Below are 57,671 nucleotides of genomic sequence, written 5' to 3' on the forward strand. Positions count from 1 at the left end.
ATATCAGAGTGACGAGTGAATGTCAACTGTTTTTTTAAAAGTTATTTTCGATTTCGTTTTTAGAAATCTTTCAGCAACTCGTATATCATAACTTATCTTTTGTTATTTGTCAAGAACTTTTTTGAAGTTTTTCTTGATTAAATCAAGCTTTTCAATAGGTTCTTTTAAAACGACTTAGTTATCTTATCATGCGGTCACCCACACGTCAAGAACTTTTTTTAAAGTTTCTTTTAGAAAATAATCAAAGCCATTTTTCTCAAATCAACGTTGTTAAATTTACCATGTAAGACAGCAAGCGTCAATAGTAATTTTTAGTCTAATTTTGTCCCAGATGGTCGGTTCAAAAAGCAATTATTCGTCTTTTACACAAAAGTACTGGCGCTATCTGGTATATTTCCAGAAAACAACAAGAATTTACTTAACATTCATGCCAATCCAGCCTAAAATGAGTAGAAAAAAGAAACTTGAAATAAATTCAAGTTTCTTTTAGTTTCAACTATTACATCAAAAGAAAGGAACCCCTTCAACTTCGTAAGTTCCAAGAACAGAACGCATCTGACCTGAGTCTTCCCAAAGATATCCTTCGCCTAATTTTTCACTTTGGCTCTTTTGCTCTGTTTCAAAAACAAATAATGGGATATTCTCATGGTTAATATGTGTATTCGTCAACTCCATCAAGTCAATCTTACTAACATCAATATGAACAATTTCCTTCAAAAAGCTAAGTATGTTTGCTAAACCAGTCTTTTCCTCTGAAAGTTCTGCTAACGCAAACTCCAGTTTATCATCAACTGAATGGACTAAAAACTTTTTCGATCCATCCTCCAAATGCAACATGATTGTTCCAGCGACTCTTTTGCTTGCCAAAATTTCCACCTCGATCAATTTGTTCTATGGCTTACGTAAAAATTCTAGCACATTTTCAGAAAAAATACACTTTTTATTTCTTATTTTCTTTCTGTTCTAATTCCGCCAAAGCTTCACTTACCCAGATAGGAAGTTGCTCTGCAATGGTCGCAAACCCAATTTTTTTGTTTTTATTTGTAAAATATCTCTTTCTTCGATACGGAATCACGGGGCTTTTTTTCTCTAATGTACGCAATGACAAACTGATTTTTTTTGAATATTCATCAATATCAATGATCTGAACCGTTACTGGTTGGCCGACTTTTAACAAGCTATGAATACTTTTTGTATAACCTGACTGTACTTCTGAAACGTGGATCAACCCTTGCGTTTCTTCGTCTAAAGACACAAATGCGCCATAAGGCTGTATTCCAGTTATTTTTCCTTTGATTATTTGTCCAATTTTATATGTCATGTACTTCCCTCTCTTCGCATTTATCATTATACTGTAAATGTTAGAAAAAAAGAAGTTCTGAGAAGAATCAAAAATGGGGGCCATCAAATGAATGAATTTGATAAAAAAATTGCAAGAAGAAATACGGAAAGCGTCAAATGGGATTCGATAGCGCAAACTTATCATGCGAACGATCTGTTACCATTATGGGTTGCAGACATGGACTTTTTGTCTCCTACCAGTGTAAAACAGGCATTTGAAAAGTACGTTTCACATGGTCTTTTCGGGTATTCGATCATCAGCGACGAATTGTATCAAGCTGTGATTGATTGGGAGAAAGAGCAGCACGATGTCTCTTTAGCCAAAGAAAATATTACCTTCACTAGTGGGGTATTAGCTAGTTTAGCGGTTGCTATCCAGACATTTACTGAAGTAGGCGATCGTATCTTGATCCACGATCCCGTCTATCCTCCATTTGCATCTATTGTGGAAAATAACCAACGACAACTCGTACGGAGTAAATTGATAGAAAAAGACCATAAATTTATGATGGATTTTGAGGATATGGAAGAAAAAATGATTACCGAAAACGTGAAAGTAATGATCCTTTGCAATCCACATAACCCCGGTGGTCGCGTATGGACGAGAGAAGAATTGATTAAAGTAGTCGCTCTTTGCTTAAAACATGATGTTCTGCTTTTTAGCGATGAAATCCATCAAGATTTAGTTTTTGCTCCTCATACATTCACTTCAATGCTTACTATTGATGAATCTTTAAATGATTCTTTGGTCGTTTTCACTTCTGCTACAAAAACATTTAACTTAGCAGCGATCAAAAATTCAATGGTATTTATAAAAAATCCAACGTTAAAAGCAGCGTTTGAAAAGAAACTCGTGATGAATCAACAGCATGAGGTGAATACATTCGGCTTGATCGGTACCAAGGCAGCTTACGATACTGGTTCGGACTGGCTAAGCAAACTTCTCCCTTATTTAAAAAACAATGCAGAATTAGCCCAAGATTATTTCAAAGAAAACTTGCCTGGAGTACGCGTGATGATACCTGAAGGAACCTATTTGATGTGGTTGGATTTTTCTGCTTATGAAGAGGACGACCAAACTCTAGAACAGTTACTGGTAACAAAAGGAAAAGTAGTATTGAACCCTGGAATTACTTTTGGTCCTGCTGGCCACTCGCATATGCGTTTAAATCTTGCATGCCCTAAAGAAGTGTTGTTGGATGGATTGGAACGAATCAAAAAAACATTTGCCTAATAAAAAAGTCGAAGCAGCGTAACGCTGCTTCGACTTTTTATTCTTATTCTGAAATCTCAATTGTTTCAATTACAACATCGTGAACAGGTCTATCTTGTGGGCCACGTTGCGCATTTGCGATTTCATCCACTGTGTTCATGCCGTCAACGACATGTCCAAAAACAGTATGACGGAAATCAAGCCATGGTGTACCACCTTTTTTATACGCTTCGATGATTTCAGCAGGGAAACCTGCCCCTTCTAATTGACCAAGCATATTTGCAGGTACATTTTCATTATTTACGATAAAGAATTGACTACCGTTCGTATTTGGTCCTGAGTTTGCCATAGATAAAGCGCCACGTAGATTGAATAGCTCGCGGCTGAATTCATCCTCGAAACTTTCACCATAGATACTTTCGCCACCCATGCCTGTTCCAGTTGGATCGCCACCTTGGATCATAAAGTCTGGAATAACACGGTGGAAGATTACACCGTCATAGTATCCTTTTTTAGCTAATTCGATAAAGTTTTTAACAGTTTTTGGTGCTAATTCAGGAAATAATTGTACCGTGATTTCTCCTCGATTTGTTTTAATAACTGCTTTTGGACCCTTCTCATTTGCTAGATTCAATTGTGGGAATGCCATAGTATTTTCCTCCTAATTTTTATTACTACAAATGCAATAATAACATATTCTATCTAGTCACTGTTAAATGAAACACAAGAAAAATCAAAAGACTAGGTTACATAGTTTAAAACGATTATGTACCTTTTTCCGAAATGCGGATACTTATCTGCTATTTGCTTATAAGCGGATCTTATCCTCGAAACAAGTATCATACTCGAAGCACTAGTATTCGTAAATATCACATCTCTAACTGAACGAATAATTCTCTCAATAAGTGAGAAAAATTTTTATTGCTTTTTTTCAAATTCATTTATTTTTAACGGTTAATCTATTTGAGAAGAATTCTCAATTAAATTCTGCTATAGTGTGTCTATGGGGAGGAATCATTTTATGGAAATCTACGATATTACAATTATTGGTGCTGGTCCAGTAGGTATGTTTGCAGCCTTCTACGCAGGTATGCGGCAAGCGAAAACAAAGATTATTGATAGTTTACCTCAATTAGGAGGGCAATTATCGACACTTTACCCTGAAAAATATATCTATGACATTCCTGGGTACCCGGCAATCAAAGCGAGTGAACTGGTAGGAAATCTTGAAAAGCAATTGACAACGTTCAATCATACCTTTCAATTAAATGAAGAAGTCCTTTCAATCACGAAGGATGAAGATATCATTGAAATTACTACAACAAAAGGAATCCATTATTCTAAAGCAGCAATTTTAACTTTGGGGAATGGCTCTTTTCAACCTAGAAAATTGAATTTACCTGATGCAACCACTTATGAAAACCATGGCATTGATTATTTTGTAAATGATTTGATGAAATATGCAGGAAAAAAGGTCGCAATTGCTGGTGGTGGCGACTCCGCAATTGACTGGGCTTTGATGCTTGAACCTATTGCAAGTGAAGTTTATTTGATCCATCGGCGTTCTGAATTCAGAGGCCATGAACATAGTGTGAACCTATTAAAGTCTTCTTCTGTCAATCTATTGACTCCCTATCTTATCGAGAGTTTGTCTGGCGAAAATGGTGAATTAACAGATATCCGTTTACAAATGGTCAAGAGTGATGAAACAATCGATTTGATGGTTGATTCCTTAATTGTTAATTATGGCTTTACATCGAATCTTGAACATCTTGCTACGTGGGGGCTCGAAAGCTCAAGAAATGCTATTGCTGTAAATTCCGATATGTCTACTTCTGTTCCCGGTATCTATGCGGCGGGAGATATCTGCTCTTATGATGGGAAAGTAAAGTTGATTGCGACTGGTTTCGGTGAAGCTCCAACTGCTGTTAACAATGCGCTACATTTCATCAATCCTAAAGAGCGGGCACAACCTGGGCATAGTACAAGTCTATATGACAACACGATGCGAAGAAAATAACTATTTTTCAGATGATATGAGTACAACCTGACAGGGCTATCTCAAATGATCATTTTTTACTTTTTCATCCGAATGAGCTACCATTAACTCGATAGGAAATGGTAAAAAAGGAGGAACAACATGGTTATAAAAACTGAAACTTTAGAAGAAAAAGCACGGGATCTATTGAAAGAGCGTGGCGTAGAAACAGCTGACATTGCAGAATTAGTGATGTTTTTACAAAAAGATTATATCTCTGATCTTACTTTGGCGGATTGCATCGAAAGCATCAATGCTGTTTTAACGAAACGGGAAGTGCATAACGCGATCATCACAGGTGTGCAATTGGATATCTTAGCTGAAGAAAACAAATTGATGGCTCCTTTGCAACATATTATTGAAGATGACGAAGGACTGTATGGGATAGATGAAATATTAGCGTTATCGATCGTGAATGTCTACGGAACGATTGGTTTTACGAACTATGGCTACATCGACAAAGTAAAACCTGGTATCCTAAAAAAATTAAACAGTCATGATGGAAAAAACGTGCATACATTTTTAGATGATATCGTGGGAGCGATTGCTGCTTCTGCTGCTAGTCGTCTCGCGCATCAAGAACCAGAAAAGCGGAGCCGATTAACTCAGTAATACAAATCTATAAGAAGTAAATGAAAGCTGAAACTTGATCGAAAAAAGGAAGGAACTCTACTAACGTCTATACGTTGTGTGAGTCCTTCCTTTTTATTTTTCTTTTTTTAATTCTCTTTTTCCAATAAAAATGAACAATGCAAAAAACAGTTCAATTAAAACAAAAAACAAAATAAAACTATGCATAAAAAACTGTTCTGGCAATACATTTATGATTGGATCAGTAGCTGGATTGAATAGCCAGTCTTCATTATTAAAAATGGTTTCATGAAAAAGAATGAAGAAACGATCGAATCCTATCGCCATGAAAAAACCTAATACGATCGGTACGAACATACCAATCTGGAATGGGCGGATCAAACGCCAAAATCGTTTATTTTTCTTCAAGTAAACAAGAAAATAAATACTAGGAATCAACGTAACGGCCAATACAAGATAATCGATCAGAAAAAGCCGTTTGACTTCGAAAAAGTGATGCGCACCACTTGCTGATACTGGAAAATCAGGTAATCTTAATCCTTTTTCAAACGGATTATTCAAATACCCCATCAAATGATCAAAGTTTTTTAACAATGTATCCTGATCAAGCGTTGTATACCTTAGGATATTCAAATGATCGATATCAAACACATACAATGGGCGAAAGTTGATGGTTATAGCAATAGCTAAACTGATCAACAGGAGGAACAAGCTGATTATTCCAGCATATTCTCCCCAGATCCATCTCTTATTTTTCATATTAGAAACTCCAGTCGTCTAAAGAATCCAAGACATGCGTAGCCGGAATCGGCAAATTGGGAATATCCTCTTTCTTCGTAAAACCAGATAACACTAATAGCGTATCGATACCATTACGGATACCTGCTTGAATATCTGTTTCATAATTATCCCCAACCATGACTACTTCTTCTTTTTTCAGTCCCAACTGCTCCACTGCTTTATCCATGATAATTGCTTCAGGTTTGCCAATATAAATGGGTGGTGTCTGTGTAGCTGTTTCAACAAAAGAGATCACAGAACCAGCTCCCGGTAGCAATCCGCGTTCTGTTGGGATATTTTTATCTGGATTCGTTCCAATAAAAGTCGCACCCTTTTGAATAGCTAAAGTTGCTTTCACAACCTTCTCATAAGTTAAATAATTATCTAGACCAACAACAACATAATCTGGATCTGCTTCCTCCCACTCGAAACCTGCTTCTAAAATCAAATCGATCAGACCAGCTTCGCCGATCACATATACTTTATTGCCCTTGTTGTCAGCTTTCATATAATCGATTGTCGCAAGTGTAGCTGTATAAACAGTTTTTGGTTCAACGTGGATATCAAATTCATTTGCTAATCGGTTGGCGACTGTTTCTGGGCTCTTAGTTGTATTGTTGGTCACAAAAATAAACGGTAAGTTTCTTTTTTGCAACTCTTCCACAAAACGTTTACCTGCTGGGATCGGCTCTGTTCCGCGATAAATTGTTCCATCTAAATCAATCAAGTATCCTTTATAACTCATCTCTTCACTACTCTTCCCTTTGTCTTATCGTAAAGTTCGTATTTGATTTTGGTTTTGCTGTATTCACTTTTGGTTTTACTGTTTCTTTGTTTGTTTGGTTTGTATTTCTTTTTTTGATGACCGGTTTTTTGTGATTTGAAGCTACGGGTACTTTCTTCTCATCAATATACGCCCGACCTTGGTTTTTCTTTTTTCTGCGACGTTGTGTACTTTTTTCTTTTTTGCCACCGATTCGCTCGATCACAAAATAAGCACAACCAAAATTGCAATATTCATACAAATAATCTTCTAGAGAGTCAATTCGTTGTTCTGGATGAGCACGTCTATTGTCTTCACGGAAAAAACCTTTTAATCTTAACTGTTCATAGCCCCAGTCACCAACGATATAATCATACCTAGATAATACATCACTGTATCTTTCACCTAATTTTTCAGAATCAAACCCTTCACGATAATTCGTTACAAGTCGATACTGTCTTTCACCAATCAAAAAATTGGTTTCATCTAAAAAAGTAATTATTTCTCCTTTTACTTTTTCTGGTTTTGGTTCCTCAATGATTTCTTCTATGACTGCCGTAATCTCTTCTGTCACAGTCTCATCTTCACTAGTTTCTGTTATGTTTTTTTCTTTTCTTTCGGATTCAACGTTTTGTTGCTTTTTTTGTTTAGCCGACATGCTTTCACCACCTATCTTTCACATTATACCTTGTTTTTATTTTATTGGATAGTAAGCATTTAGGTAATTGCCTACGACACTTCGAATAAATTCTGGAAATAAGAACTCATTTTCTCCTGCAATTTCAATTGTTGGGAAAAAAGGAATGAACATGAAATGATCAACCGTAGTAAACGTGTACTTTTTTTCCAAGTCTATTGGTTTATTCAGCCAATAGACTTGATGATTTATCGCATCATATGAAATACCGCTATAAACGATCTGACCAAATATCTTACCTCGAAATCCCATTCCTTTCATAGGAAAATTCCGTAAAAAAGCTCGATTTTTTTCAATTTCTAATACTAAACGTATCAGATCACTTCCTTTGAGCGTAACATTCAACAGATGCATTGGATGAGGTAATGCCGTGTGGAGTTGATCTTGGTCTACGATGCCCTCTGGAATACTGGTTAAAAACAACCCGCTGTTTAAGATAGCACCCTCCGTTTTCCCTCTATATTTAATTGCTTCTAGTGCTTCATGGATAAACGAATATTCGTCATAGATATCTAGTGATAATTCAAAAGGGATCTCTGCCACTTTTTTCTCTGCTAACAACTGATGGCCTCTGTTCAAATATTCCTCGATTTCTTGTTCATCTTCGGCAAAAGACGTCATTGAATCAGTAGGTATCGCTTTGGCAGAATGAGCAACGATCTTTTTCTCTTCATCGATCGTTAAATGTACTTCACCAACATATTGTCCATACTTGCCTGCCGCAGCCAGTTGAACAGTATTGATTACTCGCCCCTCTTTAAATAAATGATGGGTATGTGACCCTAAGATAACATCAATAGCAGGTAAATCCATCGCAATTTGACTATCGTCTTGAATCCCTAAATGACTCATCAAAACTAAAACGTCCACAGTTGATCGTAACTCTTCAACAAGTTCTGGCAAGATGTCATAGGGATTACGGATATCCCAACCATTCGGACTATAAGTCAGAGGAAAAGGTGCAGTAAACGCAATCAATCCGATTTTGGTATGCTCGGGCGTTTCGATCACTTTGAAACGTTTTGCCCATTTTGGTGGCTGTAACGTGTTTTTATCAAATAAATTATCTAACAAAATATCAAAGTTTGCTTGATCGTATAGGTGATTCAATTCTTTCTTAGCATTTCCCACACCTTCATTGTTTCCTATCGTCGCCGCATCATAACCTACTTCATTCATCAGTTCAACATTTGCTTGACCATTTGTTGCTTCTGATAATGGATGCCAACGATCAGTAAAGTCACCGAGATCAACTGTGATCGTCGTTATCCCTTTCTTTTCGTTTTCTCGCTTTTTTTGATCGATGAACCGTCTGATTTTTGGCCAATTTTCTAAATGTGAATGTAAATCATTGGTATGTAAAAGAACTATATTTTCCATTTTATTTATTCGCCTCACTTTACTTAATAATACCATAGGGGATTTGAATGTTCACTTTGAAGGGATTCCTTTAACCAAGTCTCTCTTTCATTTATCAGCTGATTCGACATACATAAAAAAGAGCTGGCCCAATGAATGGGACAACTCTTTCAACTTTTCGAATAAATGGCTGCTATTGATGGATATACGGTGGACTCAATCGAGCATGTACCACGCTCGCTGCTTATTGGTCCCAGTTACTTGGCATAACTACATTCTCTTATCCACTATGTATAAAATACAGATAAATTGCAAAAAAAAATGCGGATAAATCAACTGATTTATCACGCTTACGATCAATCTATTCAATCAGACACATGGCGGATCCTGCTTAGTGCTGCTTCCTTCCAGATCTGACACGCTTCACAAGCCCACCATTGTCCTAGCCTTTCGGCAAAGATTATTATAACTCATTTTCAGTAATTTGACCAGACTTTTTTGCTTTCTTTTTTCTTGCACGAAGTTCTCGGAAAAAATCTGTTAAGAGTTTCCCGCAGTCTTCTTCTAAAATACCGCCTTCGACAAAAGCTTGATGGTTAAAACGTTCGTCTTCAAGAAGGTTCATCAATGTACCCGCAGTACCACCTTTTGGATCAAACGCACCAAAATAGACTTCTTTTACACGTGAAAGAATCATTGCCCCACTGCACATCGGACAAGGTTCTAAGGTGACATATAGCTGTGCTTCTTCTAATCTCCAGCTTCCGACCTTTTGACACGCTTCTTTGATAGCGATCATTTCTGCATGAGTCGTAGCATCCTGTGTTGTTTCTCGTAAGTTGTATCCTCGCCCGATAACCTCATTGTCTAGTACAACGATTGCCCCGATTGGCACTTCTTCTAATTCATGTGCTTTTTTCGCTTCTTCTATAGCTAAACGCATCCAATATTCTTTTTCTTGCACTTTTTGTTCGTCCACTTTTAAAATTCCTCTGCTTTTTATTTCTTGTTTAACTGTAGCATATGTCAAAAAGGTTGTAACTAGCTTTTTTTCTTATGGTAAACTATAGGGGAGGTGAATCCCATGAATATGACCAAACTGATTGAACTTTATCCCAATGCGCAAAGAAAGAAACATCCTGCTTCTGATGAAAAGATTCTTTCTTTGTTGATAGAAAATGAGTTCTTATGGATTGAAAAAAACTCTTTGTCTTCTCAGGAATTGAATCTTTTGGAAGCGCTATTCCCTAATACGATCAACGCAACTACTCATGTATGGTATCAGTTTCTCTTTGAAAACAAGCCTATTTCTCTAGATAACAGTTACCGTATCATTCAATTACACGTCACACCTAGAACTGGCTTTCTCAAAAAAGAGTGGCAAGAAACTATCCGCGAAATGTTCTTTTCTCTCGAAGATTTTTTCTTTTATACTGAGACAGATGCACTGATCATTGAAAAAAAACAAACGGGCTATCTTGATGTTACCGAACTTAACGGGATTTTTCTTTCGCTTGATACTGACTTTGATATAACCACACAAGCATTCATTGGAACATTTCATTTACCTACACAAGATCTTCCTGATTTGTTTTTTGAAGAACGAAAGATTTTCTTACAGGAAAAGCAACATTTGGGTGCCTACAATCGTACCACTACATTGTCAGAAATCGCTCTTCAACATTACACAAGGGAAACAATCGAAAAGAGTTCCTTGATGCATAGCTATCGAGAAATACTAAAACAAGCAGAAATGGAAGGAATCATCTTGGAGCTTTGGCGAAATCTAGGAAATATCAGCTCTACCGCTAAAGCGTTGTTTCTCCATCGAAACACGTTGAAATATAAAATTGAGAAGTTCCAAGAACAAACCGGGTTCAATTTAAAAGAAGCAAATGATCTCCTTTTTTGCTATCTTATTCTGTTGCAAAACTGATTTCTAAATAAGAACGTGGGACAAAAGTAAGAAAACACTTCTGTCCCAGCCTTTTTTTCCAATTTCTCAAACCTAAGCGACTTTTATCTCGATCTCTTCTTTTTATTTTTGGGGCATTGCCCCAATCCCTGTTTCTAACTTTTTATTAGCCATTGCTCTCATCACTTTTCATCTCTTTAAAAGCCTCAGATAGAGTTAGCAACATAGCTGAAAAAGCAAACGTTGCTAACAAACTAAATATAATGGTTTTGAAGCCTTTAAAATTATGATGGACGTAAATTGAAGTTAAGTTCCACACAATAAAAGGTGTGAGCCAATAAATAACCCATGAAATACTCGTTCGTAAATTAAGTTTTAAAACACCAAGAATTAACAAGGCATACCCCCCATAATAAAGAATAATTAACCAATCGAAAGAAGTATGAAAGAGTACCGATAATATCCAGTAAAACACAGCTGATAAACCGAGTGTAAATAATACACGACCAACGATATTTAGTTTCTTATACCACTTTGTAAAAGTATTCAATTTGTCATTCTCCTTTATATTGTAGTTACGCTTAGATAGCTTAATTTTTTTTGCAATACGCATAAGAGTATAGTACAAAAATATGTAAACATAAGACACGGTATCCAAATGTTCGATTTACTTTCCCTCAAAATAAAAACGTTTGCAAAACAAATTAATAAATTATAACTACCAATAAAACGAATTATGGGTAGCATTAAAAATCTAATAATATCCTACTATAATTTTTCTAAATCTATTTATGCCTGATAATTTTTACAAACCAAAATTACTAAAATACATCAACAGTAATCCAAATACTAAAAATACACCACATCTTAATAAAACAAAAATTGGTCAAAAAAACTGTTAACCAATCAGAATCAATTTTACCTTTAATTTTTAACAGCACTGATACTATAGTTATTACCACTGAAATAGCTATGAATAAGGATATTATAGTAAAAATACTGTCATCAACATAACCTACCTTTCTATTTTTACTAAAACAGCACACTATTCTTTACAAAGTTCTCTTTAATACTGTTATCGGTTAATGATATTAACGTAATTATAACATCATTACACTTCTAGTAATATTTTTCTTTGTATGGATAACTAAAATTTTCCGCTAGCCCCTCCATCTTGAGCCCTCGTTGGACAGACGAACAAGGTCAATGGAAATTTCTATACCGGATTTTGGTTTAAAAACACCCTGGATGAAACACCAGTATATTGTCTGCTTCATAACGTTGATTCACAAATTGCTTTTTTAGTTTTCTTTGGCTAATTCGCCCAAAAATTCTTGATAATTTTTGGGCGAATTAGTTCTTCTGGCACGATGCCAAGCCACGGAAGTTTCCAATGAGTTGCTCCAGCGAAAAAAGTGCGTTGAGTCCAATACCGAAAACCAACTACCGCGAACTCACAAAAAGCTAAGAACTAAGGTATTTAGACTATTTCCTCAGCGCCTAGCTTTTTGACTATTCTGACTTACTACCAATATCATCTGATCAACTTAAGGCTAACATCCGTTCAAGGGCCTTTAAAGTTGATTTTGTGGTTCTTTCATCGACTGTGATCTGGTTGACGACTTCACCTTGCACCAATTGTTCCAAAGACCAAGCTAAATGAGGCAAACGGATGCGATTCATCGTCAAACAGGCACAGGAACGAGGATTCAAAAAACTGATTTTTTTATCGGTAAAGGTGTCCTTCATTCGACCGACAAGATTATTATCAGTTCCAATCGCCCAATGACTACCCGCCGGAGCCGCCGACACCACCTGCAAGATTTTATTGGTGGAGCCATACTCGTCGGCCAACGCCACTACTTCCTGAGGACATTCAGGGTGGACGATTATGTTAATCTCAGGGTCAGCTTGCTTTAAGGCTTTGATCTGACCTGAGGTAAATTGTTGGTGCACCGAACACCAGCCATCCCAGAGAATCACTCTTGGGTCAGTTTCAGCGGAGGCAATCAGTTCATTTTTACGGGGATTCCACAGGGCCATGTCTGATAAAGGAATGCCCATACCAAAAGCTGTATTGCGGCCTAAATGTTGATCCGGTAAAAAAAAGATTCGCTTCTTCTGCTTGAATGCCCATTTCAACACCTGGGTCGCATTACTGGAAGTTACGGTAAACTCCCCCATGTTCCCCAACAAAAGCTTTCACGGCAGCAGTCGAATTAATATAGGTAATCGGTAAAATTTCAGCAGGATATTTCTCCTGTAGTTGCTCCCAAGCGGCCTGTAGTTGATAACGATCCGCCATATCTGCCATCGTGCAACCCGCAGTCAAATCTGGCAAGATTACTTGCTGATTGGCTTCTGTCAACATATCAGCTGTTTCCGCCATAAAATGGACGCCACAAAAAACGATATATTTCGCCGTTTTATTTTTGGCGGCAAGCTGAGCCAATTGTAAAGAATCCCCTACCTCATCGGCCAAGTCCACAATCTCATCTTTTTGATAGTGATGAGCCAAGATTAATAGCCGCGAACCGAATTGTTTTTTGGCTGCCAGAATTTTTTCTGTTAGCTGACTTGCTGAAGCATTAAAATAATCCTGCGCGATGCGTTGACCTTGAAATTCTGTCAAAATGCTCATCCTTTTACTCCTTCCTTACTATTGAAACTGATATCTAAAGCTGTTACTGAGTGGGTCAGAAAGCCTAGAGAAATGCAATCTGCCCCCGTTCCTTGATAGTTCGCGATATTTTCTAATGTAATCCCACCAGAAATTTCAGTGGTGATACCGGCGGGGACCAGCTGCTGAAATTCCTTGACTTCAGTGGGCGTGCGGTTATCGAACATAATCACATCCACCTGAGCCTCAATCGCCGCCTGCAATTCTTCTTTTGTTTCCACTTCCACTTCGATTTTTACCATGTGGCCTAATTGTTGGCGGGCTTTTTTAACGGCGGTTGGTATCCCGCCGGCAAAGGAGATATGATTATCCTTTAACATCACCCCATCGTCTAAACCAAAACGATGATTAAACCCACCACCTTGTGTCACCGCGTACTTGTCAAACAATCGCAGCCCTGGCGCCGTCTTGCGGGTATCGCAGATTTTGATACTTGGGTCAGCGAGACGCTCACAAGCAATCCTAGTCGCGGTGGCAATTCCTCCCATTCGCTGCCATAGATTCAAGATTGTCCGTTCGCCGGTTAACAGTGTGCGAATCGGTCCGGTGACTTTTGCCAAAATAGTTCCTGCCGATTGATAACTTCCTTCTGCCACTAGCGGTGTAAATTCCACCTGTCCTCCTAATAATTCATAGACTAACGGGGCAATGAATAAACCACAAACTACTCCATCAGCCTTTAGAAGAAAGGTTCCTTCCCCTTGAGCTTCGACGGGAAAGATTGTTTCACTGGAAAGATCACCAAAACCGAGATCTTCATTGAGAAATAAGTGTAATGCGTCTTTTACTGCAATCTGATTCATCTTAATTTTTCCTCCAGGCATGGGCCCCTAAATTTTCTTTGCGTGCCAAGGCTGCTTGAGCAATTGCTTCAGCCACTAAGCACAAATTTGCTGTTTCTAATTCAGTTAAACTATAGTGGGCTGGTAAAGATTGAAAATCAAACTGGGCCAGCCAAGTTAAAAATTCCTCGATTTCTGTTGGACTTCGTTGGATTACCAGCGCTGCCCAAGCCCGAGTTTGCAATGCTGCTTTATCCGGTAAAGTAAATTTATCGGCTAGCTTTTGAGAAATAGGTGTTGTCGTTTTTGTTTCGTCGGGTAAATCCGCAATCTCTTGGGCTACTTGGTGACTAAAGACAACGCACTCCAATAAGGAATTACTGGCTAAGCGATTCGCGCCATGAACTCCGGTACAAGCGGCCTCTCCGACTGCATACAATCCTGGCAAGCTAGTAGCACCAGTTTGATCCGTAGCAATCCCCCCCATCATAAAATGTGCCCCTGGTCGAACCGGAATCAAATTGTTTTGCCGAAATGGAATTTGATGGCGATCGATTAATTGGGTAATCTGGGGGAAATGTGTTTCAAAATCTTGTACTTCCCTCAGATCCAAGAAAATTTGATGACCGGCTTGATATTCTGCGGTCAATGCCCGTGCCACGATGTCGCGTGGAGCTAGGTCTTGCATTGGATGGACCTCCTTCATCACTAGGCGACCATGCTCATCAACTAAATGGGCCCCCGCTCCCCGGACAGCTTCGGAAATCAAGCCGTAACACTTTCCATCCTGGGTTAATAATGTCGGATGAAATTGAACAAATTCCATATCCGCTAAGCTACTCCCGCTCGGATAGCTAAAGCCGCTCCATCGCCGGTGATGGTTTCGTCATTAGTGGTCAAAGGATACAACCCGCCGATGCCACCAGTTGCTAAAATGACAGCATCCCCATAAAGTTGTGTAGGTTCTCGGGTTTCACTCAGATATTCCACCCCGATACAGCGTCCCTCTCCTAAGAGCAAACGAGTCACCGGCTGATTTTCTTTGATTTCCACTTGCGCCAAATGTTCATGGGCAAAGCGTGTCAGATATTTACCGGTCTGATCTCCATGACAATGTAAAATTCCAGGAAAACTATGGGCTCCTTCCAAACCAAATTGCCAATTTCCTTGCTCATCTTGATCAAAAGCCATTCCTTGTTGAATCATCTTCTCGATCGCTGTGACCCCATTTTTGACTAATAGGCTCGTTGCCGCCGGATCATTATGAAAAACACCGGCTTTGAGAGTATCTTGATAGTGGGCCCGCCAATTATCATCTGGTGACATAGCAACAGCAATTCCCCCTTGTGCTAGCATCGAATTGCAATCGGTCAATTTTTTTTTGGTAAACAATGTCACTTTACATTGCTCCTGTAAGCTAGTGGCAGTCAAACTACCGGCTAGGCCTCCACCAACAATAATTACTGTTTTTGTTTTCATCTTAAATCGATCCCCAATATGTTTGTGTCTTGACAATAATATGCACCTATTCTACCATACATGTCAAGACAGTTTAGAAAGGAGTTTCTATGAACTATTTTGATTATGCGGCAACTACACCAATGTCAGCGATTGCATTAAAAGTTTACCTTGAAACAGCAGAAAAATATTATGGGAATCCCTCCAGCGACCACCCCATTGGACAGGCTGCTCAACAATTATTGAGCCATTGCCGGCAAGTCTTTAGCGAACTGGTTGAGAAACCAGCCGAAAGTTTGATTTTCACCAGTGGCGGAACCGAAAGTAATCAATTGGCTTTAGCTTTGAGTTTAAAACTACTTCCAAAAGAAAGACGTGAAGTGTTGGTCAGCCCGATTGAACATCCCTCATTACTTTATGCTTTGGCCGCTGATCCAACGATTCGGGTAAAAAAACTGCCCCTTGATCAGCAAGGAAAAATTTCACCGGCTGTTTTCGCTGAAGCACTAACAGATCAGACGGGACTGGTGGTTATCCAACAACCGATTGATGCCTTGGCCAAGATAGCTCGCCAACACAAAATCCTGTTTCACTGCGATTGTGTCCAGAGTTTTGGTAAACAGCCTTTACCAAAAGGTATCAGCTCTTTTAGTGCCGCCAGTCATAAGCTCGCTGGTCCCAAAGGCTGTGGCTTACTGTATCTTGATTCAACAGTCGCTTTTCGCCCCCTCAGTCCTGGAACGACGCAGGAACACGGTTTTCGTGGTGGGACGCAAGATTTGCCGGCCATTGCGGCTTTTACTCAGGCGGCTAGTGAAGCCTTTAAGGAAATGTCGCAAAATCTGACTTATTTTCGGAGGCTTCAACAGGCTTTGGTAAATGATTTGCCTGATTGGAAGTTCGTTGCGGGGGATTTTCCAGGAATCCTCGGATTATTTTCCCCCTCCCTTGGCGCCAGCGATCTTGTGACGGCGATGGCGGAAAGAGATTTCGCCTTATCGACGACTGCGGCTTGCAACAGTCGTGAGTTAGTCGATCCCAGCTTAGCCGCATTAGGACTGGACAAAAATCAAGCAGATCACTTTTTTCGAGTCTCATTCAGTTCAGCGACGACCCTTGACCAAGTCCACCAGTTGGCTCAAACGTTAAGGGAAATCACGGATGCTGCCTCCTAACAAAATTTATAATGTATGTACTAGACAATAAAAACTTCCTGATGATGGCTGTAGGCTAAACCACCTTTGATCAGTCGACTACAGCCTATTAGGTCTGAAGACAATAATAAAAAAAGCTTAAAAGACTAGTCAAACGGTCTTTGGAAAATTCCTTTTCCTTGCTCGTTGACTAGTCTTTTAAGCTTAACTCGATAGTGTGTCACATCATATTATCGATAAAATGCAACAGACGATCTTTTACATCTTCCGTTGATCCTTTTAGTGAATCACCATAAACTGAAATTTTCTTTTTTCCAGATTTGATCTTTTTTAATATCCCCATCAAAGAGTCCAAGTCGTTATCCGATAAATGATCGACGATATCTAATAATTTTTCATTGCCATCAAATTTATCGTTCACGAATTTTTTTACTTTTGATCGAGTCGTTAGATGATGAATCTTTTCAATCACTTTACCTGAAACAATAACAGTAGTTGCCACACTAGCAGCAGCTGCGACAGTTAATCCGATCGTTACTTTTGTTGATGTTTTCATAATTATCAGCTCCTTTTATCTAACTTAATCATAGCATAGACAAAAGAATAAACGTACTATTTAACCCCGTTGCCTGAGTCAAAAAAACAAAGAAATTTAGACTAAAATCATTTTCTGTCCCTCATCTACTAGGTAAGTACTGGATATTGGTCAAAACTTCTGGTAAGTTTTCTTCCAACTCCGCCAGCTTGTTCCAGATCAGTGTCATCGTTTCGAAAAATTCATGGGAAGACTTGTCCGAATTCAAACTACCCAAAGCATTTAACCACAATAATTCTAATAAGTAAGGTTCTTTGATTCCGGTTTGTTCTTGTATGTACTCAAAAAATGCACGTTTGAATAAGGAAGCCATATCTAATTCAAATTTGATCACCACACCCCTGATACTTTCATGGATCGAAAAGAATTCTTTTAATAAATGAACAATACTAAAAAAATCATCTACGACATACTCCATCAAGTAACGATCGAAACAAATCGTGATCTCCTCAAGTATTTTTTCTTTTAGTATACGTATCGATTTAAAATGCGCATAGATTGGATAAGTAGAGCAACCACAAAAAGAAGCTAAGCTTCTAGCTGTTATCATCGATATCCCGTTTTCTTCAGCATACACCATACTTTTAAAGAGTAAATACTCTTTACTAAAATTTGTTACTCTTCCCACGGACTCATTCGTCCTTTCATTTGGATTTTATTGACTGATCCTATTCTTGTGTATTCGTTTCCTCATCGATAAAAATAACAAACATAACAGAAACTTGTGCAAGCTTTTCCACAAGGTATAATTGAACACTGATTTGTTCATGACCCATCATACACATCGCTGTTAAAACATAATACTTATGGCTTAATATCAACATAAAAACAAATTTTTTATTTTATACCATCCGTTATAGCTTGACAAATCAAGCAAAGAAATAAACAATAGGATAAATGAATCAATGATGCTTTTTAAATAACGATTATAAAAATAATATTCTAGTATAATGTGAGAATAACATACATTAAAAACACTTTCCACTCACATTTTTTGTCTCGTTCTGGACAACATTAAGATTAAAAAGGAGGACTTCATGTTAATCGATGCTAGAAAAAAGAATTACTTGTTCTCTATACGATCATTCAAAAAGAGACATGTACGCTACAAGAATTAGCTACTACTTTGTCAATTCCAAAAAGAACCATCAAAGAAATCATACGAAAGCTGAATGGAACAATTTTCCAATATTTAAAAATCGCCAATTTTATCCAGTCTACAGCGAAAGGAACGATCCAAACAATCGAGCCAAGTTTAAATGATAAAATGTCTATTTTCTATAGGGTAAAGTTATTCTATCTTCAAGAATCAAATCGATTCAAATTCTTATTATTGCTTTTTAATTATCCAGACGCTCATGTCCCTAAAAAAATCTTACTCGAGCAGCTATATATTTCACCTTCTTATCTTGAAAAACTAAAGAGGCAATTGAATAAAGTATTAGGTCGTTTCCAATTACAACTTGTTTCACGCCAAAATTGCTATATGATCACAGGAAATGAACTTTTTTTAAGAGTCTTTATGTATCATTTTTTCTCAGAATCTTTCCAAGGTATTCAATGGCCTCTAAAAAGTCTGAGATATTCTTCGGTAAAAAAAGAGAAGTTGCTGTCACATGAACTATCAACAAAAACAGCGATCAAACAATATGAAACCAGATTCTTGCTGATGGCCATTTTTATGATTCGGTCGAAGCTGCAACATCTGGACGATCCTACAATGCTATCCACCTATGAAATAATGAGGATCATCTATCAAACAAAAGATTTTTCTGGAGAGTTCAAACAGCACTTTTTTTCAATCTTTCCGCAAAATATCGCAATAAATGAAATCATCATATTTAATTTCCTGCTGTGCTACTTTTTTCCTAATCTAGTTTCGGATCAGCAAAAAACACTTTTTGGTTATGAATTATCTAAAAGCAACCATCCAATTTGCCGAAAAACTTCGCTCTTAGTAAAAAAACTTGCCGATTCCTTTCCTTTTATTCGTACACCAGAAAAAAAATATTATTACGGGTATTTCATCATCATGATGACGTCGTTCATTTTATTGCTAGAAAAGAACGTAGAAGATTTCCAGACACTTTTTTTCCAAAAAAGGCGCCAAGTAAAGCAATTGAAGATAGCCAACTGGAGAAGATAAAAGCACTTATCGAATGTGTCTACTTACATTCCCCCCACAAAGAAATACTTACTGGAAAACTTAGTCAGTTGATTCATACACTTTTACACGCAGAAAAAAAAAAGAACTCTTTATTCATTTTCAAATAAACAAACCATTGACCGGTAATTATTACATAAAAAGTCGATTGAAAAATCTCTTTAATGAGCAATTCCTACATATTACTGAAACTCCAGAAAAGGCAGATTTGATCATCACCGATGAATTTGAGATATTCCAGCAAAATGCTGAAATCTTTTATCTTGATCCACACGATGAGAATGAATCATGGTCCAAACTGATCAACTTGATCAAAAAAATGTATCTCAATTGACATTTTTTAACTACATACTAACTGGATTTATTTACGCATGGAGAAGTACTACATCCAATAGAGCAAGAACAGAGAATACAAAAAAAGCTGTCGATCATAAGAATTCGTAGTTCAAATTCTATGATCGACAGCCAATTTAACTGCTGATTTTGAATGAAAGAAAAGTAAAAAATGATTCTTTTTGTTCCTAATCTCTTCTGTTTCCACCAAAAATCAGGATCAAACGTAACAACTGTAAAAAAGTAGATAAAGCAGCTGCTACATAAGTCAATGCGGCTGCAAACAATACGTGTCTAGCCATCGGTACTTCATCTTCTGCCAAAAGACCGCCTTCACTTAAGATACGGATTGCTCGTCTTGATGCATTGAATTCCACCGGCAATGTGACTAATTGAAACAATAAAGCTAACGAAAAAGCAAATATTCCAATATTGATCAAGGTATCATTCCAGCTTAAAAGTACCCCTACCAAAATCAGTGGAAATGAGATCATTGAGCCAAAGTTCGCAACCGGAACTAATGCCGCTCTGATTTTCAGCGGTGCATAACCGACTGCGTCTTGGACAGCGTGTCCACATTCATGAGCTGCTACACCGATTGCTGCAACAGATGTCGACTGAGCAGTTGCCTGAGATAAACTCAACATCTTATTCCCAGAATTGTAGTTATCTGTTAAATTCCCTGCAATTTGTTGCACTCCAACATCATTGATCTGTTGACTTTGTAAAATGAATTGAGCTGCTTGCGTACCTGTCACGTGATTTTTACTTTGTATTTGATCATATTTTCGAAACGTACTATTGACGTAAGCCGAAGCAATTCCTGATATGATCAGACCAGCTATGACTAATATAAATGTTGGATCAAAGAAACCATACATTCCATATCCATACATGTTGATTTCACTCCTTTTTACTTTACCTTATTTTACCATGAGTAATACGAAAAGAATGTGAAAATAACTTGAGCTTTTTATAGCTTTTTAACAAATTCTGATTTTAACTTCATCGGACCGAAGACATCGACTTTACAGTCAATGTTATGATCGCCTTCAACTAAACGAATATTTTTGACTTTCGTGCCTTGTTTGATTGCTCCTGTAGCGCCTTTGACTTTTAAATCTTTGATCACTGTGACGCTATCCCCTTCTGCCAAACGATTCCCGTTTGCATCAAGTACAACCAATCCTTCTTCTTGTTGATTCGTTTCTTCACTGCTCCATTCATTTGCACATTCTGGACAAATATAAAGCCCTCGATCTTCATAGGTATATTCAGATCCGCATTGCGGACAATTTGGTAATGTCATCTTCTTTCTCCTTTAAAAATAGCGTTAATCCATATTGTAACGGATAGCTCGCAATTTGAAAAGACACATTTGTGATTTTTAACACAATAATGATTTCCTTTACGATTATTGTATCTATCTTATTATCATTCAGAAGCTTTGGACAAAATTATTTGTTGAATGCCCGACACATTTCTTGTATTTCTTGATAGATTTCTGCTACTTCAGTGAGATCTTTCGCATTGGCTCCACTTGCTAATGGATGTCCACCGCCGTGATGACGCTTCGCCAGTTCATTGATAACAGGGCCTTTCGAACGTAGGCGTACACGATAATAGCCTTCTGGTTGTTGAACAAAGATCCCCCATGCTAATACCTCATCGATCACTCCAGGCAATGAGACGATTGCAGCTGTCTCGGAGTCATCAATCGCATACTTCGAAAGGATTTCTTGGGATAAGATCACCTTGCCAGCGCCATGTTCATCAACTTCGATATTTTGATAGATATACCCTGAAAGTTTCGCCACCTTCATAGGCATTTGTTCGATTTCTCGGTTTAGCGCGCTTGCATCAAACGGATAGCTCATTAAGATTGCAGCAATCTCTAGCGTTCTTGAGGTAGTAGCTGGATATAAGAAACGTCCAGTATCCCCTACGATTCCTGCATAAAGAAGACGGGCTGCTTGCGCATTGATTTTTAGCTCATCTGGGAATAGCAACGCAAACTCAGCAATCATTTCACTGCAACTGCTTGCATCCCTATTGACCCAGACCAAATCTCCGTAAGGCTCATCATTTGGATGATGATCGATCTTTATCAGTTTATCGCCAAGATCATAGCGTTTATCACTGATTCTAGGGGAATTTGCTGTATCTGTCACGATCACCAATGCATTTTGATACACCTGATCTTCTATCGTCTCCATCTCTGCTAAAAAACGAAGCCCCTCAACTGTTTCACCCACTTGATAAATCTCTTTGGTTGGAAAGCTTTCTCGTAAAATTTCTGCTAACCCAACTTGAGAGCCTAACGCATCTGGGTCAGGGCGTTGATGCCGATGGATGATGATTCGATCATATTTTTTTATTTCTGTTATTATTTCTGATTGGATAGACATTTTTTTCCTGCTTTCTAAGAACGTTCCATTACTTGACACACCACAATAGCTTTTGAAACGATCGTATTTTCAATGTATACTTCGATATCTAGTTTGGCAGATCTTCTGCCTATTTCTAATACTCGAGGACGTATATCTAGCTCGCTTTCTAATTGGATCAAACGTAGGTAATGCAGATTTGCTTGTTCGATCAAAATGTTTCTTCGCTGATTCATCACCATTGTTTTTTGTGCGACATCTGCAAGGATCTCACTCAAAACACCAAAGGAAATCGTACCGACGCCGTTGACCATTTGTGGGGTCACGACAAACTTGAATTTAGGATTCTCTAAACGATTTCCTTCTTTATCCACATCGATTGTTTGGATGCTGCCAGAAATCTGATCAGAGATCGTATCTGCGATTTGCGGCTGTCTTTGGACGAGCTGCATAGCTTTCATTACATCCTGACGAGTGATTACTCCTTCAAGAGTCAAATCATCTGACACTACTGGCATCACTTCCAAGCCATCCCAGATCATTTGATGGCTGACTGAAGCGACACTCATCGTTTTTTTGACACTGATCGGTTCTTTCGTCATGACACGATCAATAAATTGAGTAGCTGATTTTCCTAACACATCTTTTGCTGTGATGATTCCCATCAGACGCATATGACGATTCACTACAGGAAATCGTGAATGCTGTGTTTCTTCTGATAATTTCTGATAATCAGCAATTGTATCTGTTTGAAATAAGTAGTGTGTTTTTTCTGCTGACATATAAATATCACTGACTAGCATGATATCTTTTTTGATTAACTGATCACTCAATGCACGGTTGATCATTGTCGCAACTGTAAACGTGTCATAACTTGTTCGCAGGATTGGCATAGCTAATTCATCTGCTAACTGTGCGATTTCAGGAGTTGTATCAAAACCACCTGTGATAAGTACTGCTGCACCATCCTCTAAAGCAAGCTTTTGCACTTCTGCTCTGTTCCCTACGATCATCAACGATCCGGGAGTGATATAGCGTTCCATTGCATGCTTTGTCATTGCGCCGATCACAAATTTGTTCAGTACTTTATCAAGCCCAGAGGCACCACCTAACACATCTCCTTCAATGATCCGTACAACTTCACCGAACGTCAAACGCTCGATATGTTTTTTTAATTTCCGCTCGATCCGAATCGTACCAACGCGTTGGATGGTCGAGACTAAACCAACATTTTCCGCATCTTTGATTGCTCGATAGGCAGTACCTTCGCTGACACTCAGTTCTTTTGCAATACTTCTTACTGAAATACGATTTCCTACTGGCAAACTTTCAATATATTCTAAAATTAAATCATGCTTCGTCGCCATAACTACCCCTACACTTCTAGCGTTTCAGATACGCTCATTATTTTTCCTTCGTTTTCCGTCAATAAATTGATAAATACTTGTGGATCTTGTTCGATCACTGGGAATGTATTGTAGTGGATAGGTACGACCAATTTAGCACCGATCCGTTTAGCTGCTCTCGCCGCATCTTCCGGCCCCATCGTGTAGTTATCTCCAATCGGCAAAAATGCAACATCAATCGAAAATTGTTCTTTTAGCAACGCAAGGTCACTGAAATCAGCTGTATCTCCAGCATGATAGATCGTTTTTCCTTCAGCTTGGATAACAATTCCGCTAGGTTCTCCCATATATTGCAGAATACCATCAACTTCATAGCTCGAACTATGTTGTGCAGGTACGAATTTTACTGTACCAAAGGGAAACGTGTATTTACCGCCGATATTCATCCCATGTCCTTTTACCCCACGACTTTGTGCATAATCTGCGATCTCAACAATACTTATGATCGTGGCATCGTTTTTCTCAGCAATCGGGATCATATCTCCTATATGGTCACTATGTCCATGAGTAACTAAGATCCAATCTGTGTTAACTTTTTCCACTGTTAAATCCGTCTTGCTGTTTCCTGTAATGAAAGGATCGATGATCAGCCGTTGTCCGTCAGCCATTTCTACGGTTAAGCAAGAATGGCCGTGATAAGTAATTTTCATTTTTTCCACTCCCAACACTTTTTATTATGAATAGTAAAACGATTTCACTTTCAGAAATCTATCTAAATAATAGTACAGTATATACGAAATCATTGTAACAGATAATACAGTTTGCACCAAGTCCAAAGTCAATTTCAGCCGCTAAAAACAATTTAAACCAGATCTGCATAGATTGGTTGGACGATTGTTTCAAAGTCTTTTCTAGCAATTTTGATGCTCCTACCGATTTCACCACTCGACATGACTAACTCATTTTGCTCTTTCAATGTGTTGTCCGCCAGAAAAAGATAGTCTGGATGCTCTTTATGGATGCCGATTGGCGTATTTGCTCCGTGAGGATAGCCAGTATAAGCCATCACGTAGTCCATACCGGGAAAACCAACTTTATGATCTTTAGACACTTTTCGCGTTTTTTTATAATCCAAGTGTGCAGCTAAAGGAACAATTGCAATGATCACACCTGTTTTATCACCTTTTAAAACCAATGTCTTGCAGACAAGCTTTGGGTCGATCTTTTGAGCTTGTAATACCGCCTCAAAATTTTCTAAATCTTCTTTTCTAGAATCAATAGGTTGATAGCGTACTCCTAAGTCATCCAAATAGTTTTCTACTTTTGTTTTTTCCATTTACTTTTTCTCTCCTATCTCTTTAAGTAACTTCATTCTCATCTTATCATCAACTATAAAAATAAACGGTATGGAAAATCCTTCTCACTGTGGAGAAAAATTTCCATACCATTGTTGATTATGCTTATTTTTTACCTCTACGTTGAGTAGCTTCCATGATCACTGGCAAGATGACAGGACGTCGTTTGGTTTGTTCGAACAAATAGCGTCCAAGCTGATCTCTAATATCTTGTTTGAGTTTACTCCATTCAAAATCATTGCTTTCTAAATGTTTCCCAACGATTTCTTCGATCATATTGCTGCTTTCTTTCATCAAATCACGACTCGCTTTTACATAGACAAACCCACGTGATGTAATTTGCGGTTTTGAGATGATTTTCTTCTCACGGCGACTGATCGTAACGACTGCCACGAAAATTCCATCTTCTGACAGGATCTTTCGATCACGTAATACGATATTTCCGATATCACCAATACCTAGTCCATCGATCATGACATTCTCAGCGCTGATTGTCCCAGCAACACTCATCCGCTTATTTTTATATTCTAAGACATCGCCACGCCCTGTAATATAGATATTTTTATATGGGATTCCAACAGCGTGGGCTAAATCAGCATGTGCAGCCAATTCACGATATTCTCCTTGAACGGGAATAAAATAAGTTGGCTTCATAAAGTTCAGCATCAGCTGTAAGTCATTAGGATTCGCATGGCCAGATACCCGCATATTCTCAGAAATAAGTTTCACCGATCCGCCAGCTCGATAGATCATATCTTCCGTTTTAGCGACCATTGTTTCCATTGCGATGCTAGGAGTGGTTGTAATATAGACCAAATCGCCTTCTTCGATCTTGATGTTACGGTGCGTACCGTTTGCCATTTTTTGTAAAGACTTGATAGGTTCACCCATGCGACCTGTTTCTAGGATGATCAGCTCTTCTGGTTTATATTTTTTCATATCTTTCAACGTAACAAGTAGATCTTCACTAGGAAGTTGGAGTTTTTCTAAGCGCATCGCTGTCCGAATGATCCGTTCAAAATCTTGACCAGTCAACACCACTTTTCGTTGCGCTTTTTCTGCTGCATCCAACACTTGTTGAACTCTTTGCAAGTTACTTGCTACGCAAGCGACAATAATTCTGCCTTCCCAATACTTGATCGTATCGAACACTTCATCTGCAATCTGCAATTCAGATGCAACCGGTACTGGGTTTTCTGCATTTGCTGACTCACTAAGCAAAGCAAGAACCCCTTCTTTACCAATCTCAGCTAGACGGGCATAATCTGTTTGATACATCGGGATCGCTGTCTGATCGAATTTGAAATCCCCTGTGTAGACGATGCTGCCTTCTTTTGTTTTCAAGTTGATACCTATTGAATCAGGGATCGTGTGTGTTGTACGGAAGAAACTGACGATTGTTTCACCAAAATCGATTTCTGTGTGTTCATCTACTACATGAAAATCTTTGAATCCTTTTGCGGCATCATTCCGACTGACACTCAATTTTGCTAACTCGATCGTTAGCTCTGTACCAAAAACAGGAACAGATAACTTCGATAATAAATAAGGTAGTGCTCCGATTGCGTCCGCATGTCCATGTGTCAAAAAGACACCAGCTACACGATCGATATTTTCTTCCAAATACGTAAAATCAGGAATGACGACATCGATTCCTAACAATTCGTTTTCAGGATATTTTAGACCGCAGTCTAACACAAAAATGTCTTCTCCCACTTCAGCGATATACATGTTTTTTCCATTTTCACGTACGCCGCCTAAAGGAATAATTTTAATGGTACTCACAAATTTCACCTCTTCTTATGATGTCCAAGTTTAAAGACATCGATTCTCTTCTTTAACTAAATACGTGATTCATTTTAATGAAATACTTGCAAAATTTTTTTGCTCTTCATAGTAGCAATTAGCTGACAGCTGACTCGTTTTGATCCCTGCCACTTTTTTGAACAAGTTCCATCGAATAAATGAATCTTTTATATTTGTAAACACAAAAGCTGATCTTATCCTTATCAGCTATTCCCCACTATTATACAACAATTTACTCAAATCGCTAGTATCAGCCATTTTGTTTAATGTGAACCATTTGTTGCTCCTTTGATTGGGGGTAGAAAGAAGATAATAGGCTGAACCTTCTTGGTCTCCTTTCCCACATCATCCGTTACGAATATACTCCGTCCATTTTAACATATTTTCGGAAATAACTATAGTCAGATTTTCTAAGTTGTAAAAATCACTGCATAGAATAACAAAAGGGTTTAAGTTCTATTTAAGGTGACTTTCCTACACTCGTTCTTGTAACTATTAGGAGGGATACATACGATGAATTTTATGAAACGCGCACTAAAAAGTACCAAAGTAAAATGGGGACATTCTTTATTGTTATTCGCAGTCTTTACTGCCATTCTTATTTTTGTACTGGCAGGTTTGACGATTCGAAGTTCGGCTGAACAAGCAGCAAAACAAGCACAAAAAGATGTTGGTGCGACTGTCACATTAAGCGCCAATCGTCAGTCAGCTTTCCAAAAACAAGAGGAGAATTCTACTAGTGATTCCTCATCAAGTGAGCGTCCAGATCCTGGCAGTTTTTCACTCACTCCTGTTTCATTGAGTGACGCAGAAAAAATAGCCAAACTCAGTAATGTGAAAAGCTATTCTTTTGAAAGTTCTGCTTCTGCCCTTGCCAAGAGCGGGATCACCGCTATTTCCAGCTCTGAGTCTTCAAGTGATTCACAAAGTACTGATTCAAACAATACAAACGCTCCTGGCGGCATGGGTGGCGGACCACAAATGATGCAAGCAGATTTTCAGATCAGCGGTGTATCAGCTACTAGTCAAAATAGTAATTTTACAGATGGAACAGCAAAAATCACAGACGGTGAAGGAATAACCGCAAGTGATAAAGGAACGAACAATGTTGTCCTTGATTCCACATTAGCTGAGGCAAATGATCTATCTGTTGGAGATACCTTTAAAATCACCAGTTCCAAAGATGAAGACACTGTATATGAAATGACGGTCAAAGGAATCTACGAATCGACTGCTACAACTAGTAGTATGGGAATGAATTTTAGTTTTATGAATCCCTCCAATACACTTTATACCTCTTATACATTTGCGAATGAACTAAACGGTACCACAGATGATGATACAGTTGACTCAGCTGTTTACACTTTGACTGATCCGGATGAAATGGCTGATTTTATTTCAGAGGCAAAAAAATTGATCGACACAGATACGTTCAGTCTACAATCCAATGATGCGTTATATCAATCCATGCTTGAACCGTTGAACAATGTTGCAAGTTTCTCTAAAAATGTTGTCTTGCTAGTAGCCGTTGCAGGTGTCATCATCTTGACATTAATTATTATGATCACGATTCGCGAGCGCCGACACGAATTAGGTGTCTTGCTCTCTTTGGGAGAATCTCGAATGAAGATCATCCTACAATTGTTTATTGAAGTAGCGTTATGTATGATCCTAGCCCTCGGTGTGGCTTCGATCAGTGGTAATGTTGTAGCCAATGCAGTAGGTCAGCAGCTTTTAGAACAACAGACAGAAAATACCTCTCAAAATCAGGGACAAACAGCCCCTGGTCAAATGCCCGATGGTAATGCCAAAGCTCCTGATGGACAGAGAAACAGAAGCAACAATAATCCGTTTGAAGTTTCCCAACAAGTAAAAGAACTCGAAATCAGTGTTCAGCCTGCACAATTAGGTCTTCTCGCCGGTGTAGCATTCGGTATCAGCTTACTCTCTGTTTTTCTCGCATCAATAGGAATTTTGCGATTAAATCCAAGAAAGATTTTACTAAACTAAAGGAGGAATTCGATGTTACGAACAGAACAATTAGGTTTTTGGTATCAAAATCCAGAGGAAGCACTTTATAAAGATGTCAATTTATCATTTGAAACAGGAAAGATGTACGCTATTTTAGGTGCGAGCGGTTCTGGAAAAACGACCTTTCTCTCTTTGATTTCAGGACTCGATCAACCGAAAGAAGGAAAAGTATACTACGAAGAACAGTCATTAGCGAAAATCGGCTTACGGAATTACCGCAAAAATGATGTATCAATTATTTTTCAGGCCTATAACTTATTGCCGTATCTTTCAGCCGTTGATAATGTGATCGTCGCTATGGAAATCTCAAATGCCAAACATAAAGAGTATCGCCGAATAGCTTTGGAACGTTTAGCGAGAGTAGGTATCGATGAAACTCTTGCAAAAAAACAAGTAACGAAATTATCTGGCGGTCAGCAACAGCGTGTGGCAATCGTCCGTGCTATCTGTTGCGAGCATCAATTGATCGTCGCCGATGAGCCTACTGGAAACCTTGATGAAGTATCTTCGCAAGAGATTGTCCGCTTATTCCAAGAAATCGCTCATGAACAAAATCGCTGTATCATCATTGTGACTCATGAATTAGAAGTTGCAAAAAGCTGTGATGAAATCTATGAATTAAAAAATAAAGAATTTGCTAAAATCATCCTTGATTCGCCAGAATAACTTTTTTGATCTGACATACCAAAGAGGTTGGGACAGAAGTGTTTAACTCCGAGAAAATAAGAAGAAATTAACGAAAATTGCTTTTCAAATTTTTGTGAATTTCGGCTTATTTAAGAAGGAGTTGCTTCTGCTCCCACCGTTTATTCGTTTTTAAAGAATAAAACAAAAGTATTCCTTAATTTTGTCTCACGCTTTGAAGGTAACTAAATGAATGTGGGATAAATCTAACAATCAGGTTTGCTACAGACTCTCGAATAAACGGCATCCAAAAGTCAATTTTTTTGGAAATTTCAAACCAAAACGACTTTTGTCTCGACCTCATACTCTGAAGGCAAATAAACGGTTGGAACAGGAGTTGCTCCTGTTCCAACCGTTCTTTGTACTTACTGAGTCAGGTATCATTTTATCATCGTGTACTATTGGGAACTCCACACGATAAACATCGATACTTATTTGCGGTGATCATCTTTTTTGGAGAATTTTTCTTTGACATCTTCAAAGCCTTCTTTGATGTCATCGCCGAGGTCACGTGCTTTTCCTTTGATATCGGCACCTAAAGATTGAGCTTTGCCTTCTGTTTCTTTGCTCTTATCATTAGTAGCTTTACCGTATGCTTCTTTTCCTTCACCGACTACTTTATCTTTTGTATCTTCTGTACGACCTTTTAAATCTGCCATTCTAATTCCTCCCTTGATTTTCATCTCTTACTATTATCAGAGTATCATCAACTATAGAAACAGACAAACAGAATGCTTGGACACCCTAGATCGTTTTTTCAAATGTCCCCCAAACTTTGACTTCCTGCTCTTTCACCATTATCTGTCCTTTGGCGATCACTGAATCAATCGTTAGTGTTTCCTTATCAAGGATACATAGATCAGCATCATTTCCGACTTGTATTTGCCCTTTGCCTTCAAGCTTTAGAATGCGCGCTGGGTTAGTTGTGATAGCTCGAAGTGCGATTTCCAATGGAATATTTTCCTTTTGGACGGCTTCTTTGATACCAACTAATAATGATTTTGCACTACCAACACCCATCCCGATAAAATGGTTATTTTCATCAAAATAAGGCAGGCTTCCTTGACCATCGGAAGTCATCGTAAAATTATCAAGTGCAACACCCGCATCTAATAATTGTTTCAATGCTTTACTAAAACGGACTTCTCCATCTGTTTTTTCCCAAAAATCAGGATCTTCGCTTGCAGTGAAATCGATAGTACCGCCATTTTTAGCAAATTCAATACATGCATCAAGTAATTCCTGTGTGCGATTCGCATGGGTTGGTAAAAATTGTGAAATGGGAATTTCTGTTTCTTCTACTACTTTTTTCAATAGTTCAAGTTTCCTTGTTCCTCCACCTAGATGGACATTCACGATTCCAGCTTTACCTGATAACATCCCACCCACACGTGCATCAGCAGTGGCACGAGCAAATTCTTCAAAAGTTGGCTGAGAAGAACGGTGATCAGAAACAGCAATTTCACCGATTCCGATTATTTTATCGATTGTCAAAAAATCTTTGATGATCGAATCAGTGACAGTTTTGACAGGTAATCGATACGAGCCTTCATATACAAAAGTAGTGATCCCTTCTGCTTCTAAGCCTTTCGCTTTACTAATGAGCGCTGTCATATCCCGCCCTTCACCATCTGTTCCTAAACAGCCGACCACAGTAGTCACACCAGCTGATGTCAATTGACTCAACGTGACTTCTGGCGTGCGATTTTGAAAGCCTCCTTCACCACCACCACCTAGGATATGGAAATGACAGTCGATAAATCCCGGTGTCAACAGTTTCCCTTCCCCAGAAATTTCTTCCACTTCTAACTCAGAGTAACCACCTGTAATGTTTTCCTCTAGTGCAATGATCTTATTTCCTGCAAGTAAAACATCTAATTTTCCTAAATAATCTGGTGCGTATACTTCAATTTGTCGAATAAGTTTCATTTTTTTCTTCCTTTCTTATAAAAAAGCAACTGCACCTGCTATAGGTCCAGCTGCTTTTTTGTTCTTCTATTCTTTTATTGTAAACCAATGGCTATCGCGATCATAATAAAAATCGTTCCCAGTACAAAGAAAAATCCTTGCATTTTTATCTGGAATTTTGCCCATTTAGCCCATTCGATACGTGCCACACCTAGTACCCCAATCAAACTTGCTGATACTGGTGTAAAAGCATCCATGAACCCTGAACCTAATTGGTAAGCTAAGACAGCTACTTGGCGTGAAACACCAACTAAATCCGCTAACGGTGCCATGATCGGCATCGTCAACGCTGCTTGTCCTGAATTTGATGTAACGACTAAATTGAAGAGACTTTGGAAGATGTACATCGCCCAAGCGCCAATCACTGCCGGCACACCTGATAATAGTGAACCAATACTGTGTAAGATCGTATTCAATGCAGAAGGCACAGATGCATCTGAACCACCTAATACTAATAAGATCCCTTTCGCCATCCCTACAACAACTGCAGTTCCAGCTAAATCTGCCGCTCCGGATTGGAAAGAAGAAGCGATATCATTGACTTTCATATCATCAAGTTTGAAAATCACAGCAATGATCCCAGCTGCCAATCCCATCACAAAGAACTGAGATGCAATTTCTGGAATATAGTAGCCTTTCTGGGTAACGCCCCAAACGATCCAAACTAATACAGCCAACATTTCAACTAAGATCAACTTATGTCCTAAGGTAAATGCTTTTCGCTCATCCGTTGTTTTCTTCAAATGACTTCTGAAATATTCATCTGATTTATATGTTACAGAACTTTCGGGATTTTTACGAACTTTCTCTCCGTAGATCATCAAATACCCTGCAGATAACGCCGTAACGACAATCCACATGATCAAACGGAACGTGGCACCAGATAGTACTGGTATTCCCGCAATCCCTTGCGCTACTGCTACACTGAATGGACTCATCCAAGAGGTAGCATTACCAACTTGAGATGCTACGTAAGTCACCGTAACTGCAACGATCGAATCATACCCGAGAGCAATGACAAAGGGAACCATTACCATAGAAAATGGGATTACCTCTTCTGCCATCCCGAATGTTGCGCCTCCAAATGAAAAAGCGAAAAATAATAACGGTAAAGCAAGGCGCTCTAATCCTTTTGTTTTACTGATAAAAGCATAGATACCTGCATCAATAGCGCCGGTACGCATGATGATCCCAAACGCTCCCCCGACAACAAGAATCAAGGCTACGATCCCAACTGCAGAACCATACTTATCGCCAGAAACTAGACCTTCAAAAACAAAATTCAAAAAGCCGAATCCACCAAAATCATCGGTTCCCCAAATCTTCGCTGTTTTATGGAGTTTCTTGGAAGTATCATAAATGCTTTCTCCATATTGGTCATATAACACATCGTCCGTTAGAGAAATTTTGTCAAGTTTCTCTTGTGACAGATTTTTTTCTCCCTCAGAAATAACCTCTTCTAAGCCTTTTTCTGGAACATCTAGTTTTTCTCTTTGTGACGGGTTATCTTGTAAGTCCTCCAACTGGTCAAACACATAAGACTTGTCTAATTCATATGCATAACGGAATGAATCTTGTCGCAACACCGTCCGTGTACTAGTTTCTCCGTTTGCATCTTTATATTCAATGTCTTGTGTACTGAATTTTCCTGCTGGAACAAGAAATGTTAGTATCCATGCAAATATAACAACGCCAAAAATAATGACATACGTATGCGGAGTCGTCATTTTTGTAAGATCTCTTTTAGGTTTTCCCGAAGAAATTTTTTTCTTCAAAAGCAATTCTTCCTTTCTGTTTACAAATTTAATGAATAAAAAATGGATAAGCAACTAGATTATACAGTAAAAATATACTTGAGACATGAATTATCCATTAAAAAAATTTTTTTCTTTTGACTAAATAAAAATCTCCTAATAGTCATCAAAATATATCTAGTTAAGAAAAATAGGTATATTTTATAATTAATCTTCGATTAAAAAAATTTTCTATCTTTCATCTTTTGTAAAAAGTTGATCCATTTTTCTCATCATATGTAGATAACTGCTATTTATTCATTCCCTGATATTTCCAAATATATATTCATGTTTTCTGCTATTTTTTTTCGTGGAAAACGTTCTCTGCATAAATAAGGTCCTTTATTTAAGACTTTTTTTCATTCAATAGATAAACTTCATTGCAATAATCATAACTAATGTACTATAATTGCAGTGTAAAGAGTTTTGGGGAAGACTCTTTCATCAACGTGTATTAAGAGACAAGAAAGAATTCGCAAGAATTCTTTCTTGTCTCTTTTTAACTATATTTTCCATTTACCGTTTCAGTTGGCAGACTGTAAAATAGATTATTTGTTGAAGCAACAACATTGTAGCAATCGAGGCACCGCCGCAAATTTCAGAATCAACATTTGGCAAAGTCAAGACACCATCATTCATCTTTGCATGGTTGTCTAATACCAAATCTGCAAACTCGAATAATCGTAATCCACTACTGTGATGTGACTTGATACTTCGGGATAGATCAAATCCCGTGACAACGATCAATGTGTAGTCATTGTCTTTGATCCACTGTGCTAATTCTATTATACTGGGATTTCTGCCTTCATTTGAAAGAAGCAAAAAGATATCTTCCGATTGTGTAGTAAGTTGCTCAATGATTGCTGTACCTGTTCCTTCTATTTCTTCATATATTCCATTTGCTGGATTTTTTATTAATGTTCCTGGGATCGATTCTGGCAGCTGTTCCCAAAATTCAAAAGCCACACCGCTAAGTGATCGACTAGCAAATATCTGTAATTTTCCACCCAAAGAGATTTGCTGAGCTATCCATCTTCCGGCTTGTGCCATGAGCGGTTCTTCGATTCTTAATTTCTTTTCCAATTGATTATAGTAATCAAAGTAGCGTAAACCCATCTGTTTCTCCTACCTTTACATTCGCGACAGAAACAGCTTCCTAATTTTAAGTGAGATAGAAACAGAAAATGACTAGTTTGTGGTAGAGTAGCTAAATACAAAAAAGGTATCAGGCGTTCTGCCCAATACCTTGACATAGCAAATCAACAAGCATTCGATCCCTTGAAAAATCTACAGCAAGGGTAGAATTTTCACCTAAAATTTGGTACAATAAATAAGGTCGATGCAACTGCATTGACTATGGCAAATGATCGGTCAGGGTGTAGACGTGTGACTGGTCATTCCTTGGTAGTTAGTTGCCGCTAACTATCAAGGAGCCTTTTTATTCAGCTGTTTCTATCTGCAACTATTGTAAGTAAACTATCCTACTAACGCAAGTATGAAATAGCAAAAAAACAAAGATAAGAATTCTTTACATAACAATATTTTCAATATCACACTAGTCAAAATCCTATTAATATAGGATTTTTTATTTTGTTCCTAACAAGAATCAACTGTTATCGACAAATTAAATAAACTATTTTTTTATTCTATTTTTGAACATTTACTTGCAGTTACACTACTATTATTTATAAAAGCTATTATTCCACTCAAGCACACCACTTCATCTACTCTTTCTTTTGTATTTTTTTTATTATATGATGGAATCACTAAAACTCAATGATTAGGGGAAATTTATGGTTTATGTATGGGGACTTATTCTTTTTTTGATTATTCTAAGAAGCAGAAATTCGAATAAAACAAACCAAAAACAGCAGCGTTGGTCAACTATCCTTTTGATTATTTGTGGTCTACTCGCTATTGGTATGATTTTTTATGCTTACTTTAGTGTGAATAGCTATTCATACTAATAAACGACAAAAGCAAGGGCAAACTCTTTTGAAAACAAGCTAAAAGATCTACAAAAAATTTAAAAAGCAGGTTCCATGAATTTATTTTTGCTTTTTGGAGTGGAACACTTCTGTCTCCGCTTCAAATGTCCTTCTTCCAGGAACAGTCACAGATATATTCACACTCCCGCCTCTTCTCATAAAAAGGGGCAAAAAATAAACTCTTTTTTCGTCTACAATTTATCTGTTTCTAAACTGACCAAAGAACTCTACTCGTACGTATATAGCCTACTTGCAAGAATCAGCAATCTAACATAATACAAAGAAAAAGGACTATGCGCGAACATAGCCCCATGTAGGACCCTTAAAAAGACAGTGACAGTTATTAATTATTTTTTTTACCATCTAATCGCCTATCAAAGTGTTTAGATGGTTATTTTTTGTTCTTATGGTCAATCATCAGCAAAACCAACGCCGCAAAAGTGTTCAGCAGTTGAATTGCTTCAAAAGTTGACATGTGCGCAAATACTCTTCGGTTTATGAACAACGTGCAATTGGTGCAGGTCTCTTGACACTTTGAGCGCCTGTGTCATCGGTAAAACGAACCTTACCCGAACCATTAAAGAAAGTATAAAATTTTGATGCTAAGAAAATTGGAACGTTGGTCTGCTTAGCAAGCTTCAGTTTTTTAGCGATGGTTTGAATCAAGTCTTTGTACTTTTTCTTGGAATCGTTTGAGCTAATTTTTCTATCCTTTTTCTTTGTTTTTCTGTAAATTTAGCCAAGACTTTTGGGTCAGTCAACAATAAGTTTAATTCATCACTAAGCGCTATGGGTTGATTCGCCTTTAATAAATTATGACTCATTTTCAGAAAGTTACTTATTTTCTCTTTTCGCGGTAAATCAAGGTACTCTGACTTGATGGCTTGAAACTTATTTTGCGTATCACAAACGCTTAAATTTGTGATCAAATCATGGGCAATCATGCGATAATAAGAATTTTTATGAGTATGTAGTTTCCAAAAATCATCCCAGTAAGGATAAAATAGTGCTGGATTGATTAAACTGGCCTCTTTAATGATCAAATAGCTGTTAAAATAATAGTTGATATGCTTTTTTCCATCTATAACATTATGGATCAGTTTTTCTCTGATTTCGTGATCATGTAAAGTTATTTCAATAAATGGTTCAGGATTAAAACTTGTTGTAGAAAAACATGACTCAATTTCAGCATAATTCATAGACAAACTCCTTTTAATCGTTTTTATTACTAAGTCTTTTCCATCTGACTTTTTGGAATAAATTTGGTCTAGGTAAAATCAATAAACTATGGTCTTCTTACATAAATTCTATTAACTATATCCATTTTCCATATATTCTTTAATAACAAAAATTTATTTTATTCCGCTCTAAAAAACGTTATGTACTCCTAATAACTAAGGATTGACTAAAAAATCAATAATTCTGATTAAATAACACAAATTATGTATATGAATTGTAGTATTATCATGGTATCGTCTATTAAAAGAGAACGTTTTTTTAGTAAAGGAGGACCAATTGATTGAAAAAATACATAATCACTTTTGTTATAGCAAGTATACTTGCAACTCTTAGTTACTTTATCTTAGAAAAAAACATGTTGCAATATATATGGATCGGATCACTATTGATTGGTATTGCATTATCTGGTACTGCTGTATCAGGTGATAGAATGAGAGCGAATCAAACAACGGGTTCTGAAAGCTATAATCGAAATTATTTTTTATATCCTTTAATTGTCTGCATTCCTTTCTTTATTCTACACAGTTTTTTTAACAATATTTGACACCTGATTTATGACACATAAGGAAAAGAGAAAGTAGCCTCTAGCGATCTGAGTTGCTAGTAGCTTCTTTCTCTTTTATTTGCTAAACACATTTCTAATCTGAAATTCCTGTAAAAACAATCTAACTAATTTTGTTTCCTTCCTCATGGCCACTGTTGCTACTTTTTTGAAGAACTTTATTTCCAGCTATTCCAGAATTTCTAGTAAGCTACGTCTTATGATCTACTTTTGTTGCCCTCTCCTACTCATAGAAGCTGCATGACGTCCTTTTTTACCCACATGAAATTTCTTGAATAAATGTGGGATATACGCCAACAGATACAGTAGAATGAAAATAACAGCAAAAGTCAAAGCTTCCCAACCACCTAAAGCAAGTTCAAGCATCAAACTTAAAATCGAGATTGTAGCCAAATACCAAACGAAAATCAAAAATGTTTCTTTTCGTTTGACCATTCTAAACATGACATATGCGCTAATCAGCAACACTGGAGTTAAAAACAACCAGTTATTTCCTTCCATCAGCCATTTCAATCCATCAAGAAGCGTTTGACTGATTGTGATTACTTTTCCCATGCACGATACACACCTTTTTATTTTACTTTTCTAAAAATCCGACTTTTCCATTCTACTATAGAAATGAAGAAATCTCGTTCAATTTATCTGGCAAAATAGTTTTTTTAACAAAAATTAAAAACGATCATAGCTACCTTCTTTACCTGTCTAAAGTGGAATTATAGTTCTTTGCTCAATTGAATCACGTATTCTTTCAGTGCCTTCCCAATTTCAGGGTGGTGCAACCCATACTCGATACTGGTTTGCAGATAGCCAAATTTATCTCCGACATCATAACGTTTTCCTTCAAAACACCGCGCAACGATCTTCTGTTCTTTGTTCAATCGATCAATCGCATCGGTTAATTGGATTTCATTACCAGCACCAGGTTTTTGTGTTTCTAAAATTGCAAAAATCTCTGGTGTAAGTAAATAACGACCAATAATAGCCAGATTACTAGGTGAATCTTCTGGTGCTGGTTTTTCTACCAATCCTTTGACCTGGTACAACCCTTGGCCTTCTTTTTCTCCTGGATCGATTATCCCATATTTTGAAGTATCTTTCTGATCGATCTCCATCACGGCAATTGCTGAAGACTGTGTTTGTTCATAATCATCGATCAATTGTTTAGTCAGCGGAACTTGATCCACCATCAAGTCATCCCCTAACATCACAACAAATGGTTCGTTCCCTACAAAAGACTTTGCCTGCAAAACAGCATGACCTAGCCCATTAGGATGTGACTGGCGAATGAAGTGAAGGTTTATTTTCCCTGTTTCTTCCACTAATTTCAACAAATCATTTTTACCGCTTTTACGTAGATTCATTTCCAATTCCACATTGGCATCAAAATGATCCTCGATAGGTCGTTTCTCTTTACCAGTCACAATCAGAATATCTTCAATCCCTGAATACAGCGCTTCTTCGACTATGAATTGGATCGTTGGCTTATCAACGATCGGAAGCATCTCTTTTGCCATTGCTTTTGTGGCAGGTAAAAAACGTGTTCCTAATCCCGCTGCCGGAATGACTGCTTTCTTGACTTTCATCTTATTCGTCCTCTCACTCATTCAGCGAATGAAAATTCTATCTGAAAGAAAATTCATTTTCCATTTTTCCATCACGCAACATGATTTCTTTCGCTGCTTTTTTGATATCTTCACCCTCATATAACACTTGGTAAATCGTTTGTGTAATAGGCATATCTACTCCAAGCTGTTCTGCTAATTCTACGGCAGCCTTAGTCGTTGAGACACCTTCTACGATCATCCCCATATTTTCTAGCACTTCATCCAAGTTATGACCCTTTCCTAGCAGATTTCCTGCGCGCCAATTTCTTGAGTGAACACTTGTACAGGTAACGATCAGATCACCTACACCGCTTAGTCCGATAAAAGTTAATGGATTAGCTCCCATTGCAACACCTAATCGACTGATTTCTGCCAAACCACGAGTCATGATTGCAGCCTTTGCATCATCGCCAAATCCTAATCCATGGATTGCCCCTGCACCGATAGCGATAATATTTTTCAAAGCAGCACCTGTCTCTACTCCGATGACGTCATTATTCGTATAGATTCTAAAATAATCATTCATAAAGAGTTCTTGAACATAGGCTGCTGCAGTTTGATCCGTACTAGCCGCAGTAATCGTCGTGATATCATGGACTGCTACTTCTTCCGCATGACTTGGTCCTGAAAGAACCACGATTGCTTGCCTTTTTTCTTCTGGTATCTCTTCTGCAATCACTTCGGAGATTCGTTTGTGTGTCCCTTGTTCTAACCCTTTACTAGCATGGATGATCACTGGTTTTGTATTCATTTTACTGATCAATTCTTGGGCAACGGCACGAATTGCTTTCGTAGGTACGACAAATAATACCGCATCTGCTCCGTCCACTGCTTCTGCTAATTCGTGATATCCGATAATCGTTTCTGGAATTTTTAAGTCTGGTAAAAAATGTTGATTTGTATGATACGTATTGATTTCATCGATCTGTTCAGGAACATTCCCCCAAATACGTACGTCATGTCCATTTTCTGCTAACGTTTGTGCTAAAGCAGTACCCCAAGAACCTGGGCCTAGGACTGCAATTTTTTGTCTCATGGAAATTCCTCCAAAATCATAGTTGATACTGTCCATTATAATATAGATTCTTTAAATATTGGACTTATTTTTGTCGTTTTAATTGTTTGTTTAATACTTGACTACATTATCAAGGAGTAACTTACTGTCCTTTTCCTATGACAGACGAATAGTATTTTTGAGTATAAGACACTTATTCACTCATCCATTGTAAAAATCCTACTAGTTTTTCCCAAAAGATTCAATCCATATCCTCTTTCCAGATTTCGTTAGCTTATCAACAAATTATTTTTATAATCATTAAATAACCATTTTTCACATGAAATCATTCCGTTTTTTTGGATGAAGGATCATCTCTAAAGCTATTCTTATGATGATTCAGAAGTTTTTCTAAAAAAATATTATTTTTTATTTTGTTGCAATAACATACATTTTGAATCAACAGCGAAATAGCTCGTTATACTTATTTTATAGAAAGTTACTTTAGTTATTCTTATCAACATCAAAGGAGGAATGTCGGATGGATTGGTCTGTTACACTTCCAGTAGTACTATAAAAGAAAATGATTACATAACTGGTAAAAAAGGTAAGGTGGATTCCTTGCCTTTTTTACTTGCTTCACAACTTATTTTTTTAGCTTAACACAGCTAAACTACGAAACCGTACCCGTAAATCCATCTAGGTTATCAAAATAACAGGCAATCAACAAGTTTCATTTTTTCCTCGACATGAATGATTTCCTTCATCACTTGACTAAGCGACTTCATCATTTTTTCATAAGTGATCGTTGTTGCATAGTGATTGCTTTTTTGATCTCTCCCAAATGTCCTGTCCCTATACTACGTATCAAGGCAAAAAAATAATCAACTATGATATTTTTTCAACAATTCAAATAAACTGGCAGTTTTTCATTGAGTGTATATGCTTCTACATAGTTATTAACAATAGACAAAAAAATAGCGGATCATTTTCTTAATGAAATGATCCGCTATTTTTGTCTAAATCTGTGAGGTTTGGCAGAAATGTTTCACTCCTAGAAATAAGAAGTTCGTTACAAAAATTATTTTTCATATTTTTGTTCGTTTCGTCTTATTTTCCGAAGAGGTTGCTTCTGCTCCATCGTTTTTTTAGATTCTACTTTGAATATTCATACGTGAGTTTATGCACTCTTTGCGTACTCACTAGCTGATTTTTTGCCATAAAGCAGCAGTGATATCTGGCGTCCAAGAAGGGATTGCTGTGTGTGCTTGAAGGCAACGATAGGTTCCCCCTTTGTATGTCACAATTTCACCGACCCCATAAGCTTTACCGCTAGTCCATGTATCTCCTTGAGGACTTTCACCTAGCGTTGTCACTGCGATTGATGGGCTTGCATCTGATGTGCCAACTGCATTGACTGCTTTCACCTGATACTCATACCTTGTTGCGGCCATTAATCCCGCATCAGAAAAAGTAGTCCCACCGGTAACACCTACACGTATACCTGATCGATAAATTTCATACTGCGTGACTTTTTCACTTGCATCATTGGCAGCCCATCTAAATGTCACAGAATTTTGTGTCAAATTTTCCACCGTTAATTCTCTTGGTGCAGATGGTTTTTGAGTTTGCCCTATTTCTTTGTTGGTTGTCATCATCAATACGTCTGACCGCAAAGAACGATTACCGGCTGCATCAACTGCTTCAATTGAAAAAGAATACTGTGTTTCCGGTGTTAAGTGTGTAACAGTATAACTTGCGTTAGTGCTTGTACCAATGAATTGGTTATCTTGATAGATATTGTAATGTGACACGCGGACATTGTCCGTTGATGGCGTCCAATTGATTGAAACTGTCGAATGTGTTGTTGTTCCCGTTAAGTTAGTTGGTTTAGACGGTTTTTCTGTGTCTGGTGTTTTTTCTTTAAATAGATTTTGGTAAGATTTGGCAAAGGATTCATTGTAGGCTACCCCTGCAGAATTCAGCCCTTCATCCCAATTGGCACTCCAAGTCATCACTCCTTTTAATGGTGTATTTTCTTTCTCCATTTGTTCGAATACTTGATAGACAGTGGTTGGATCTTTTACAAAGCCATTAGCAGCCGCATCCTCATTGGCTGGGATTCCTATTGCCAATTTATTTGCTGGGATCTGGATGAAACCACCACTTCCTTCATTGAATGATTTTGAAATACCATATAAAAAGTCGTACTTGCGACTATCATTGTTTTGCGCGATCCATTCTGTGCCAATACTAATTCCGTCACCTGCCTGATTATATAATTGCGGAGCGATAAAATCATATTCATTTTCCAACGCACGAACATATGGCGTATACGCTTGATTGTTTCTTAAATATGGAAATTCTGGTGCCATTGAGATAATAAAATGTTTGTTTTCTTTCTGATAATGTTCACGTACTATTTTTAAAGCAGCGGGTATGACAGATTGGTTATCGCCTGCTGCAACAGCAGTTTGTTCCAAATCAATATCTAAGCCATCAAAGCCATAACGTTCAACTAAACGTATGATCTCGTTTGCGAAGGCCTGTTCCTCCCCTTTATGTAATTCAATGTGGGAGTCCGCACCTCCAAGTGACATCAAGACTACTCGGCCTTCATTGTTCAATACAGCCACTTTTTCACGAAATTCCTGATCTGATATGTTGTAAGGCTTAAACGTTGGAATGCCTTCCCCTTTCATAAATGCTACAGCGATCACATTATAGAATGAGTTGATTTTATCCAGCTCCAAGTTTGCTGGTTTACCACCACGATATCCTGCACCACGTTCCGCTTCCCAGTTATGGTAATAGCCGACAGAAATTTGTTTATTGGAAATATCTGGCATCGTATCCGCTGCATCTGCTGCTAGAACTGTAGTTCCACCACCTAATAATGTCCCAAAAAGCCCAACTGAAAATAATACTGTTTTTTTCTTCATGTTTTTCCCTCCTTATCTTTTTTACATTTTTAATTAAATCATTTTTTGATAACGCATACATTTTTTGTTTGGTATTACAACATTGAAATTTCCCAACAAAAAATAACTTTGTTCAAATACTACAAATTAATATTTAATTTTATCGATACAAAGATAAGTGTTATGTTATGATTAATTCATCAAAAAATATTGGAGGGATCTAAATATGCCACAACACTCATCACTGATACGAAAATTACGTAAAGAACGAGGTTTAACTCAAGAACAATTGACAAGAGGGATTTCACAACGTGGGACATTTGCTGCCTTTGAATCAAGAGGAACGAAAATCGGGTTTGAATTGCTTTTCAATTATCTTGAACGTATGAATATCACTTTAGAAGAGTATCAGTTCCTCCTAAATAATAACAATCTTTCAAATAAACAAAAATTAACCAACTATCTGATTTATTCCAAAGACGTGTCACCAACACAAGAAAAAGAACTGCTGAATGAATACAAAAAAACAGGGAATATCTATTATCGTTTGATCTACAGCCAGCGCAGATTGATTATCAGCTATCTATGTAATGATGCTTTTAACGAAGAACTAAAAGAAGAAATTGAAACGATCAAAAGATACCTAGAAACAATCGATACTTGGGGCCACTTTGAATTGACTGTCTTTTCCAACTGTCTGTTTATTTTTGATGACCAGTATATCATTCACTCCTTTAAAAACAGTGTCTCAAAAATGAAAGCTTACATAGATGCCACCTACTATTCTGAATTACTATCGAATTTCATTTTAAATGGCTTACGTCTCTCCTTTAATCGCCAATCAGTCACTCTTAGAAAACTTTTCTTGACCGAGTTAAAAAAAATAACGATACATCACAAACAAACATTGGTTACCGCTCACTATAAGACTTTTTCTGCTTTGGATCTTTTAGCTGAAGGGGATCAGTCAGCGATTTCTGAAATCGATCAAAGCATAGCTTTCTTTGAATGGTTAGAATTAACATCTACAAAAGAGTATTATCTTAAATTAAAAAACACTCTTATCCAAAAACATTCTTAAGACTTCCCTATTGATGATTCGCCCATATTGTTGCAATAACATACAAAATATTTTTATAAAAAAGTCCTCCGTTATACTAAAGTTGTAATAAAAAAGAACATTCTAAGGAGGAACGATCAATGAAAAAAGTGGTACAGTTAGGATTAGGGATCATCTTGGCGACAGCAGGATTCACTGCACTATCAACGGTAGAAGTTTCTGCACATGGGTATATTTCTCAGCCTATCAGCCGTGGCTATCAGGGAAGTTTAGAGAAAGACAAAAACTGGTCTGCTGCATTTGAAAAATATGGTGCCGTTATCAATGAACCTCAATCTTTAGAAGCACCAAAAGGCTATCCAACAGGAGGACCTGCTGACGGTCGAATCGCTTCTGCCAATGGTGCTGTTGGAGATTTCAAATTAGATCAGCAGTCTGCCTCTTTCTGGACAAAACAAACTCTCACAACTGGTCCAAATGATTTTACATGGAAATTCACGGCAAATCATTCCACAAGTAAATGGCACTATTACATCACTAAAACTGGTTGGAATCAAAACAAACCACTTTCTCGTGACGAATTTGAATTTATTGGTGAAGTAGACAATAACGGAAATTCTTCCGCTACGACACCGACCCATACGATCAATATCCCAAGTAATCGCTTAGGCTATCACGTCATCTTAGCTGTTTGGGATGTCGCAGATACAACCAATGCTTTTTATAACGTCATTGACGCAAATATCCAAAGCCCTACACTTTTAAGTCGCTTGACAAACTAAAGAACCCGTAATGAACAAAGAAAATACTCCCTTTTCATAAGCGAAAAGAGGTTGGGACAAATCTAAAAATCAGGTTTGCTACGGACTCTAATTCCCAATAAACAGCGGAAGCAGAAGCAACTCCTTCGGAAATAAGCCGAAATTCACAAAAATTTGAAAAGCAATTTTCGTTCATTTCTTCTTATTTCTCGGAGTTAAACACTTCTGTCCCAGCCTCTCTTTGATAGGGCGATCAACTGGGTCTCCTTCTTGCTTACTTATTCCAAGAGAAAAAATAGGACAGTCACAAAAATTCTTTTGATAAGCTTCATTTCACTTTAAAAATCATCGCCATTTATCTTTGTAGCCATTCTGATCAATAGTCGAACTGGCGATAATACCGACGGATATCCAATGGATGACAATTCAATTTTTCCACATGTGCATCGATCCGCTGTGTGACTGCATGCATCAATAAATAAGAAAGTACTCGACCACGATGGGCTTCGTCTATTCCTTCAATCGGGTAATCTTTCGTATCGATCAGCGTATAGTTGGCACAAATCTTAGGTAGTAGTCCTGCTACTCTTTCAGCTAAGACCCGCTGTTCATCTTCACCTAGGAACAAGGTGACTGGTGTTGTTTCCTCGATCACTTCCAATGTTCCATGTAAAAATTCAGCGGCATGGATCGATTTTGATCGAAGCCAGCTTTGTTCTTCCCAATAACACATAGCATAGGAATAAACTGCACCCCATTGATTTCCAGCGCCAATAAAGTAATGCATCGCATCATGCCGATGCTTTTCAGCAAAAGCAAGGCCAAATGCATCTGCTTTTTTCTCTGCTTCCACCAAACCAATCGCTAAATATTCTTCCAGTTGTTGGTAATACTTTTCATAATCCTCAAAATCACCGTTTTTTTGCATCAAGCGATCTGCTACCATAAAGAATTTGATTTGCTCTGTTCCTAAAGCAGGGTAGGTGATCGTGTAATCACAAAGTCGTGCGAGCGGGCTGTCTTTTGTATCGATGAAGCCGATCAACGTTGCTCCGACTTTTTTTATGTCTTCCACTGCGCGCACTACTTCTTGTGTCGTTCCAGTAACTGAGGATAGTACAACGATTGATTCTTTTGTTAACCGCTTGTTCCCTGTTGTATAATATTCAGCTGCATGCTGGATAAAAACAGGGAGATCACTCTTTCCATTGATATAAGTAACGGCTTGCATCGCTGAAGCATATGTGCCACCAATGCCTAAATAGTAAACTGCGTCAAATTTCCCATAAAGTCCATCAACGATTTCTTCTACTTGGGGACGTAAAGCTAAGGCACCATTAATTGCTTCTATTTGTTGTTGTTCGTTGAATTTTAACATATTATCCACCTCTTAAATTTTACTTTTTAATACACGATCAAAATCACTGAATATTTTTTGACTCAAATCGATTCCTTTTCCAGTGGCAATCTTATAAGCCAATACTTGAAACGGCACAACTAAGCCTAAGCCAGATAGATATTCTTCACATGAAAATGCCACACTCAAACTGTTTTCATCTGCTGTTTCCTCTGTCGTAACCGTAAATGTTGCCCCTACGTAAGGGTCCATGTATTCTTTTAAGCATCTTGAGCGTTGCTGATTTTCGCTCTTTGCTTCTATAAAAAACAATACATGTGAAGAATTAGCTTCCAGGTAAGGTCCATGCATATATGCTTCTAGTTCAAATCCTTGTGAAGGTTCTCGAACGGTCTCTGTAAATTTGGTCTCAACCTCTTTTGCTGTTCCCCAGTTTGGTCCATAACCAATCGCGATAAACCGTTTTGCTACGCGAAACAGTGCTTGATTCTTTTCATAAAAAGCTTCGGTTCGCTGAATATTCTCAGGAATTTCTGTGATGATCTTTTTTAGCTGATCGATTTTTTCATGTCTTTGCGCTTCCGTGATCTGCCCTTTACCTACACCAATCGTTATTCCCAAAAGGATCAGCTGTAGAACGGTTGCTGAATACCCTTTTGTCACAAACCCAACTTTTTCAATCCCGATCCCTAGATCGATTACTTGATCCGTTTCAGAAGAAATCGGACTATTCTGATCACTTGTTAGTGCAATCGTCTGGATATTTTCGGTCGGAATCACTTTAATCGCTGTGACTGTTGACGCACTTTTTCCGCTTTGTGAAACGGCAATAACTGTATCTACCGCTGTTGACAAGTGGCCATAGTGTGTAAAATGAAATGGTTCTTGGATATCTACAGTCAATCCACCGTAACTTTCTAATGCAGGTTTTGCTGCTAAACATGCATTATAAGAAGATCCAGTTGCAAGGATCATGACATTTTTGATAGATGTATAAGCGTCCTTGCTTGAAAAATCATATGCCTCGATAATTGCTGATAATGTTTCGTTTTCCTCGTGGATATAGTCCAACATTGTGACCATTTGCTTCCCTCTTTTCTAAAAAATACCGATCCATGAACCAGCAATGCCAAATATAGCTAATCCAATCAAGAACATTAAAGGTTTTACTTCTTTTTTCAATAAATAGAACACAGCGCCAAATGCACCTAAGCATAAAATATTGGGAACAATATCATCGAAAATACTTTGCACAGTTACTGCATTTTCACCTGATCCGATTTTCAAAGGAATATTGATACTGATCATCGTAGCAGTCATTGCACCAACTACCATCAATCCAATGATCGAAGCACCAAATGTCAAACTTTCCATCATTCCATTTGCTTGGATTTTTTTTAAAAATCCGGTTCCCAATCGATAGCCCCAGCCAGTTGCTAAATAGCGAAGCAAAATGTGTGGGATATTAAAAATCAGAAGAAAAAGAATAGGCCCCAAGATGTTCCCTTGCAATGCAAGTGATGTGCCAACACCTGTAGCAATCAGGCGCAAAGTCCCCCAAAAGAAGGAATCTCCGATGCCAGCTAAAGGCCCCATGAGAGATGTTTTGATGCTATCGATAGCTGTCACATCAAACTCTGGATCATGTATATTTTCTTCTTCCATGGCGGCATTTATCCCTAAGATCAGGGTGACGATATGTGGCGTCGTATTGAAGAATTCTAAATGGCGTTTCAAGGCTGCAGCCATGTCCTCTTTCGTATGGTAAAGCTTTTTTAGGATAGGGATGATCGCATATGCGTAAGCCATATTCATTTGTCGCTCATAATTCCAAGAAAATTCCATCTGAAAGGAACGCCAAAATACATGGTTCAATTCTTTTTTAGTGATACGATTCTTGTCTTGTTCAGAAGTCTTCATCTTCTTCTACCTCCCCTGCTGAAGTTTGAACAGCTGTCTTTTGAACATTCATGATGTTTACTACTACTACTGCTAAAATGGCCCCAAAAATAGCAATTCCAGTAACTGGTATCTTCAAGTAAGAAGCCAAAGCAAATCCTAAAAAGAAATAAGGCACTACTTTTTTATTGATTAATAGGCGGGCTAACATCGCAAATCCTAATGCTGGAATCAATCCCGTAGCAACAGTTAATCCGTTTTGAACAAAATCAGGGATTTTTTCTAGCAGACTGCCGATCGTATTGCTTCCCACCATATAGGAAATCGTCACAATTAGACCTAACATAAGGGACAGTCCAAACCCAGCGAGTAAATGCATATGTTCAACGCCTTTGTAATTTCCCTCTTCTGCATAACGATCTGCTTTATGGGTCATCAACGGGATTAATAAACCTAAATAAACATTTTTCAAAATCAAAGTGAGCGTTGCAATCGGCAACCCTAATAATAGAGCTGTTTCTGTTCCTGCTCCTGCAGTGATTGCAAATGCTGTTCCTAAAATACCGCCCGTCACAACATCTGGTGGGATAGAGGCACCAACTGAAAATGAACCAATAAAAGCTAACTCTAAAGTGGCCCCCATGATGACACCTGCCTTAACATCACCTAACACGATCCCGGTAAATAATCCCGTGACAATTGGCCGAGAAAGCAGGGAAGTACCTAACGCATATTCTGATTGTGCAATAAAAGCAACTAGTCCTAAAAGAACCGCTTGTAGGATCATAATTTAACCTTCCTTTCTCATAAAACTTCTTTGGCAGCTACTTTTTTGTCTGCAGGCACTTGACGGATTTCAACTTCTACTTGATCCGTCAGCAACTGTTTCAATAATTCTTCTTCTTCGGGTAAAACATTGACCGCTTTTCCTAAACTTCTCGTTCCTTCTTTCGCTTTGATCCCTCCTAAATTGATGTGTTTGATCTCAGGGCAAGCTTTTGCTAATGCATAGGCATCTTTGATCGATTCCACCACAATGAATAATTTGTATTTATCTGTGACACCACTTTGCAACGCACTGATTGAATCTTGAATCGATTTGATCACTAACTTTACGCCCTGTGGTTTAGCCAATTTGATTGTTGTTTTACGTATTTCATTCTTTGGTACATCATCATTTGCAATCAAAATACAATCTGCTCCGATTGCCTGTGTCCAAGAAAATGCAACTTGACCATGTAATAAACGGTGATCTACTCTTGTTAAAATAATCATTTGATACCCCTCCTAAAATTCTTCTTCTTCGATTTTTGTTTTTATGCTTTCATTGCAGAACTGGATCGTTTCTTTCGACTCACGTAATGCTCGTTGAATCAATTCAGTGATTGAATCTACCATTTCGACTTGTGCGACGATCTCAATCAACAAAGGTAAATTCAATCCAGCAATCAAATAGATGTTTGGTTGATCAATATATTGTAAAATTTCATTATTCACGCTTCCGCCAAACAAATCGGTCAAAATGATCAACTCTTTTCCTTTATATTCCTCGATCAATCGTTTAACTGATTTGGTCAGATCAAATGATTCAGACATATAACAATCTAAAGCAGTGATCGAATGATGCGTCCCATAGATAAGCTCCAACGAATTTAAAATGCCCGAAGCAAAATGTCCATGGGAAGCAATGATGATTTTTTTTTCCACTTTAACACCTCTTTCTTACTCTCAATTTAAATAAAGCAAGATACATGCCAAAAATAGTGGCCGTATCTTGTTTTGATCAGAATTCTTCGTCTTTCCCTATCTTCTCTTCAATATTTATCAAAATATCATAGATATAGGCTACCTCTGAAGTAGGAATCTTGACACTGTAATGTTCTTCGATGACACTAAATGCTTCTTTTATAGAATCAAACATTTCTTTTTGACACTTCGATATCGTCTCTTGACCGTGATAATTTTCAATGGGAATTTGTCGGATCAGGCGTTCAATCAAACAGCTGACATGGACGTAAAGCGCGATCTTTTTTGGTGTATTGATGTCTGTAGCCAATCTAAGTTCTAATTCACGTACGAAATATTCGATCTCTGTCATTACTTTTTCCGTATCCAGAATCGTGACCGAATCTAAAACTTTTTCCAATGAAAAATTACGTACGAAGCGCTGATCAAAATCTCCCCTTTCTTTTTCGGGAAAAATTGGCACTAACCATTCAGTGAGCTGATCCATTTGTTCGCCTGAGATCAAGGACTCTATAGATAAATAGGGCGTAACTTCAATTTGCGGATTCATCGTTCCAATGACGCCTATGACATCATACATTGAGAAAACAGTTTCTTTTTTCTTTCTTTCAGCTAACACATGATATTCGTAGGGCATAATTTTTAGCGCATGATTTGTTGGCAAACTTTTTTCCAATAATTCAGCCATATGAGTGGCTGTGCCTATCCCCGTGGCGCAAGTGACGAGTAATGCTTTTGGTTTATGTTTTTCAGGATAGATGATCTTCCATTCTGATTTTGTAGCATCAACGGCTTGCTGAACGATCGTCTCTAGATCCAAAAGGTTCTGCATTCTTTCACCGATCGTGATCGCTAAGGGTGTCGTCACGTTATTCAAGATCACGATCGGTGCAAATACTTGATCTTTAAATAATTGATAGATTTCCTTCAAAGAACCCATGTCCACTAGGATGATCAAGCCGTTCGATAGATCATGATGGTTACTGTAATCAATGATTTCATTCGCAATTTGTTGTGGCGTCACATCTAGTGGCATGTCAAATGATTCAAATAGATCTTGTCCTAATAAACGATTCGCGACATTTGCCATACTGCTGGCTGTTGCATACCCGTGTGCGGCTATGATCGCTTTGGGGATGCTTTGCTCTTTTGACCATTTCGTCCGTTTCAGATAGATCGTTAAAATTATTTTATCCAACAACGTGCTATCTAAATCTAGTTTTGAATGCGTCAACTCCAAAATACGCGTAGCATACTGATAATTCGCTGGATAAAGTAGCTCTAATTGCTGGGATAATCCCTTCATTAATTGAAGGATTTCCTCTTCATCTGGTAGCCATTTGACTGTACTACGCTGATACAGATAATAACTTAATGCATACACGGTGTTCCCATCAAATCTGATTTGATAGGCACTTTCCATCTGTTTCAGCGTTTCACGGATCGTATGCATCCAATAGACCAGTAATTCATGCTTTTCTTGTCGGCTTGTCTCAAAGAGCAAAAAATCAAATAAATGCACAACTTCTTCTTTTAGTTTATCCTCGCAATTGTTCAAAGAGGTTCCACTTTTTTTGAAAGTCAAAAGCAACTCTTCAAAACAGCGAATGATCCGCTCTTGTTCTGGCTGCCTTTTTTCCATTAAATATTCAAGGTTCTGTTTATCAGTGATCCATACATCTGATTGGGTCGAATTATTATTGGGAGAAAGCGTTAAGAGATATTTTTGCAGATGTTGCAGTTTGATACATAGCTTATCTTCTTCTTTCTGCTCTGCAAATGCTTTTGCTACCGCAACCTTGACGTTATTCTTCAATTCTCCGATATTGCCGCTAAAATCCTGATTCGATAAAATCGTCAGTACTTGTCCGCTTACTTTCATTGGATACTTGATTTTTCGCTGTTCAGCTAAAAAAAAGGAATAGATCAATTCCAGTCGTTCTTCTTTTTGTCGTTCTTTTAAAGAAGGTAAGTCGATTTTGATCGGTATCCTACGTGTAAAAGTGTGGAGAAAATGGCTTGTTACTTCTTCTGTTGTTGCAAAGAACAAGCGAACATCGACTTTTCTTGCATGGTTCGTATCTCCCATGCGATAAATGATTCCTTTATCTAAATACGTAAACAACTTTTCTTGTCCTTCTGGACTTAATCGATGGACTTCATCCAAAAAGAGGATACCTCCATCTGCGGCCTCAAATGCACCTATTTTATCTTGAACTGCACCTGTATAAGCACCTGTGACATGACCAAATAGATTACTTGTTAACAATTCTGGATTATCCGCATATTGCGCACAATTCAATGTGATGAGGGGGGCATTTTCTGTCAGCAGATCATATTCCAAACAATATTGATAAATAATGTTTACAAGATAGCTTTTACCAGTCCCACTTTCTCCTGTAAGTAAGACAGGAAGTCCCCCATCAGGATAAAAAAGAGCGGTTTTGATTTGCTCGATACTTTCTTTGAGACTGGCGTCATGACCGATCACTAATGAAAATAAATCTTTACTGCGCGCAAATATTGGTTTTTCTTCCTTTATTTTATTTGTCGAAGAATAGAACGTCTTGCTTAAAGGAAAAAATTGATGTTCAAACGCACTTTTATGAAAATAATAAACCGGTCGTGAGTTCACTTTTACTAGCAACTCTTCCTCATTTAATTGATTTAAATAATGGCTGATCGTATTTCGTTTCACGTTGAAATATTCTGCCAATTTCTTCGCTGTAAACACATCGCTTATCTGATCGATATCGATAAAAGCAGTTTGATTCTCTAAATAAGTCAGAATTTCTTTTTTTAGCATTTTTTTCACCTCTCTCCAATAATAGAAAACGCATTCATTTTGTCAATAAAAGATTTTGTTTTTTTCACCATTGATTCAAAAAAAGCGGAACAATCAGCGAAAACGTTAAATTCACTTTAAAGTTTCATTTATGAAAAGGCTTGTTCACTTTTCATTCTAAATTTCATAAGCTACAATGTGAGAGTACCTACTTATATATAGGAATGAATTCATTTAGATATCTTTATTGATATCCAATATGTTCAAGCAGCTAAAAAACCATTACTTCTTTTCTGGATAGTGATTAGCTGAAAACTTTGTTAGGAGGAATCATATGATTCAATTATTACGTTATGCAAAAGATTATCGTAAACAGATCATTTTAGGCCCAGTATTCAAGTTCTTTGAAGCTGTGTTCGAATTGATCCTGCCTCTTTTGATGGCGTCTTTGATCGATAATGGGCTTAAAATGAACGATCGAGGAATGATTATCAAAATGGGGGTCTGGATGATCGCTATGTCAGTGATTGGCTTAGTTTGTGCCATCATCTGTCAATATTACGCATCGGTTGCTTCCCAAGGGTTCGGTACCGAACTGCGCAATCAGCTAATCAAAAAAATCAATTCATTTTCACATAGTGAACTGAACCACTTTGGAACAGATACGCTGATCACACGAATGACAAATGATATCAATCAATTACAGCTGGCTCTCGCAATGGTCATCCGTTTGTTGATCCGTGCTCCTTTTTTAAGTATCGGCTCAGTAGTCATGGCATTTGTCATTGATTGGGAAGTGGGCTTATTTTTCTTAGCACTATTACCTATTTTTTCAGTTATTTTATATTTTATTATCAAAAAAACAATTCCTCTTTATCAAAAGGTACAAGAAAAATTAGATCGCCTAAACGCAACTGTTAGTCAAAATCTAAGTGGTGTACGTGTGATCCGTGCATTTTCTCGTACAGCTACAGAAATCGATACATTCAATAACGACACTGATGATCTGGCAAAGAATTATCTTCGTGTTTCGAATATTTCTGCTCTATTATCTCCTGCAACCACTTTGATTATGAACGTGGGGATCATCTGTCTATTGACCGTGGGGGGAATCAAAGTCAACATTGGTAATTTACAACAGGGACAAGTCTTAGCCTTGATCAATTATATGAATCAAATGTTATTGGCACTAATCGTCGTCTCTAATCTAGTGGTCATTTTTACAAGAGCCGAAGCTTCAGGAAATCGAATCAAAGAAGTGTTAGCCACAGAAAATACCATTGTTGATGCCGCTGAACCTCTCACTCCTGATTTCCACTCTCAGAATATGATCCAATTCGATCATGTTGATTTTCGCTATACACCAGATTCTGGCTTAGCCTTACAAGATATCACCTTCCAGCTAAAAAGAAAGACAGTCCTTGGGATCATTGGTCCTACTGGTAGCGGGAAAACCACATTGACTCAATTGATTCCTCGCTTCTATGATGTTAGCGCTGGTGCTATTTCCTTTGCCGAAGTCGATGTACGTTCTTGGGACCTTGATTCTTTAAGACACCAAATTTCACAAGTACCGCAGACTTCTGTCTTGTTTACTGGAACGATTCGTGAAAATCTACAGTGGGGAAAACAAGAAGCGAGCGATGAAGAATGTTGGGAAGCTTTACGGATTGCACAAGCAGAAGATTTCGTTCGCCAACTCCCTAAAGGTTTGGATACTAAAGTAATGGAGAACGGAAAGAATTTTTCTGGTGGACAAAAGCAGCGACTAACCATCGCACGTGCATTGATTGCCAAACCAGAATTGCTTATCCTAGATGATTCGTTGAGCGCTCTCGATTATCAAACCGATCTAAATCTGAGAAAAGCGTTACAAACGTCATTGGACAGCACCGTGATCATCATCTCGCAACGGATCCGCTCGATTCAAGAAGCACATACGATTTTAGTAATGGATCAAGGAAAAATCGTGGCTCAAGGTACTCACGAAGATCTACTAGCGCATTCAGAAGAATACCGCGAAATCGTCGCCTCACAGGAGGAAGCATAGTATGAAAACAAAAAAAATCTCTTGGAAAATCCTTAGACGTTTTGTTCCTTATCTTACGGCTTATTCCAAAGACATTTGGTTAGCTATCCTGTTAGGGATCATCAATGGGATCGCGACTGTTGTTATGACCTTACAGATTGGTCAAAGTATCGATCAAATAATTGGTGTCGGTCAGGTTAGATTCACTAAGCTTTTCCACTTACTTTTACTATCTGGCGGTATCGTTTTGATCAATGTAGTCAGTCAGTGGCTGATCCAGGTCTTGAGTAACCGTCTGGCTTATCTTTCAGTAGCTAAACTTAGAAAAGATGCATTTGCTCGTCTGAATAAATTGCCCCTTCGCTACTACGATCAAAATTCTCATGGGAATATCGTCAGTCGTTTTACAAATGACATGGACAACATCTCCATTGCCATATCAGCCGCCTTCAATCAATTATTCGCAGGTGTAGCGATTATCGTTTTATCCTTTATCTTTATGTTAAGATTAAGTCCTTTGTTGACTTTGGTGGTTGTTTGTTCGACGCCAATCATCTTTCTGGTTAGTTGGATCGTAGCTCGAGCTTCTCAAAATGATTTCGACAATCAACAAAAGATCATTGGAAACATCTCTGGATTCGTTACCGAAAGAATCGGAAATCAAAAGATAATCAAAGCTTTCCAACAAGAAGAAGTGAATCAGCAACAATTTAGAGTATTGAACGCAGATCTCTACGAAAAAGGCCAACGTGCTCAATTTTCATCTTCATTAACCAATCCTTCTTCACGTTTTATTGATCATATGGCTTATCTATCTATCGGTTTAGTGGGCGGGTTGCTTGCGCTAAGAAGTGGGTCAGCGATCACTGTCGGTGTGATTTCAAGCTTTACGATCTACTCCAGTCAATTTTCAAAACCGTTCATTGAGCTTTCAGGTATCACTACTCAAATACAGACAGCTTTTTCTGGTTTAGAACGAGCGTTTGAATTGATTGACCAACCTGAAGAAACACCTGATGATCCAGATGCGTATGCTTTGAATCCAGACACGATCAAAGGAGAAGTCGTCTTCAATCATGTTTCTTTTTCCTATGAACCAAAACAACGTCTGATCGAAAATTTCAACTTCAAAGCTGAACCAGGTCAAACAATTGCGATCGTAGGAAAAACTGGAGCAGGAAAATCAACGTTAGTCAACTTGTTGATGCGTTTTTATGAGACCACTTCTGGTTATATCACTATTGACGACTATGACATCAGACATATCCAAAGAGATACTTTACGAAAAAGCTTTGGTATGGTCCTACAAGACACTTGGTTATTTGACAGTACATTAAGAGAAAACCTTCAGTACGGCAAGCCAGACGCTAGTGATGAGGAAATCAATCAAGCCTTAAAAGCTTCTTACATGTATGAATTTGTCGAACGTCTGCCAGAAAAATTAGATACTAAAATTGGCGGACAAGGCCTTAAAATCTCTGATGGGCAAAGACAACTATTGACCATTGCTCGTACAATGATCAGTAATCCGCCTATGCTAATCTTAGATGAAGCAACCAGTTCAGTCGATACATTGACCGAAAAGAAAATCCAAAATGCTTTTCTCGCCATGATGCAAGGAAAAACCAGTTTCGTCATTGCTCACCGTCTTTCAACAATCAAAAACGCCGACCAGATCCTTGTAATGGACCAAGGTGCAATCGTCGAGATGGGTACTCATGATGAACTACTACAAAAAAATGGCTACTATCATCAGTTATACCAAGCACAATTTACAAAACAATAATAAAAAACAAGCAGTCTTCTGGGATGGGAAGACTGCTTGTTTTTTATTTTGCATGAATAGTTAAACTATTTAATATCTTTTTATATGGAATACTTCGTCCAACATAATAAATCGCTATGGACTGTAGAGGGATCCAAATCACTGTTTTTAAGAGACGAGGTGCCCAAACGACCCAACTAAATAATGGTACGTGGTACATCATCGCTAGCCATAACGGCGTCAAAATCAAGTTGATGATCAACGTGACGCTCAAGGTAGCTAAGATCGCATTTTTCCAAGTGATTTCTTTTCGATAAAAAAAGAACCCATAGATTGCTCCTTCGATAAAGGCGTTCAATGTAAATCCAATAAAGAAGGCTGTTTTTGAAAATAATGCCATTCCTACTAAGTCAGCTAATACCGCTCCAATCCCTGACCAGAAAGGACCAAACAAAATCCCCATGATCACTTGTGGAATAAAGGTCACACTGATCTTAATAAAAGGTGTTTCGATCGATACTAATCGGGATAGGGTGACCATCAAGGCAATCAACAATCCCATAATAGCGATCATACGTGCGTCTAATCTGTTTTTCTTCATTTCCTAGCATCTCCTTTAAGAGCTGCTACACAATACATGCAGCGAATGCGAAAATAAAACCGCGAACAATTCTGTCCTTCGTCAAAGAGGCAACATCCCATCCTCTCAGCACTTAACGCTTTATTTCCTACTCTGATTATTTTGGGAAATCATTCCCAGGTAAACTATAGCATAGTTCACTAGTCACTGTAAATAAAAAAACATATATTTTCAAATATACCTATTTCTAAGTTCGTGATTAGACGACATATTTCTGTATCAAATGGCATTATACTTTAAAAATACCGAATTTTATCAAAAAGATAATGGACGCTTTTCTAACTCATGCACGACTTTACGAAAATCTAAAAAGCCAGCTTCTAATCCTCTCAGGAGTACTTCTGCAGTGCCAATATTTGTTGCAAGCGGAATCTCGTAGACATCGGATAAACGAATCAGTGCAGTAACATCTGGTTCATGTGGTTGAGCTGCTAAAGGGTCCCGTAAAAAAATCACCAAATCCAATTCATCTTCAGAAATCATCGCACCAATTTGCTGATCTCCCCCTAATGGCCCAGATTTAAAACGATGGACTTTCAAGCCAGTTGCTTCTGTGATTTTCGCACCAGTAGTGCCTGTAGCGAAAAGTTCATGTTTTTCCAATATTGTTTGATAAGCAGTTGCTAATTTGACCATCATCGGTTTCTTTCGGTCATGCGCGATCAACGCGATTTTCATCTCTATCACTCCTTCTTCTTGCCAAAAAATGTGTCCCTTTTCATTTTACATCAAAGATGAGCACATTGACCAAAATTTAAATCAATTGTTGTTCAATGTGACATAGAAAAAAGATAACGCTTTCACATATAATTTGTTTAACGAATAAAACTAATAGAAAGCGTGGAATGACAAATGGTAGAAATGGCATTAAAACATGTATACAAGAAATATGACAACGCAGAAAACTATTCTGTAAACGACTTCAATTTATCGATCGATGATCGTGAATTCATCGTTTTTGTTGGGCCTTCCGGTTGTGGTAAATCAACAACATTGAGAATGATCGCGGGTCTAGAGGATATTTCCGAAGGTGAACTGAACATTGGTGGGAAAGTCATGAATGATGTAGCACCAAAAGATCGTGATAT

Annotated in this window: 55 protein-coding genes, 1 other RNA gene, 1 pseudogene and 1 riboswitch (1 of these 58 running past the window's edge); of the genes and pseudogenes, 14 read left to right on the forward strand and 43 right to left on the reverse strand. The window is 37.8% G+C overall.

Features of this window, described 5'->3' with window-relative positions; genetic code table 11:
- Window positions 1-504 precede the first annotated feature (504 nt).
- Together ED2_RS01225 and ED2_RS01230 are read right to left on the reverse strand one after the other, a co-directional pair.
- Complete coding sequence (locus ED2_RS01225; protein WP_005876724.1) at window positions 505-867, reverse strand: hypothetical protein; 363 nt, start codon at window positions 865-867, stop codon at window positions 505-507.
- Between the two features lie 73 nt (window positions 868-940).
- Entirely contained in the window at window positions 941-1,321 is a 381-nt protein-coding gene (locus ED2_RS01230) for a CvfD/Ygs/GSP13 family RNA-binding post-transcriptional regulator (protein WP_005876722.1), read from the reverse strand.
- 87 nt (window positions 1,322-1,408) lie between these two features.
- Here ED2_RS01230 and ED2_RS01235 point away from each other — a divergent pair, with 87 nt between their 5' ends.
- On the forward strand, window positions 1,409-2,575 hold the full coding sequence (locus ED2_RS01235) for a MalY/PatB family protein (protein WP_016177736.1): 1,167 nt from the start codon (window positions 1,409-1,411) through the stop codon (window positions 2,573-2,575).
- 43 nt (window positions 2,576-2,618) lie between these two features.
- On the opposite strand, the gene ED2_RS01240 is transcribed toward ED2_RS01235, so the two are convergent.
- Window positions 2,619-3,203 carry a peptidylprolyl isomerase gene (locus ED2_RS01240; protein ID WP_005876718.1) on the reverse strand — a complete coding sequence of 195 codons (585 nt, stop codon included), beginning with the start codon at window positions 3,201-3,203 and terminating at the stop codon, window positions 2,619-2,621.
- A gap of 372 nt (window positions 3,204-3,575) precedes the next feature.
- Between ED2_RS01240 and ED2_RS01245 the strand changes: the two genes are divergently transcribed.
- The gene (locus tag ED2_RS01245; protein ID WP_005876716.1) at window positions 3,576-4,574 is read left to right on the forward strand and encodes an NAD(P)/FAD-dependent oxidoreductase; all 999 of its coding nucleotides are present in this window, start codon (window positions 3,576-3,578) and stop codon (window positions 4,572-4,574) included.
- Between the two features lie 120 nt (window positions 4,575-4,694).
- On the forward strand, window positions 4,695-5,204 hold the full coding sequence (locus tag ED2_RS01250) for a phosphatidylglycerophosphatase A family protein (protein WP_005876714.1): 510 nt from the start codon (window positions 4,695-4,697) through the stop codon (window positions 5,202-5,204).
- A 93-nt stretch (window positions 5,205-5,297) separates the two neighbouring features.
- Here the strand turns inward: ED2_RS01250 and ED2_RS01255 are convergent, their stop codons facing one another.
- The 6 genes from ED2_RS01255 to tadA all read right to left on the reverse strand — a co-directional run bounded on the left by ED2_RS01255 (window position 5,298) and on the right by tadA (window position 9,761).
- Window positions 5,298-5,942: a TIGR01906 family membrane protein gene (locus ED2_RS01255; RefSeq protein WP_005876712.1), complete on the reverse strand. Its 645-nt coding sequence runs from the start codon at window positions 5,940-5,942 to the stop codon at window positions 5,298-5,300.
- Window position 5,943: 1 nt separating this feature from the next.
- Window positions 5,944-6,708, reverse strand: coding sequence for a TIGR01457 family HAD-type hydrolase (locus ED2_RS01260; RefSeq protein WP_016177735.1), 765 nt, complete (start codon window positions 6,706-6,708; stop codon window positions 5,944-5,946).
- A 7-nt stretch (window positions 6,709-6,715) separates the two neighbouring features.
- A complete protein-coding gene (locus tag ED2_RS01265; RefSeq protein ID WP_016177734.1) occupies window positions 6,716-7,384 on the reverse strand; it encodes a YutD family protein in 669 nt (222 codons plus the stop codon).
- Window positions 7,385-7,420: 36 nt separating this feature from the next.
- The gene (locus ED2_RS01270; protein ID WP_005876706.1) at window positions 7,421-8,803 is read right to left on the reverse strand and encodes a bifunctional metallophosphatase/5'-nucleotidase; all 1,383 of its coding nucleotides are present in this window, start codon (window positions 8,801-8,803) and stop codon (window positions 7,421-7,423) included.
- Between the two features lie 341 nt (window positions 8,804-9,144).
- An RNA gene (gene ffs / locus ED2_RS01275) (signal recognition particle sRNA small type) lies at window positions 9,145-9,231 on the reverse strand.
- A 14-nt stretch (window positions 9,232-9,245) separates the two neighbouring features.
- Window positions 9,246-9,761 (reverse strand): tRNA adenosine(34) deaminase TadA, encoded by a 516-nt coding sequence (tadA, locus tag ED2_RS01280; protein WP_005876704.1) that lies wholly within the window; start codon window positions 9,759-9,761, stop codon window positions 9,246-9,248.
- A gap of 105 nt (window positions 9,762-9,866) precedes the next feature.
- Between tadA and ED2_RS01285 the strand changes: the two genes are divergently transcribed.
- Window positions 9,867-10,718: a helix-turn-helix domain-containing protein gene (locus ED2_RS01285; RefSeq protein WP_005876702.1), complete on the forward strand. Its 852-nt coding sequence runs from the start codon at window positions 9,867-9,869 to the stop codon at window positions 10,716-10,718.
- A 145-nt stretch (window positions 10,719-10,863) separates the two neighbouring features.
- On the opposite strand, the gene ED2_RS01290 is transcribed toward ED2_RS01285, so the two are convergent.
- The 6 genes and pseudogenes from ED2_RS01290 to ED2_RS16255 form a co-directional block, all read right to left on the reverse strand.
- Complete coding sequence (locus ED2_RS01290) at window positions 10,864-11,247, reverse strand: hypothetical protein (RefSeq protein WP_016177733.1); 384 nt, start codon at window positions 11,245-11,247, stop codon at window positions 10,864-10,866.
- 992 nt (window positions 11,248-12,239) lie between these two features.
- Window positions 12,240-12,881, reverse strand: a complete 642-nt coding sequence (locus ED2_RS16490; RefSeq protein WP_016177732.1) for a quinolinate synthase NadA — start codon at window positions 12,879-12,881, stop codon at window positions 12,240-12,242.
- Window positions 12,853-13,338: a quinolinate synthase NadA gene (nadA, locus tag ED2_RS16495; protein ID WP_016177731.1), complete on the reverse strand. Its 486-nt coding sequence runs from the start codon at window positions 13,336-13,338 to the stop codon at window positions 12,853-12,855. Before nadA ends, ED2_RS16490 begins: the two co-directional genes overlap by 29 nt.
- Window positions 13,335-14,180: a carboxylating nicotinate-nucleotide diphosphorylase gene (nadC, locus tag ED2_RS01300; RefSeq protein ID WP_005876697.1), complete on the reverse strand. Its 846-nt coding sequence runs from the start codon at window positions 14,178-14,180 to the stop codon at window positions 13,335-13,337. Before nadC ends, nadA begins: the two co-directional genes overlap by 4 nt.
- A gap of 1 nt (window position 14,181) precedes the next feature.
- Window positions 14,182-14,256, reverse strand: a complete 75-nt coding sequence (locus ED2_RS16250) for a hypothetical protein (protein WP_238026621.1) — start codon at window positions 14,254-14,256, stop codon at window positions 14,182-14,184.
- Window positions 14,257-14,589: 333 nt separating this feature from the next.
- Window positions 14,590-15,638, reverse strand: a pseudogene (locus ED2_RS16255) (FAD-dependent oxidoreductase); the annotation flags it as partial.
- Between the two features lie 89 nt (window positions 15,639-15,727).
- Between ED2_RS16255 and ED2_RS01315 the strand changes: the two are divergent.
- Window positions 15,728-16,792, forward strand: coding sequence for a cysteine desulfurase family protein (locus ED2_RS01315; protein WP_060789675.1), 1,065 nt, complete (start codon window positions 15,728-15,730; stop codon window positions 16,790-16,792).
- Between the two features lie 199 nt (window positions 16,793-16,991).
- Here the strand turns inward: ED2_RS01315 and ED2_RS01320 are convergent, their stop codons facing one another.
- The 3 genes from ED2_RS01320 to ED2_RS15575 all read right to left on the reverse strand — a co-directional run bounded on the left by ED2_RS01320 (window position 16,992) and on the right by ED2_RS15575 (window position 18,190).
- A complete protein-coding gene (locus ED2_RS01320) occupies window positions 16,992-17,327 on the reverse strand; it encodes a hypothetical protein (RefSeq protein ID WP_016177727.1) in 336 nt (111 codons plus the stop codon).
- 121 nt (window positions 17,328-17,448) lie between these two features.
- On the reverse strand, window positions 17,449-17,994 hold the full coding sequence (locus tag ED2_RS01325; protein WP_005876691.1) for a hypothetical protein: 546 nt from the start codon (window positions 17,992-17,994) through the stop codon (window positions 17,449-17,451).
- 40 nt (window positions 17,995-18,034) lie between these two features.
- The gene (locus tag ED2_RS15575) at window positions 18,035-18,190 is read right to left on the reverse strand and encodes a hypothetical protein (RefSeq protein WP_164703915.1); all 156 of its coding nucleotides are present in this window, start codon (window positions 18,188-18,190) and stop codon (window positions 18,035-18,037) included.
- Window positions 18,191-18,492: 302 nt separating this feature from the next.
- Here ED2_RS15575 and ED2_RS01330 point away from each other — a divergent pair, with 302 nt between their 5' ends.
- Window positions 18,493-19,512 (forward strand): helix-turn-helix domain-containing protein, encoded by a 1,020-nt coding sequence (locus tag ED2_RS01330; protein WP_016177726.1) that lies wholly within the window; start codon window positions 18,493-18,495, stop codon window positions 19,510-19,512.
- Window positions 19,513-20,051: 539 nt separating this feature from the next.
- Here ED2_RS01330 and ED2_RS01340 read toward each other — a convergent pair.
- The 7 genes from ED2_RS01340 to ED2_RS01370 all read right to left on the reverse strand — a co-directional run bounded on the left by ED2_RS01340 (window position 20,052) and on the right by ED2_RS01370 (window position 26,736).
- On the reverse strand, window positions 20,052-20,759 hold the full coding sequence (locus ED2_RS01340) for a zinc metallopeptidase (protein ID WP_005876685.1): 708 nt from the start codon (window positions 20,757-20,759) through the stop codon (window positions 20,052-20,054).
- Window positions 20,760-20,836: 77 nt separating this feature from the next.
- Entirely contained in the window at window positions 20,837-21,172 is a 336-nt protein-coding gene (locus tag ED2_RS01345; protein ID WP_005876683.1) for a zinc ribbon domain-containing protein YjdM, read from the reverse strand.
- A gap of 148 nt (window positions 21,173-21,320) precedes the next feature.
- Window positions 21,321-22,271: a DHH family phosphoesterase gene (locus ED2_RS01350; protein WP_016177725.1), complete on the reverse strand. Its 951-nt coding sequence runs from the start codon at window positions 22,269-22,271 to the stop codon at window positions 21,321-21,323.
- Window positions 22,272-22,285: 14 nt separating this feature from the next.
- Window positions 22,286-23,617, reverse strand: coding sequence for a DRTGG domain-containing protein (locus ED2_RS01355; protein WP_060789676.1), 1,332 nt, complete (start codon window positions 23,615-23,617; stop codon window positions 22,286-22,288).
- A gap of 8 nt (window positions 23,618-23,625) precedes the next feature.
- Window positions 23,626-24,306: a metal-dependent hydrolase gene (locus tag ED2_RS01360; protein ID WP_016177724.1), complete on the reverse strand. Its 681-nt coding sequence runs from the start codon at window positions 24,304-24,306 to the stop codon at window positions 23,626-23,628.
- 152 nt (window positions 24,307-24,458) lie between these two features.
- On the reverse strand, window positions 24,459-24,932 hold the full coding sequence (locus tag ED2_RS01365; RefSeq protein WP_005876676.1) for a YbaK/EbsC family protein: 474 nt from the start codon (window positions 24,930-24,932) through the stop codon (window positions 24,459-24,461).
- Between the two features lie 124 nt (window positions 24,933-25,056).
- Window positions 25,057-26,736 carry a ribonuclease J gene (locus ED2_RS01370; protein ID WP_005876674.1) on the reverse strand — a complete coding sequence of 560 codons (1,680 nt, stop codon included), beginning with the start codon at window positions 26,734-26,736 and terminating at the stop codon, window positions 25,057-25,059.
- A gap of 534 nt (window positions 26,737-27,270) precedes the next feature.
- Between ED2_RS01370 and ED2_RS01375 the strand changes: the two genes are divergently transcribed.
- Together ED2_RS01375 and ED2_RS01380 are read left to right on the forward strand one after the other, a co-directional pair.
- Entirely contained in the window at window positions 27,271-28,767 is a 1,497-nt protein-coding gene (locus ED2_RS01375; protein WP_016177723.1) for an ABC transporter permease, read from the forward strand.
- 12 nt (window positions 28,768-28,779) lie between these two features.
- Window positions 28,780-29,454: an ABC transporter ATP-binding protein gene (locus ED2_RS01380; RefSeq protein ID WP_016177722.1), complete on the forward strand. Its 675-nt coding sequence runs from the start codon at window positions 28,780-28,782 to the stop codon at window positions 29,452-29,454.
- Window positions 29,455-29,903: 449 nt separating this feature from the next.
- Here ED2_RS01380 and ED2_RS01385 read toward each other — a convergent pair whose 3' ends face one another.
- The 5 genes from ED2_RS01385 to ED2_RS01405 all read right to left on the reverse strand — a co-directional run bounded on the left by ED2_RS01385 (window position 29,904) and on the right by ED2_RS01405 (window position 36,420).
- Entirely contained in the window at window positions 29,904-30,131 is a 228-nt protein-coding gene (locus ED2_RS01385) for a CsbD family protein (RefSeq protein WP_005876667.1), read from the reverse strand.
- Between the two features lie 85 nt (window positions 30,132-30,216).
- Window positions 30,217-31,401, reverse strand: coding sequence for a beta-aspartyl-peptidase (iadA, locus tag ED2_RS01390; RefSeq protein ID WP_005876664.1), 1,185 nt, complete (start codon window positions 31,399-31,401; stop codon window positions 30,217-30,219).
- A gap of 74 nt (window positions 31,402-31,475) precedes the next feature.
- Window positions 31,476-33,215, reverse strand: a complete 1,740-nt coding sequence (yfcC, locus tag ED2_RS01395; RefSeq protein WP_005876662.1) for a putative basic amino acid antiporter YfcC — start codon at window positions 33,213-33,215, stop codon at window positions 31,476-31,478.
- A gap of 534 nt (window positions 33,216-33,749) precedes the next feature.
- The gene (locus ED2_RS01400; protein WP_005876661.1) at window positions 33,750-34,349 is read right to left on the reverse strand and encodes an SIS domain-containing protein; all 600 of its coding nucleotides are present in this window, start codon (window positions 34,347-34,349) and stop codon (window positions 33,750-33,752) included.
- Between the two features lie 1,534 nt (window positions 34,350-35,883).
- Window positions 35,884-36,420, reverse strand: coding sequence for a hypothetical protein (locus ED2_RS01405; RefSeq protein WP_060789677.1), 537 nt, complete (start codon window positions 36,418-36,420; stop codon window positions 35,884-35,886).
- Between the two features lie 320 nt (window positions 36,421-36,740).
- On the opposite strand from ED2_RS01405, the gene ED2_RS01410 reads away from it, so the two are divergent.
- Window positions 36,741-37,004, forward strand: coding sequence for a hypothetical protein (locus ED2_RS01410; RefSeq protein ID WP_005876656.1), 264 nt, complete (start codon window positions 36,741-36,743; stop codon window positions 37,002-37,004).
- A 222-nt stretch (window positions 37,005-37,226) separates the two neighbouring features.
- Here the strand turns inward: ED2_RS01410 and ED2_RS01415 are convergent, their stop codons facing one another.
- The 4 genes from ED2_RS01415 to ED2_RS01430 all read right to left on the reverse strand — a co-directional run bounded on the left by ED2_RS01415 (window position 37,227) and on the right by ED2_RS01430 (window position 42,562).
- On the reverse strand, window positions 37,227-37,577 hold the full coding sequence (locus tag ED2_RS01415) for a hypothetical protein (protein WP_005876654.1): 351 nt from the start codon (window positions 37,575-37,577) through the stop codon (window positions 37,227-37,229).
- A gap of 158 nt (window positions 37,578-37,735) precedes the next feature.
- Window positions 37,736-38,605 (reverse strand): UTP--glucose-1-phosphate uridylyltransferase GalU, encoded by an 870-nt coding sequence (gene galU / locus ED2_RS01420; RefSeq protein WP_016177720.1) that lies wholly within the window; start codon window positions 38,603-38,605, stop codon window positions 37,736-37,738.
- A gap of 37 nt (window positions 38,606-38,642) precedes the next feature.
- The gene (locus ED2_RS01425; RefSeq protein ID WP_005876650.1) at window positions 38,643-39,662 is read right to left on the reverse strand and encodes an NAD(P)H-dependent glycerol-3-phosphate dehydrogenase; all 1,020 of its coding nucleotides are present in this window, start codon (window positions 39,660-39,662) and stop codon (window positions 38,643-38,645) included.
- Window positions 39,663-40,822: 1,160 nt separating this feature from the next.
- Window positions 40,823-42,562: a fibronectin type III domain-containing protein gene (locus tag ED2_RS01430; RefSeq protein WP_016177719.1), complete on the reverse strand. Its 1,740-nt coding sequence runs from the start codon at window positions 42,560-42,562 to the stop codon at window positions 40,823-40,825.
- 205 nt (window positions 42,563-42,767) lie between these two features.
- Here ED2_RS01430 and ED2_RS01435 point away from each other — a divergent pair, with 205 nt between their 5' ends.
- Window positions 42,768-43,622, forward strand: a complete 855-nt coding sequence (locus ED2_RS01435; protein ID WP_016177718.1) for an Rgg family transcriptional regulator — start codon at window positions 42,768-42,770, stop codon at window positions 43,620-43,622.
- Window positions 43,623-43,741: 119 nt separating this feature from the next.
- Window positions 43,742-44,383, forward strand: coding sequence for a lytic polysaccharide monooxygenase (locus ED2_RS01440; RefSeq protein WP_016177717.1), 642 nt, complete (start codon window positions 43,742-43,744; stop codon window positions 44,381-44,383).
- A gap of 355 nt (window positions 44,384-44,738) precedes the next feature.
- Here ED2_RS01440 and ED2_RS01445 read toward each other — a convergent pair whose 3' ends face one another.
- The 7 genes from ED2_RS01445 to ED2_RS01475 all read right to left on the reverse strand — a co-directional run bounded on the left by ED2_RS01445 (window position 44,739) and on the right by ED2_RS01475 (window position 52,170).
- On the reverse strand, window positions 44,739-45,740 hold the full coding sequence (locus tag ED2_RS01445; RefSeq protein ID WP_005876643.1) for an SIS domain-containing protein: 1,002 nt from the start codon (window positions 45,738-45,740) through the stop codon (window positions 44,739-44,741).
- A gap of 12 nt (window positions 45,741-45,752) precedes the next feature.
- A complete protein-coding gene (locus ED2_RS01450; RefSeq protein ID WP_005876641.1) occupies window positions 45,753-46,802 on the reverse strand; it encodes an SIS domain-containing protein in 1,050 nt (349 codons plus the stop codon).
- A gap of 15 nt (window positions 46,803-46,817) precedes the next feature.
- On the reverse strand, window positions 46,818-47,639 hold the full coding sequence (locus tag ED2_RS01455; protein ID WP_016177716.1) for a PTS system mannose/fructose/sorbose family transporter subunit IID: 822 nt from the start codon (window positions 47,637-47,639) through the stop codon (window positions 46,818-46,820).
- A complete protein-coding gene (locus ED2_RS01460; protein WP_016177715.1) occupies window positions 47,626-48,405 on the reverse strand; it encodes a PTS mannose/fructose/sorbose/N-acetylgalactosamine transporter subunit IIC in 780 nt (259 codons plus the stop codon). Before ED2_RS01460 ends, ED2_RS01455 begins: the two co-directional genes overlap by 14 nt.
- 17 nt (window positions 48,406-48,422) lie before the next feature.
- The gene (locus ED2_RS01465) at window positions 48,423-48,893 is read right to left on the reverse strand and encodes a PTS sugar transporter subunit IIB (RefSeq protein WP_005876636.1); all 471 of its coding nucleotides are present in this window, start codon (window positions 48,891-48,893) and stop codon (window positions 48,423-48,425) included.
- Between the two features lie 12 nt (window positions 48,894-48,905).
- Window positions 48,906-49,325, reverse strand: a complete 420-nt coding sequence (locus ED2_RS01470) for a PTS sugar transporter subunit IIA (protein WP_016177714.1) — start codon at window positions 49,323-49,325, stop codon at window positions 48,906-48,908.
- 76 nt (window positions 49,326-49,401) lie between these two features.
- Complete coding sequence (locus ED2_RS01475) at window positions 49,402-52,170, reverse strand: sigma-54-dependent transcriptional regulator (RefSeq protein ID WP_016177713.1); 2,769 nt, start codon at window positions 52,168-52,170, stop codon at window positions 49,402-49,404.
- A 313-nt stretch (window positions 52,171-52,483) separates the two neighbouring features.
- On the opposite strand from ED2_RS01475, the gene ED2_RS01480 reads away from it, so the two are divergent.
- Both ED2_RS01480 and ED2_RS01485 read left to right on the forward strand, forming a co-directional pair.
- A complete protein-coding gene (locus tag ED2_RS01480; protein WP_060789678.1) occupies window positions 52,484-54,199 on the forward strand; it encodes an ABC transporter ATP-binding protein in 1,716 nt (571 codons plus the stop codon).
- Between the two features lies 1 nt (window position 54,200).
- Window positions 54,201-55,964 (forward strand): ABC transporter ATP-binding protein, encoded by a 1,764-nt coding sequence (locus ED2_RS01485; protein ID WP_016177712.1) that lies wholly within the window; start codon window positions 54,201-54,203, stop codon window positions 55,962-55,964.
- A gap of 43 nt (window positions 55,965-56,007) precedes the next feature.
- Here ED2_RS01485 and ED2_RS01490 read toward each other — a convergent pair whose 3' ends face one another.
- Together ED2_RS01490 and mgsA are read right to left on the reverse strand one after the other, a co-directional pair.
- On the reverse strand, window positions 56,008-56,544 hold the full coding sequence (locus ED2_RS01490) for a folate family ECF transporter S component (RefSeq protein ID WP_005876627.1): 537 nt from the start codon (window positions 56,542-56,544) through the stop codon (window positions 56,008-56,010).
- Window positions 56,545-56,581: 37 nt separating this feature from the next.
- A riboswitch (THF riboswitch) is annotated at window positions 56,582-56,681 on the reverse strand.
- A gap of 157 nt (window positions 56,682-56,838) precedes the next feature.
- Window positions 56,839-57,261, reverse strand: a complete 423-nt coding sequence (mgsA, locus tag ED2_RS01495; protein WP_005876625.1) for a methylglyoxal synthase — start codon at window positions 57,259-57,261, stop codon at window positions 56,839-56,841.
- Window positions 57,262-57,435: 174 nt separating this feature from the next.
- Between mgsA and ED2_RS01500 the strand changes: the two genes are divergently transcribed.
- On the forward strand, window positions 57,436-57,671 hold the 5' end (the start) of the coding sequence (locus tag ED2_RS01500; protein WP_016177711.1) for an ABC transporter ATP-binding protein. The gene runs 874 nt beyond the window's last position; only the first 236 of its 1,110 coding nucleotides appear in the window; the start codon lies at window positions 57,436-57,438; its stop codon lies off the right edge, out of view.

The organism is Enterococcus durans NBRC 100479 = LMG 10746, assembly GCF_001544215.1.
Classification (GTDB): Bacteria; Bacillota; Bacilli; order Lactobacillales; family Enterococcaceae; genus Enterococcus_B; species Enterococcus_B durans.

Excerpts from the sequence above, each read along its gene's own strand:
- ED2_RS01270 (WP_005876706.1), bottom strand. The coding sequence starts at position 8,803 with ATGGAAAATATAGTTCTTTTACATACCAATGATTTACATTCACATTTA.
- ED2_RS01405 (WP_060789677.1), bottom strand. The coding sequence starts at position 36,420 with ATGAATTATGCTGAAATTGAGTCATGTTTTTCTACAACAAGTTTTAAT.
- ED2_RS16490 (WP_016177732.1), bottom strand. The coding sequence starts at position 12,881 with ATGGGGGAGTTTACCGTAACTTCCAGTAATGCGACCCAGGTGTTGAAA.
- ED2_RS01255 (WP_005876712.1), bottom strand. The coding sequence starts at position 5,942 with ATGAAAAATAAGAGATGGATCTGGGGAGAATATGCTGGAATAATCAGC.
- ED2_RS01445 (WP_005876643.1), bottom strand. The coding sequence starts at position 45,740 with ATGTTAAAATTCAACGAACAACAACAAATAGAAGCAATTAATGGTGCC.
- ED2_RS01320 (WP_016177727.1), bottom strand. The coding sequence starts at position 17,327 with ATGAAAACATCAACAAAAGTAACGATCGGATTAACTGTCGCAGCTGCT.
- ED2_RS01450 (WP_005876641.1), bottom strand. The coding sequence starts at position 46,802 with ATGGTCACAATGTTGGACTATATCCACGAGGAAAACGAAACATTATCA.
- ED2_RS01430 (WP_016177719.1), bottom strand. The coding sequence starts at position 42,562 with ATGAAGAAAAAAACAGTATTATTTTCAGTTGGGCTTTTTGGGACATTA.
- ED2_RS01385 (WP_005876667.1), bottom strand. The coding sequence starts at position 30,131 with ATGGCAGATTTAAAAGGTCGTACAGAAGATACAAAAGATAAAGTAGTC.
- ED2_RS01250 (WP_005876714.1), top strand. The coding sequence starts at position 4,695 with ATGGTTATAAAAACTGAAACTTTAGAAGAAAAAGCACGGGATCTATTG.
- ED2_RS01365 (WP_005876676.1), bottom strand. The coding sequence starts at position 24,932 with ATGGAAAAAACAAAAGTAGAAAACTATTTGGATGACTTAGGAGTACGC.
- ED2_RS01285 (WP_005876702.1), top strand. The coding sequence starts at position 9,867 with ATGAATATGACCAAACTGATTGAACTTTATCCCAATGCGCAAAGAAAG.
- ED2_RS01375 (WP_016177723.1), top strand. The coding sequence starts at position 27,271 with ATGAATTTTATGAAACGCGCACTAAAAAGTACCAAAGTAAAATGGGGA.
- ED2_RS15575 (WP_164703915.1), bottom strand. The coding sequence starts at position 18,190 with ATGTTGATATTAAGCCATAAGTATTATGTTTTAACAGCGATGTGTATG.
- nadA (WP_016177731.1), bottom strand. The coding sequence starts at position 13,338 with ATGAGCATTTTGACAGAATTTCAAGGTCAACGCATCGCGCAGGATTAT.
- ED2_RS01235 (WP_016177736.1), top strand. The coding sequence starts at position 1,409 with ATGAATGAATTTGATAAAAAAATTGCAAGAAGAAATACGGAAAGCGTC.
- ED2_RS01355 (WP_060789676.1), bottom strand. The coding sequence starts at position 23,617 with ATGGCGACGAAGCATGATTTAATTTTAGAATATATTGAAAGTTTGCCA.
- ED2_RS01380 (WP_016177722.1), top strand. The coding sequence starts at position 28,780 with ATGTTACGAACAGAACAATTAGGTTTTTGGTATCAAAATCCAGAGGAA.
- ED2_RS01230 (WP_005876722.1), bottom strand. The coding sequence starts at position 1,321 with ATGACATATAAAATTGGACAAATAATCAAAGGAAAAATAACTGGAATA.
- ED2_RS01260 (WP_016177735.1), bottom strand. The coding sequence starts at position 6,708 with ATGAGTTATAAAGGATACTTGATTGATTTAGATGGAACAATTTATCGC.
- ED2_RS01265 (WP_016177734.1), bottom strand. The coding sequence starts at position 7,384 with ATGTCGGCTAAACAAAAAAAGCAACAAAACGTTGAATCCGAAAGAAAA.
- ED2_RS01360 (WP_016177724.1), bottom strand. The coding sequence starts at position 24,306 with ATGAAAATTACTTATCACGGCCATTCTTGCTTAACCGTAGAAATGGCT.
- mgsA (WP_005876625.1), bottom strand. The coding sequence starts at position 57,261 with ATGAAAATCGCGTTGATCGCGCATGACCGAAAGAAACCGATGATGGTC.
- ED2_RS01315 (WP_060789675.1), top strand. The coding sequence starts at position 15,728 with ATGAACTATTTTGATTATGCGGCAACTACACCAATGTCAGCGATTGCA.
- ED2_RS01240 (WP_005876718.1), bottom strand. The coding sequence starts at position 3,203 with ATGGCATTCCCACAATTGAATCTAGCAAATGAGAAGGGTCCAAAAGCA.
- ED2_RS01490 (WP_005876627.1), bottom strand. The coding sequence starts at position 56,544 with ATGAAGAAAAACAGATTAGACGCACGTATGATCGCTATTATGGGATTG.
- ED2_RS01460 (WP_016177715.1), bottom strand. The coding sequence starts at position 48,405 with ATGATCCTACAAGCGGTTCTTTTAGGACTAGTTGCTTTTATTGCACAA.
- ED2_RS01415 (WP_005876654.1), bottom strand. The coding sequence starts at position 37,577 with ATGGGAAAAGTAATCACAATCAGTCAAACGCTTCTTGATGGATTGAAA.
- ED2_RS01245 (WP_005876716.1), top strand. The coding sequence starts at position 3,576 with ATGGAAATCTACGATATTACAATTATTGGTGCTGGTCCAGTAGGTATG.
- ED2_RS01400 (WP_005876661.1), bottom strand. The coding sequence starts at position 34,349 with ATGGGTTTACGCTACTTTGATTACTATAATCAATTGGAAAAGAAATTA.
- nadC (WP_005876697.1), bottom strand. The coding sequence starts at position 14,180 with ATGAATCAGATTGCAGTAAAAGACGCATTACACTTATTTCTCAATGAA.
- ED2_RS01485 (WP_016177712.1), top strand. The coding sequence starts at position 54,201 with ATGAAAACAAAAAAAATCTCTTGGAAAATCCTTAGACGTTTTGTTCCT.
- ED2_RS01435 (WP_016177718.1), top strand. The coding sequence starts at position 42,768 with ATGCCACAACACTCATCACTGATACGAAAATTACGTAAAGAACGAGGT.
- ED2_RS01350 (WP_016177725.1), bottom strand. The coding sequence starts at position 22,271 with ATGTCTATCCAATCAGAAATAATAACAGAAATAAAAAAATATGATCGA.
- ED2_RS01340 (WP_005876685.1), bottom strand. The coding sequence starts at position 20,759 with ATGTATGGATATGGAATGTATGGTTTCTTTGATCCAACATTTATATTA.
- ED2_RS01345 (WP_005876683.1), bottom strand. The coding sequence starts at position 21,172 with ATGACATTACCAAATTGTCCGCAATGCGGATCTGAATATACCTATGAA.
- ED2_RS01480 (WP_060789678.1), top strand. The coding sequence starts at position 52,484 with ATGATTCAATTATTACGTTATGCAAAAGATTATCGTAAACAGATCATT.
- ED2_RS01455 (WP_016177716.1), bottom strand. The coding sequence starts at position 47,639 with ATGAAGACTTCTGAACAAGACAAGAATCGTATCACTAAAAAAGAATTG.
- iadA (WP_005876664.1), bottom strand. The coding sequence starts at position 31,401 with ATGAAACTTATTCGACAAATTGAAGTATACGCACCAGATTATTTAGGA.
- ED2_RS01425 (WP_005876650.1), bottom strand. The coding sequence starts at position 39,662 with ATGAGACAAAAAATTGCAGTCCTAGGCCCAGGTTCTTGGGGTACTGCT.
- ED2_RS01440 (WP_016177717.1), top strand. The coding sequence starts at position 43,742 with ATGAAAAAAGTGGTACAGTTAGGATTAGGGATCATCTTGGCGACAGCA.
- ED2_RS01475 (WP_016177713.1), bottom strand. The coding sequence starts at position 52,170 with ATGCTAAAAAAAGAAATTCTGACTTATTTAGAGAATCAAACTGCTTTT.
- ED2_RS01465 (WP_005876636.1), bottom strand. The coding sequence starts at position 48,893 with ATGATTATTTTAACAAGAGTAGATCACCGTTTATTACATGGTCAAGTT.
- galU (WP_016177720.1), bottom strand. The coding sequence starts at position 38,605 with ATGAAAGTCAAGAAAGCAGTCATTCCGGCAGCGGGATTAGGAACACGT.